Origin of the sequence: Allochromatium vinosum DSM 180 (assembly GCF_000025485.1) — a bacterium.
Taxonomy (GTDB): domain Bacteria; phylum Pseudomonadota; class Gammaproteobacteria; order Chromatiales; family Chromatiaceae; genus Thermochromatium; species Thermochromatium vinosum.
Map to the genome: position 1 here is coordinate 2910001 of NC_013851.1, position 57671 is coordinate 2967671.

Annotated in this window: 49 protein-coding genes and 1 pseudogene (2 of these 50 only partly in view); 24 read left to right on the top strand and 26 right to left on the bottom strand. The window is 64.3% G+C overall.

What is annotated here, in order from left to right; all coding sequences use genetic code 11:
• The 6 genes from ALVIN_RS12860 to ALVIN_RS12880 form a co-directional block, all read right to left on the bottom strand.
• On the bottom strand, window positions 1–1031 hold the 5' portion of the coding sequence (locus ALVIN_RS12860; RefSeq protein ID WP_012971754.1) for a BCD family MFS transporter. It extends 412 nt beyond the left edge of the window; the window shows 1031 of its 1443 coding nt (coding positions 1–1031); its start codon is at window positions 1029–1031; its stop codon lies off the left edge, out of view.
• 302 nt (window positions 1032–1333) lie between these two features.
• Entirely contained in the window at window positions 1334–1492 is a 159-nt protein-coding gene (gene pufA, locus ALVIN_RS17215; RefSeq protein ID WP_012971755.1) for a light-harvesting antenna LH1, alpha subunit, read from the bottom strand.
• A 36-nt stretch (window positions 1493–1528) separates the two neighbouring features.
• Window positions 1529–1669 carry a light-harvesting antenna LH1, beta subunit gene (gene pufB / locus ALVIN_RS12865; protein WP_012971756.1) on the bottom strand — a complete coding sequence of 47 codons (141 nt, stop codon included), beginning with the start codon at window positions 1667–1669 and terminating at the stop codon, window positions 1529–1531.
• 105 nt (window positions 1670–1774) lie between these two features.
• Entirely contained in the window at window positions 1775–1981 is a 207-nt protein-coding gene (gene pufA / locus ALVIN_RS12870) for a light-harvesting antenna LH1, alpha subunit (protein WP_012971757.1), read from the bottom strand.
• A 16-nt stretch (window positions 1982–1997) separates the two neighbouring features.
• Window positions 1998–2141, bottom strand: coding sequence for a light-harvesting antenna LH1, beta subunit (gene pufB, locus ALVIN_RS12875; protein ID WP_007042216.1), 144 nt, complete (start codon window positions 2139–2141; stop codon window positions 1998–2000).
• Window positions 2142–2328: 187 nt separating this feature from the next.
• Window positions 2329–2961 (bottom strand): hypothetical protein, encoded by a 633-nt coding sequence (locus tag ALVIN_RS12880; RefSeq protein WP_223295217.1) that lies wholly within the window; start codon window positions 2959–2961, stop codon window positions 2329–2331.
• 63 nt (window positions 2962–3024) lie between these two features.
• Between ALVIN_RS12880 and ALVIN_RS12885 the strand changes: the two genes are divergently transcribed.
• Together ALVIN_RS12885 and ALVIN_RS12890 are read left to right on the top strand one after the other, a co-directional pair.
• Window positions 3025–4500, top strand: coding sequence for an ATP-binding protein (locus ALVIN_RS12885; RefSeq protein ID WP_012971759.1), 1476 nt, complete (start codon window positions 3025–3027; stop codon window positions 4498–4500).
• A gap of 46 nt (window positions 4501–4546) precedes the next feature.
• On the top strand, window positions 4547–5248 hold the full coding sequence (locus tag ALVIN_RS12890) for a response regulator (RefSeq protein WP_012971760.1): 702 nt from the start codon (window positions 4547–4549) through the stop codon (window positions 5246–5248).
• On the opposite strand, the gene ALVIN_RS12895 is transcribed toward ALVIN_RS12890, so the two are convergent.
• From ALVIN_RS12895 to ALVIN_RS12945, 11 genes are all read right to left on the bottom strand, one after another.
• Window positions 5245–6120 carry an HpcH/HpaI aldolase/citrate lyase family protein gene (locus ALVIN_RS12895; protein WP_012971761.1) on the bottom strand — a complete coding sequence of 292 codons (876 nt, stop codon included), beginning with the start codon at window positions 6118–6120 and terminating at the stop codon, window positions 5245–5247. The two genes, ALVIN_RS12890 and ALVIN_RS12895, sit on opposite strands and share 4 nt — an antisense overlap.
• A complete protein-coding gene (locus ALVIN_RS12900; RefSeq protein ID WP_012971762.1) occupies window positions 6113–7222 on the bottom strand; it encodes a cysteine protease StiP family protein in 1110 nt (369 codons plus the stop codon). The genes ALVIN_RS12895 and ALVIN_RS12900 overlap by 8 nt, the downstream gene beginning before the upstream one ends.
• Window positions 7223–7309: 87 nt before the next feature.
• A complete protein-coding gene (locus tag ALVIN_RS12905) occupies window positions 7310–8068 on the bottom strand; it encodes an HAD family hydrolase (protein WP_012971763.1) in 759 nt (252 codons plus the stop codon).
• Window positions 8069–8070: 2 nt separating this feature from the next.
• A complete protein-coding gene (locus tag ALVIN_RS12910) occupies window positions 8071–8526 on the bottom strand; it encodes a tellurite resistance TerB family protein (protein WP_012971764.1) in 456 nt (151 codons plus the stop codon).
• A 52-nt stretch (window positions 8527–8578) separates the two neighbouring features.
• Window positions 8579–9772, bottom strand: coding sequence for a TerD family protein (locus ALVIN_RS12915; protein WP_012971765.1), 1194 nt, complete (start codon window positions 9770–9772; stop codon window positions 8579–8581).
• Window positions 9769–10347, bottom strand: coding sequence for a TerD family protein (locus ALVIN_RS12920; protein ID WP_012971766.1), 579 nt, complete (start codon window positions 10345–10347; stop codon window positions 9769–9771). The genes ALVIN_RS12915 and ALVIN_RS12920 overlap by 4 nt, the downstream gene beginning before the upstream one ends.
• Before the next feature lie 99 nt (window positions 10348–10446).
• Window positions 10447–11622 carry a phosphoribosyltransferase domain-containing protein gene (locus ALVIN_RS12925; RefSeq protein ID WP_012971767.1) on the bottom strand — a complete coding sequence of 392 codons (1176 nt, stop codon included), beginning with the start codon at window positions 11620–11622 and terminating at the stop codon, window positions 10447–10449.
• Entirely contained in the window at window positions 11619–12659 is a 1041-nt protein-coding gene (locus tag ALVIN_RS12930; protein WP_012971768.1) for an ATP-grasp domain-containing protein, read from the bottom strand. The genes ALVIN_RS12925 and ALVIN_RS12930 overlap by 4 nt, the downstream gene beginning before the upstream one ends.
• A gap of 17 nt (window positions 12660–12676) precedes the next feature.
• On the bottom strand, window positions 12677–13273 hold the full coding sequence (locus ALVIN_RS12935; protein WP_012971769.1) for a TerD family protein: 597 nt from the start codon (window positions 13271–13273) through the stop codon (window positions 12677–12679).
• Between the two features lie 114 nt (window positions 13274–13387).
• Window positions 13388–14074 (bottom strand): TIGR00266 family protein, encoded by a 687-nt coding sequence (locus tag ALVIN_RS12940; protein ID WP_012971770.1) that lies wholly within the window; start codon window positions 14072–14074, stop codon window positions 13388–13390.
• A gap of 164 nt (window positions 14075–14238) precedes the next feature.
• Complete coding sequence (locus ALVIN_RS12945) at window positions 14239–14817, bottom strand: TerD family protein (protein ID WP_012971771.1); 579 nt, start codon at window positions 14815–14817, stop codon at window positions 14239–14241.
• 139 nt (window positions 14818–14956) lie between these two features.
• On the opposite strand from ALVIN_RS12945, the gene ALVIN_RS12950 reads away from it, so the two are divergent.
• Window positions 14957–16690: an Eco57I restriction-modification methylase domain-containing protein gene (locus ALVIN_RS12950; protein WP_012971772.1), complete on the top strand. Its 1734-nt coding sequence runs from the start codon at window positions 14957–14959 to the stop codon at window positions 16688–16690.
• A 253-nt stretch (window positions 16691–16943) separates the two neighbouring features.
• Window positions 16944–17378, top strand: coding sequence for a type I-F CRISPR-associated endonuclease Cas1f (gene cas1f, locus ALVIN_RS12955; RefSeq protein WP_012971773.1), 435 nt, complete (start codon window positions 16944–16946; stop codon window positions 17376–17378).
• Window positions 17379–17404: 26 nt separating this feature from the next.
• Here cas1f and tnpA read toward each other — a convergent pair whose 3' ends face one another.
• Window positions 17405–17821, bottom strand: a complete 417-nt coding sequence (gene tnpA / locus ALVIN_RS12960) for an IS200/IS605 family transposase (protein WP_012971774.1) — start codon at window positions 17819–17821, stop codon at window positions 17405–17407.
• Between tnpA and ALVIN_RS12965 the strand changes: the two genes are divergently transcribed.
• On the top strand, window positions 17762–19063 hold the full coding sequence (locus ALVIN_RS12965; RefSeq protein WP_223295218.1) for an RNA-guided endonuclease InsQ/TnpB family protein: 1302 nt from the start codon (window positions 17762–17764) through the stop codon (window positions 19061–19063). The two genes, tnpA and ALVIN_RS12965, sit on opposite strands and share 60 nt — an antisense overlap.
• A gap of 183 nt (window positions 19064–19246) precedes the next feature.
• Here the strand turns inward: ALVIN_RS12965 and cysG are convergent, their stop codons facing one another.
• Window positions 19247–20668: a siroheme synthase CysG gene (gene cysG, locus ALVIN_RS12970; protein WP_012971776.1), complete on the bottom strand. Its 1422-nt coding sequence runs from the start codon at window positions 20666–20668 to the stop codon at window positions 19247–19249.
• A gap of 105 nt (window positions 20669–20773) precedes the next feature.
• Between cysG and ALVIN_RS12975 the strand changes: the two genes are divergently transcribed.
• From ALVIN_RS12975 to ALVIN_RS13030, 12 genes are all read left to right on the top strand, one after another.
• Complete coding sequence (locus ALVIN_RS12975) at window positions 20774–21097, top strand: rhd_2599 family sulfurtransferase (RefSeq protein WP_012971777.1); 324 nt, start codon at window positions 20774–20776, stop codon at window positions 21095–21097.
• A gap of 117 nt (window positions 21098–21214) precedes the next feature.
• The gene (locus ALVIN_RS12980) at window positions 21215–21445 is read left to right on the top strand and encodes a sulfurtransferase TusA family protein (protein ID WP_012971778.1); all 231 of its coding nucleotides are present in this window, start codon (window positions 21215–21217) and stop codon (window positions 21443–21445) included.
• Between the two features lie 122 nt (window positions 21446–21567).
• Window positions 21568–22047, top strand: a complete 480-nt coding sequence (gene dsrE2 / locus ALVIN_RS12985) for a sulfur carrier protein DsrE2 (protein ID WP_012971779.1) — start codon at window positions 21568–21570, stop codon at window positions 22045–22047.
• A gap of 70 nt (window positions 22048–22117) precedes the next feature.
• Window positions 22118–23851, top strand: a complete 1734-nt coding sequence (gene ilvB / locus ALVIN_RS12990; RefSeq protein WP_012971780.1) for a biosynthetic-type acetolactate synthase large subunit — start codon at window positions 22118–22120, stop codon at window positions 23849–23851.
• A 130-nt stretch (window positions 23852–23981) separates the two neighbouring features.
• A complete protein-coding gene (locus ALVIN_RS12995; RefSeq protein WP_012971781.1) occupies window positions 23982–25457 on the top strand; it encodes a sensor histidine kinase in 1476 nt (491 codons plus the stop codon).
• Complete coding sequence (locus ALVIN_RS13000) at window positions 25454–25915, top strand: response regulator (protein WP_012971782.1); 462 nt, start codon at window positions 25454–25456, stop codon at window positions 25913–25915. The genes ALVIN_RS12995 and ALVIN_RS13000 overlap by 4 nt, the downstream gene beginning before the upstream one ends.
• Entirely contained in the window at window positions 25912–30222 is a 4311-nt protein-coding gene (locus ALVIN_RS13005) for a PAS domain S-box protein (RefSeq protein WP_012971783.1), read from the top strand. The genes ALVIN_RS13000 and ALVIN_RS13005 overlap by 4 nt, the downstream gene beginning before the upstream one ends.
• Before the next feature lie 174 nt (window positions 30223–30396).
• On the top strand, window positions 30397–32571 hold the full coding sequence (locus tag ALVIN_RS13010) for a malate synthase G (RefSeq protein ID WP_012971784.1): 2175 nt from the start codon (window positions 30397–30399) through the stop codon (window positions 32569–32571).
• A gap of 135 nt (window positions 32572–32706) precedes the next feature.
• Window positions 32707–32970, top strand: coding sequence for an FmdB family zinc ribbon protein (locus ALVIN_RS13015; protein ID WP_012971785.1), 264 nt, complete (start codon window positions 32707–32709; stop codon window positions 32968–32970).
• Between the two features lie 97 nt (window positions 32971–33067).
• Window positions 33068–34105, top strand: coding sequence for a glycosyltransferase family 9 protein (locus ALVIN_RS13020; protein WP_012971786.1), 1038 nt, complete (start codon window positions 33068–33070; stop codon window positions 34103–34105).
• Window positions 34102–35202, top strand: coding sequence for a glycosyltransferase (locus ALVIN_RS13025; RefSeq protein ID WP_012971787.1), 1101 nt, complete (start codon window positions 34102–34104; stop codon window positions 35200–35202). The genes ALVIN_RS13020 and ALVIN_RS13025 overlap by 4 nt, the downstream gene beginning before the upstream one ends.
• Window positions 35199–36275 (top strand): glycosyltransferase, encoded by a 1077-nt coding sequence (locus ALVIN_RS13030; protein ID WP_012971788.1) that lies wholly within the window; start codon window positions 35199–35201, stop codon window positions 36273–36275. Before ALVIN_RS13025 ends, ALVIN_RS13030 begins: the two co-directional genes overlap by 4 nt.
• Window positions 36276–36283: 8 nt before the next feature.
• On the opposite strand, the gene hemF is transcribed toward ALVIN_RS13030, so the two are convergent.
• Window positions 36284–37204: an oxygen-dependent coproporphyrinogen oxidase gene (hemF, locus tag ALVIN_RS13035; protein ID WP_012971789.1), complete on the bottom strand. Its 921-nt coding sequence runs from the start codon at window positions 37202–37204 to the stop codon at window positions 36284–36286.
• Between the two features lie 118 nt (window positions 37205–37322).
• On the opposite strand from hemF, the gene ALVIN_RS16690 reads away from it, so the two are divergent.
• The 6 genes from ALVIN_RS16690 (at window position 37323) to ALVIN_RS13065 (ending at window position 45303) form a co-directional block, all read left to right on the top strand.
• A complete protein-coding gene (locus ALVIN_RS16690) occupies window positions 37323–40007 on the top strand; it encodes a CHASE4 domain-containing protein (protein ID WP_012971790.1) in 2685 nt (894 codons plus the stop codon).
• On the top strand, window positions 40008–41189 hold the full coding sequence (locus ALVIN_RS13045) for a response regulator (protein ID WP_012971791.1): 1182 nt from the start codon (window positions 40008–40010) through the stop codon (window positions 41187–41189).
• A 147-nt stretch (window positions 41190–41336) separates the two neighbouring features.
• The gene (gene purK / locus ALVIN_RS13050) at window positions 41337–42491 is read left to right on the top strand and encodes a 5-(carboxyamino)imidazole ribonucleotide synthase (RefSeq protein ID WP_012971792.1); all 1155 of its coding nucleotides are present in this window, start codon (window positions 41337–41339) and stop codon (window positions 42489–42491) included.
• Window positions 42488–43003: a 5-(carboxyamino)imidazole ribonucleotide mutase gene (gene purE / locus ALVIN_RS13055; RefSeq protein ID WP_012971793.1), complete on the top strand. Its 516-nt coding sequence runs from the start codon at window positions 42488–42490 to the stop codon at window positions 43001–43003. The genes purK and purE overlap by 4 nt, the downstream gene beginning before the upstream one ends.
• A 76-nt stretch (window positions 43004–43079) precedes the next feature.
• Window positions 43080–44117 carry a type IV pilus twitching motility protein PilT gene (locus ALVIN_RS13060; RefSeq protein ID WP_012971794.1) on the top strand — a complete coding sequence of 346 codons (1038 nt, stop codon included), beginning with the start codon at window positions 43080–43082 and terminating at the stop codon, window positions 44115–44117.
• A 31-nt stretch (window positions 44118–44148) separates the two neighbouring features.
• Window positions 44149–45303: a PilT/PilU family type 4a pilus ATPase gene (locus ALVIN_RS13065; protein ID WP_012971795.1), complete on the top strand. Its 1155-nt coding sequence runs from the start codon at window positions 44149–44151 to the stop codon at window positions 45301–45303.
• Between the two features lie 9 nt (window positions 45304–45312).
• Here ALVIN_RS13065 and ALVIN_RS13070 read toward each other — a convergent pair whose 3' ends face one another.
• The 6 genes and pseudogenes from ALVIN_RS13070 to ALVIN_RS13090 all read right to left on the bottom strand — a co-directional run bounded on the left by ALVIN_RS13070 (window position 45313) and on the right by ALVIN_RS13090 (window position 56643).
• Window positions 45313–46386 (bottom strand): HD domain-containing phosphohydrolase, encoded by a 1074-nt coding sequence (locus tag ALVIN_RS13070; RefSeq protein ID WP_012971796.1) that lies wholly within the window; start codon window positions 46384–46386, stop codon window positions 45313–45315.
• 53 nt (window positions 46387–46439) lie between these two features.
• Entirely contained in the window at window positions 46440–47687 is a 1248-nt protein-coding gene (locus ALVIN_RS13075; RefSeq protein ID WP_223295219.1) for a PP2C family protein-serine/threonine phosphatase, read from the bottom strand.
• A gap of 1 nt (window position 47688) precedes the next feature.
• A complete protein-coding gene (locus tag ALVIN_RS18340) occupies window positions 47689–48375 on the bottom strand; it encodes a methyl-accepting chemotaxis protein (protein WP_407637041.1) in 687 nt (228 codons plus the stop codon).
• Window positions 48376–48914: 539 nt separating this feature from the next.
• Window positions 48915–49910: pseudogene (locus tag ALVIN_RS18345) on the bottom strand (MCP four helix bundle domain-containing protein); the annotation flags it as partial.
• A 55-nt stretch (window positions 49911–49965) separates the two neighbouring features.
• On the bottom strand, window positions 49966–53928 hold the full coding sequence (locus ALVIN_RS13085) for a response regulator (RefSeq protein ID WP_012971798.1): 3963 nt from the start codon (window positions 53926–53928) through the stop codon (window positions 49966–49968).
• Between the two features lie 213 nt (window positions 53929–54141).
• Entirely contained in the window at window positions 54142–56643 is a 2502-nt protein-coding gene (locus ALVIN_RS13090) for an EAL domain-containing protein (RefSeq protein ID WP_223295220.1), read from the bottom strand.
• Window positions 56644–56834: 191 nt separating this feature from the next.
• On the opposite strand from ALVIN_RS13090, the gene ALVIN_RS13095 reads away from it, so the two are divergent.
• On the top strand, window positions 56835–57671 hold the 5' portion of the coding sequence (locus tag ALVIN_RS13095; protein WP_012971800.1) for a thiamine pyrophosphate-dependent enzyme. 792 nt of this gene lie beyond the right edge of the window; 837 of the gene's 1629 nt are visible here — the first part of the coding sequence; it begins with the start codon at window positions 56835–56837; the stop codon falls past the right edge of the window.

A 57671-nucleotide genomic window follows, 5' to 3' on the forward strand; every position in this document is an offset into this window, starting at 1 on the left:
TGGATAACGGCGGAGAAGGCCAGTAATCCACAGAGTACGCCGATCGTCGTGAGTCGATAGGCATTGCCGCCATGCCCCAGCCAGTAGCCCGACAGCAGGAAGGCCACCAGGGTTCCGGTCGCCCAGAGCGCCGTCAGCGCGGTCGTCTGCGACACGGTCATTCCCAAAACCTGACCGCCATAGGGTTCGAGCAGAATGTCCTGCATGGTGAAACCGGCCGTGCCCAGACCGACCACGATCAGCAGCCGACTGGCCTGACCGCCGGCGGCGAATTCACGCCAGGTCTCGAGAAACGGCGGACGCTTGGCCGGATTGGCGGCACGCACCGCATCGACCGCTTCCTGCTTCCAGAGAGCAACGAGGTTCAGCACGATTGTGGCCACGGCCGCGCCCTGGATGAGCTGAATCAGGAGCTGCTGCGAGAAGTCGGTCAACAGGCGACCGAAGAGCAGTGCGCTGAGCACCATGCCGAGCAGCAGCGTGACATAGAGCAGTGCCACGACGCGCGGACGCTTGTCCGGCGGTGCGAGATCCATGGCCAGTGCCAGACCGGCAGTCTGGGTGGTGTGCAGGCCCGCGCCGACCATCAGGAAAGCCAGACCCGCGCCCAGCTTGCCCAGGATGTTGAGGCTGTTCGAAGCATCGGCCAGCAACAGCAGAGCGAACGGCATGATCGCGAAACCGCCGAACTGCAACATGCTGCCGAACCAGATATAGGGAACGCGGCGCAGACCGAACGCCGAGTGATGATAGTCCGAGCGGTGCCCGATCAGGGCGCGGAAGGGCGCAAAGATCAGCGGCAGGGCCAGCATGGTCGCCACCAGCCAGGTCGGAACCCCGAGTTCGACGACCATGACGCGGTTGAGTGTGCCGGTGAGCAGCACCATGGCAATGGCGACCGAGACCTGGAACAGCGACAGACGCAGCAGGCGCGGCATCGGCAAATCCGGGGTCGCTACGTCCGCGAAGGGCAGCAGTCGGCGTACGAGTTCACGCCAGGCGAGTAACCGTGGATCGATGGGTTGACTCATGCCAATATCATCTCCGAGCTTGAATGAAACAGCGCGCTACAGGAGTGCACGCTCGACGCAGGGTGAATGCCGTCGTTGCAAAGCGGCGATGGTACGCTTCCACTGAAGTGATTGGAAGTTTCAGGGGAGAGGCGGATGGGCGTCAGGAACGGAGGGAGGACAGGAGTCGTTCTTAAAAACCACACGGCGGATGGAATACACCCGAAAATCGGGGATTCCATCCGCCATGCGACGTACGGCACTGTACGTCTCGAATCGATGCCGGAATCACTGCTAGGCGACTGGCATCGATTGGCGCGGGATCACTGCCAGCCGAGGCCGACCGAGAAGACGACCGCGTGGACAGCGATGGCCAGAACCAGCAGAGCGTAGAAGATGGGCATCAGCCAGGTAGCCGGATTGACGACCAGCCAGATCTTCCAATCGTCTTCGGGGTTCTTCGGCTTTGCGACGTCGCTCATTGTATGTTCCTCTATGGAGAGAGAATTAAAACCGGTTTACCACCAAGGATTGGCGGCGATCACGAACAGGTGAGCCAGAGCGGCCAGACCGACGAACGCGGTGTAGGTCACTTTGAACTGCTCGTGGAATTCCTTCGCCTGCTGCTCGGTCAGACCCGACAGGGATTGCTCGGCCATCGTTTGATCTCCCAAAGGGATGAATTGAGTGCCTCTGAATCACTCAGAGGACGACGATTCCACCGCGACCCTCGATTCAGCGTCGCGACGAGATGAATTCGCTGCTTACTGAGCCGCCGGAGCTGCTTCAACAGCTTCCGCAGCCGGAGCATGCCAGCCCTGACCTTCCAGATCGAAGGCCACGACGTGGATCAGGATGGCGGTCAGCGCCACGGCGATCAGCGTCGGGATCAGCCAGGTAGCCGGATTGACGACCAGCCAGAATTTGTAGTCGTTTTCGAGAGGCTTGTAACCCATGAATTCGATAGCCATTTTCAATACCTCTCAATTACCACCAAGGATTCGCCGCGATGACGAACAGATGTGCCAGAGCGGCCAGACCCACAAACGCGGTGTAGGTCACCTTGAACTGCTCGTGGAATTCTTTCGCCTGCTGCTCGGTCAGACCCGACAGACTCTTCATATCAGCCATTGTTGGCCTCCATACTCTGGATATGTGATGTCGCCATTCGCATCCGAGCCGTATCACCGAACTGCTGACCGCCGGATGCACACCATGTCCAACTTCTCGGACTCGAAATCTTTAGGACCCATCGAGATCCTGGGTGTCATCTTAGCTTGACACCGACAGATGTCAAGTCTGTTTTACAGCGCATCGATCATTCGAGGAACTTTCGGAGGTAGGTGATGATGAGGGCCATCAGGGCGATGCCGGCGGTGGCGATGAAGGCCACTTTGCCCATGTAGAAGATCATCGAGATGACAGGGCTGAGATTCGGCAGCCCCACGGGTTCGGACTCGTCCTCGCCGGCCGCCGGCTCCGAGCCGGCATCCGCCGTGGACGCGGTGCGCGCTTCGGCGGGTTCCAGGCGACAGGGCGCCGTGGCGGCGACGCGGAAGAATCGAACCCCCTGCTCATCCTCATCCTTGCACATGACGACGAATTCGGCACCGACCGCCAGCTGTTCGAGTGTTGCGAATTCCGACGCAAAAGACTCGACGTCGTCCGCTTCGCCTTGATGCTCCCAGGTGGTGGCTTTGTCTGGCCAGGTTCTTTTAGCCGCAAACTTCACGTGCAATTCCTCTCTAAGATTCGGATCAACGAAGGGGCTTTTATGCATCGCCGAGACGACGGCATGCGTGTCATGCCTGGAGACGACGCGCGGGGAAAACCTTGGGCGGTGAGCATCGTGGCGCTGGTGACGCAAGAGGGGTTTGCTCACAAGATTCAGGGGATTGTATTGCTCGCTGCCGGGCTTGTCACGGTATCGCGCGCGGTGCCGTCCTGGCATTCATGCCGACGGCGCCTGAACGGCATCCATCTTTCTTGCAAGCTGAAACGCCAACATCGCCCCATGCGTCTGTCGATCCATTCCAAAGTCTTCCTGACACTCCTGCTTGCCTGTGTGGTGGTGCTGGCGGGATCGCATGCCTTCGTGCAATGGTCGTTTCAGCGAGGACTGGTCGAATTCGCCGACGCGCGTGAACAGGAGCGTATCGCGCGCGTCATCGAGCGACTGAGCGATATCCATCAGCGCGAGGGTTCCTGGCGATCGCTGATCGAAGATCGGCGTCTGTGGTTCTATGCGTTGAACGGGCGGCGCGACCCCTGGCGTGAGCCGCGCCCCGAACGCCAGGAGCGTGGGCCGCACTGGATGCGCGAGGTCGGAGCAGATCCACGCGCCTGGCCGCCCCAGGGCTGGCTGGATCGGTTGCGTCAGCACGAGCGCCCGGCCCCGCTTGAACTGAGGCTCATGCTGCTCGATGCTCAGGGTGACATCCTCTATGGCCGCACCGAACTGCTCGCCAACACCCGTCGCTATCCGGTGGAGGTGGACGGCCGGCGGATCGGTGAACTGGCCCTGCTTCCCGGCTCGCCCGTACCTGAATCGGCCGAGCTGCGTTTTCGCGCCACCCTGGGCGACCGGCTCTGGATCATCGCCCTGGCGATGCTGCTGCTCGCCGCCGCCCTCGCCTATCCACTCTCCAGTCGGCTCGTGCGTCCGGTGCGCGATTTCCAGGACGTGGCACGGCGGCTGGCGGCCGGCGATTTCAGCGCGCGCGTGCCCGCGCATGGCGGTGACGAGCTGGCGCGTCTGGGGCAGGACATCAATGCACTGGCCGCCGCACTGGAGCGCAATGAACAGGCGCGCCGACGCTGGGCGGCCGACATCTCGCACGAGCTGCGCACGCCCATTGCCCTGCTGCGCGCCGAACTGGAAGCCCTTCAGGATGGGGTGCGCCCCTTCGATCGTGATGCGCTCGATGCCTTGCATGGCGATATATTGCGTCTCGGCCGCCTGATCGACGACCTCTACGAGCTGACCACGACCGACATGGGCGCGCTCGGCTATCGCTTCGCCGCCTGCGATGTCGCCGAGATCCTCGGTGCCGACATCGACGCCTTCGAGCGGACGTTCCAGGAGGCGGGGCTGACGCTGGAGTTCGACGACGCGCTGCGCGAACCCATACTGATCCAGGCCGATGCACAGCGGCTCTCGCAGCTGTTTCGCAATCTGCTGGGCAACAGCCGTAAATACACGGACCCAGGCGGCGGGCTGTACATCCGGTTGTGGCGTGAGACCGGACGGCTCGTCATCGATTTTCAGGACAGCGCGCCCGGTGTTCCGGCTGAAGACGTGTCGCGGCTCTTCGAGCGGCTCTATCGGGTCGAGGGATCGCGCAGTCGGAATACGGGTGGAGCCGGGCTGGGGCTGGCCATCGCCCGCAACGTGGTCGAAGCGCATGGCGGCACCATCGCGGCAGAGGCCGCACCTCAGGGCGGCCTGTGGATTCGCGTGACCTTGCCGGTCTCGGGCAAGTCCGCCTGACACCGAGCGGTTTTGATAGGGTCTGACCCTGCGAGGAAATCATTGCATGAGCACGACAGAGACAGCGCACATCCTGATCGTCGAGGACGAAGAACGACTCGCCCGGCTGGTGGCGGACTATCTGCGAGCGGCCGGACACCGCGTCCAGCATCTGGCCGAGGGAACCGGTGTCGCCGCCTGGGTACGGCGCGAACGCCCGGATCTGATCCTGCTGGACCTGATGCTGCCGGGCAAGGACGGACTGGACATCTGCCGCGAGATCCGCACCGAGAGTCAGGTGCCGATCATCATGACCACGGCGCGAGTCGAGGAGATCGACCGGCTACTCGGACTCGAACTCGGCGCCGACGACTATGTGTGCAAGCCCTACAGTCCGCGCGAGCTGGTGGCGCGGGTCAAGGCGGTGCTCCGGCGCACGCTGGCACCCGAGCCTCCGGCAGCCGATCCCGGCCCGCTGCATCTGCATCGCGACGAACTGCGCGTGCGCGCGGGCGACGACGAGATCGAACTCACGGCCGTCGAGTTTGCCCTGCTCGAAACCCTGCACGGCGCGCCGGGGCGCATCTTCTCGCGCGACCGGCTGATGGACCGCATCTATCGCGACCATCGGGTCGTCTCGGATCGCACCATCGACAGCCACGTCAAGAAGCTCAGACGCAAGCTCGCCGAACTCGTGCCCGACCAGGAGTTGATCCATTCGGTCTATGGCGTCGGCTATCGCTACGAGACACCGGCCGACAGCGATTAGGAGTCGAGTGCCGTGCGATCGAGGATGTGGCGCGCCCAGGTGCTGTGCGTGGCCAGTTCGCACATGGAGCCGCCGAACTTGAAGACCGCCTGCTCGGACTCTTCCAGGATACGTCGCGCGGCCTCCAGATCGGTCGGCGCCACCCGGAAACTCGCCTCGATCAGCGGTAGCTGACTCGGGTGGATGGCCGTCTTGCCGCAGAGACCGTGGGCGATGTCGTCGCTGAGTTCCTCGTGCAGCACTTCGGGATGATCGATGTGCTCGAAGACCGGCGCGGTGAGCTGGAAGCCGTAGGGTTTGAAGCAGGTCACGAGCTGGGCGATGGTCTGCCCCAGGGGCGTGCGGTAGATGGTGCGGTCGCGCGGACGGCGGATGCCGAGCAGGGACAGCAGATCGTTGCCGCCGATGCGCAGCGCCAGGATACGCTCGTGATAGCCGCGCTCGAGCAGATGATCGCGCAATGCCGCCATCCGCACCGGCTCGAAGACATCGCGCGTCTCCAGCGTCGGCATGCACAGATGTCCGGAGTCACCGACGAGCGGCTCCAGATAGCGATCGGCGTTGCTCAGGTCGAACTTGGGCAGCACGAAGCCGTCGAGTTTCTCGATCCCCGGCAGGGCCAGCAGCCAGTCAAGGATCTCGGGATTGCGCACCCGCACGAACCGGAGCAGCGACGGACGCGGCTCCATCGCGTCCAGACAGTCGCGCAGATTGGCCAGCCCGGATTGGAGCGCACTCGGTGCGACGGCATCCTCGGTACAGAAGATGACCGAGCGCAGTTCGGGCCACTTGAGTCCATTGGCGATACGCAACACGTCCCGATGCGTCACGGGCACATAGAGCGATCCGCCGAGACGATAGGCGTCAAGCATCGATCACCCCCTTGATGAGCGAAACAGCCTGATAAGGCAGTGTCGGGTCGACCTGCCGGCGTACATTCTTCTCATGCGCCAGCTCCAGGAGATGCGCGACCTCCGGAGCCTCCGGGTCGCGGATGATGACGCGCTCGGGCACGCGGCGCAACAGCACGCGCGTCGCCTCGCCGATGCCCGGCTTGATGAAATTCTCGTTCTGGATTCCGAATGTCGCGCGGATGTCGGCGAGCAGCGCCGTCGAGCGGGCGCGCGCCAGGCTCGGATCGACGGGTCGCGCATTCGGCGCATAGCCCTCGGCGAGCCGGGCGCGTGCCGCCGCGAGCAGTTCCTCGATGAACCACACCGAGCGATCGGCGGGCGTGAATTCGTGATAGTAGACGCAGCCGTGGAAGTCGTCCGGGCCGATGTGTTCGTTAAGGATGGAACGGCTGACGAGTCCCGACATGGTCGCGTTCAGAATGCTCGATGGGATCAAATAGTCGGTGTCCGATGGGGCGATGCCGACGCCCGCCAGATCGGTGAGTGCATGGAGGTCGGCGTCCAGGCGCACGCCATGGTCGTGCTCGAAGCCGGCGAGCGCGCGGCGCAGTTCACGCGCAATCACGCCCTTGCCGGTCCAGCCGTCGACGAACACCAGTCCTGCCGGATCGCGCCCGGCCCGGTCGAGGATGAAGCGCAACGCATTCCTGTCGATCCCCCGGTCACGGATGATCGAGATCGAATAGTGTTCTGGCGCGCGTCCGAAGACCTCGCGCAGCACATGCTTGAGCGCCACACCGACCGGCGTTCCGGCCCGCGCCAGCGAGACCAGGGTGATCTCGTCCGGACGACGTGCCGCGATGATCGCCGCCAGATCGAGCACGCCCTGGGCCATCGGCTTCAGTCCCATGGCCAGCGCGCGTTCGAACACCTCCAGATAACGCGCCGAGGGCAGCGACTCGCGACTGAGCATTTCGCTGTAGTGACGCCGTCCGCTCTGGATGAGGCGCTCCTTCTCGGCCACGTCGATGGGGTCGATCTCGATCGGCTTGAGCAGGAACTGCACGTCACCCGGACGATAGCTTCCCGAGAAGGGCGCAGGGCCAGGTCTGTCGTTCATGATGTGAAAGTCTGTGGTGTGAGCACTGGTCGAGCATGAGCCGCCGGTCCGTCCGGCGGTGGCGTGGTGTCTGTCCGAGCGCTGGACTCAGATCAGGACACGCGACAGGGTCGCCTCGAACAACTGCGAGCCGCGCGGCGTGATGGCATAGTCGCATTCGGCCATAAAGGCGCCATCGATCAGGCTGTCGCCGATGCCGATGGTGAGCAGCTCGCCCCAGTCGCGTCCCAGGTGCGCGATCAGGTGCCGCACCGCCCATTCCTTGCCGAGCCAGCGCGGGAGGATCGCCAGATTGTTACCGTTGCGATGCAATCGATAGGTCTGGGAACGCTCGGCCGCCCAGGGGACGACCAGCGCGTCTTGCAGCCGGTCGAGATCCGACGCGCGCTCGTCGCGATACTTGGCGACCAGATAGAAGTGCACGCCGAAATCGGTGATGAACCGCGCATGGATCGCCAGACGCTCATGGGCGGCGAAGCTCAGCATCCGATCCAGCAGGGCGTTGAGTTCGTCGAGCGAGTCATGCGACTGCGCCTCCATGCGCGCCATCCAGTCGCTGTCGGGTTCGCCATCCGGGTTCAGGATGACCCCGCCATAGTCGATGATGCGCCAGCTCTGGAACGGCAGATCCACCCGGCGCAGGGCGTCGTGATCCCGCGCCGTGGTGGGGATGAGCGTCGACTGGTCGTCCAGCAGTTGCCACAGCGAGCACTGGCGTGCCGTCATGAACGAATGGGCGCGACCGTCTGCCAGATAGGCGGTCGGACGCAGCTCCCCATCGCTCGGGCACTTGCGGTGACTCTGGAACAGGGTGTCGTCCAGATCCAGGAAGACCAGCCGGCGCACGCTCAGGCCAGCTCGAAGTCGGCCGGGTTCAGACCCAGCTCCATGGCCAGCTTGCGGGCGACGCGCTTCTCGCTCTCGTCGAAGTTGCCGTCGGCACCCGCGATGGCGATGGCCAGACGCACGATGAGACGCGCGGCCTCGTCGTTGCCCTTCATCTTGCGGATGGCCTCATAGGCCTTGGCCTCACCGAGATCCTTGTCGAACTCGATCTGGGTCATGGTGTTCTGGAAGGACTCGATGATCTCCTTGCTGGAGAACACCGACAGCGCCTCGTAGTTCTCGATGAAGCGCATCATCTTCTGCTTCTCGTCGGAGGAGACGTGGCCATCGGCCATGGAGATGAGCACCGAGCTGCCGACGGCGGCATTCAGGAAGTCCTTGTTCTTGAACTTCATCACTTCGTTCTTGAGGTCGGAGGCTTTCTGTTTGAGGTTGTTCAAAAAGTCTTGGAAGGCCATGGTGTGTCACCTGTGATGTTGATTTGATGCATGAACGGAAAGTCTAGACCGGTCAATCCTTGCTGCCCCGGACCCACTCCAGACCCCAGTGATGGGCCTGATCCATATCCAGATGGCCGCGATGATAATCAACCAGTTTGGTGATCTTGACTGCGCCGCCCTGGTTCTCCAGGAGCGCGATGGCGCACATGGGACGGTCGTTGCGGTGCGAGTCGAGCCGCACCTCGATCTCGGGCTGGCCAGGCGTCTTGAGCGTGATGAGCGCCTCGGCCTCGGCCCAGTTGGGCGCCCCCTCATAGATGAAGGCATAGACCAGGACGCGCTTGATCTCGTCCCAATGCTGACCGTTGATACGCAGATTTTCGCCACTGGAGCTGGACCCCGTGCGATCGTCGGCGTCCAGCGCGATATAGGGCGGGCCATAGTAGTTGCCGAAGGTGTTGCCCAGCGCCTGAACCGCACTCTTGTCGCCATTGATCAGCTCGTAGAGACAGCCGACGTCGAGATCGGTTCGATTGGACCCCATGAGTCCGCTCAAAAACCCCTTCTTGGCCCCGGACAGCGAACGCCATTTGAGGTTGATGAGAATCTCCCCGTGGCTGGCGTTGGCCTGCTTCTGCAGCGACACCGAGTTGCCGCGCTTGTCCAGCGTGATCTTGCTCAGATTGACCGGTGACGGCTGAGGCTTGGGCGGTTCGGGCGGCGGCGGCGCCGGAGTCTCGGGCGCCACGGTGCCGCCGAAGTGCGCGACCAGGGCCGCCAGACCGCCGTTGAAACCCTGACCGAGGGCGCAGGTACGCCAGATACCGTCCTTGCGGTAGATCTCCAGCAGCATGAGCGCACGTTCCTCGGCGAAATCCGCGCCGCTGAACTCGAACCGTCCGACTTCGCTTGCACCGTCCATCAAGCGCACATGTCCGCGACCGATCCGCGACATGGTGCCCGCGCCATCGATCGCGGCCGTGAGGGTCAGACGCTCGATGCCTGCCGGCAGTCGACCGAGATCGATCGCGAAGCCGGCCTTGTCACCCGAGGGCACCGACAGCGCCACCCCGCCACAGGGCGAGGTCGGCTGGTTGAAGAAGGTCATGTAGCGCTCATCGGCGAGCTGCCCCCGGGCATCGAGTCCGAAGCAGGCGAAGTCGATGATCAAACCAGGCGCATCGACCGACACGCCCAATGTGAAACGCTGACCATTCGGCACCAGATCCGCGATCTTGGCGCGCTGTCCGCGCGAGAGATTCATCCGACGTTGACCCCGTGCTGTAACGCCAGAGCGCGCAAGCCGCCGGAATAGCCCTGCCCCACGGCGCGGAACTTCCAGTCGCCGCTATGGCGGTAGATCTCGCCGAAGATCATGGCCGTCTCGGTCGAATAGTCCTCGGACAGATCGAAGCGCACGACCTCTTGGTTGTTGTCGCGATTGACGATGCGCACGAAGGCGTTGCTGACCTGTCCGAAGTTCTGACGCCGCGCGTCGGCATCATGGATCGTGACCACGATCACCAGACGCTGCACCTCGGCAGGCACCTTGGACAGCGTGACATGGACCGACTCATCATCGCCCTCGCCCGCGCCGGTGCGATTGTCGCCTGTGTGCTCGATGGCCCCCTCGGGCGACTTCGGCTGGTTGTAGAAGATGAAATAAGCGTCGCTCGGCACCTTGCCGTCGTCCTTGACCATGAACAGGCTGGCATCCAGGTCGAAGTCCTGTCCGTCGGTCGCGCGTGCGTCCCAACCCAGACCCACGAGCACGTTCTCCAGATTGGGCGCTTCCTTGCTCAGGTTGACGTTGCCGCCTTTGTTCAAGCTGATGGCCATGCTTACCTCCATTCAGGGTAGACAGTAATCGCTGGCTGGAACGACACAACCACGCCAGCAAGCGCAATGCTTGGCGAGTTTAAACGAGGTTCGATCGTTTCAAGAACCTTTCCGTGCTGTCGCGCGCGGCTGATAGGGCCGATGACGGGGTCCAAGGTTTTGCAGCAAATCGTCGAGTCCGGCGCGCGGCGTCTCGTGGCAGACGATGATGCGCACATAGTCGTCGGGATCGACATTGTAGAGATAGTTGAGGATGCCCTCGCCGTAATTATCCGCGAAGACGAGCCTTCGCCCAACATCGGCGCCGACCAGGATCGGCGAGCGGCTGGTGGCCTGGACGGCGACCCTGAGCCCCAGCGCTTCCAGCCCCAGCCCAACCCGGAAGGCGAGATGCATGAACTCGCCGGTGCCCAGCACCAGTACCGGATCGCCGGACTCCAGACCCTCGGCCAATTCCTCAAGGTCCATGCTCGGCACGGTGATCGGTCGGTCGATACCGAACCGGCCCAAGTCCTCGGCGAGATCATGGGGCATGAGCCGGTTGTCGCCGACGGCCGGTGGCGGCTCATCGGTGAACCAGGAGGCGGCCGGCTCGAAGGCGAACTCGCCATGCAGCGCGGCCACGCATTCGACCGGCAACCCCAGACGCTCGGAGAAACGTACCGCGCTGTCGGCACCGCCGAACTGGGTGATGGCGACGAAGTGGACGCGCTCGATGCCGGGGTTGAGGCGTCGATAGGATTCGACCAGATTGCAGAGCGTGTTGCCGGTGCTGATCTCGTCGTCGATCAGTACCAGCTCGCGCGCCGACTCGAAGCGACGGCGCTGCTCGGGCTGGATCGGCGCGTAGAGCAACTGGTCGGGCGCGTGACAGTGAGCCTCCTGGAAGTCGAGCGCCGCGCGTCCGTCGACACGATAGCGGGTCGAGTGGATGAACAGCGCTTCGGTCTCGGGCCGCTGTTCGAGCCGCGACTCGAACACCCCCTGTCCCAGTCCGGTCGCGGTCTCGGCCATGGCGACGAACAGGCAGGGGCCGGCGCCCAGGTCGAGCTGGCCGGCCAGATGGGCGTGGATCTCACGCATCCGTGTCGGTGTGACCGGCCAGTGCTTGCCGAGCACCTTGCTCAGGAACAGAAAACCGCGCTTGCGATTGTGGCGCGCGGCAAATCCGCACAGCTCGTCGAGCGCAAAGGCCGATTCACGCACCCGCACGCGCAATGTGCCCGTATCCAGCCTGACCGAACGCTCGGTCACGTCCAACACATCCTTGGTCACGCGGCGACCTCATGACGTTCGTACTGTGCAACCTCCAGGACTGTCATGTCCGCCGCCAGCCTTGGAGCCTCCTGGTAGTCCTGCTCGGTGAACCCCTGAATCAGACCACGGAGCGCCAGATAGGGCAGATTGAGCCCGGCCGCGCCCGTGTAGCCGATACCGCCGGCAAAACGCGGGTTGACCTCCAGCAGACGCGGGCCATGGCGGCCCTCGCGAAACTGGGCATTGAAGAGTCCGGTCAGGCCGAAGCGCTCGGTCAGTTCGGATACCGCCTGGGTCAGATCGGAGCGTGCAACGATCCGCTGACCATAGGCGCCGCCCGATGCCTTGCGGCGCTGGGTCAGGGCGATCAGGCGCCGGCCATCGCCGACGGCATCCAGGCTGTATTCATCGCCCGCGAGATATTCCATCAGCAGCCAGGTCTCAGCGGGCGGATGGCGCGCGAGCAGCTGGCGCAGACAGCCGAGCTGGATACTGTAGACGCCGTCACGCAACAGCCCCTCCAGGCCAGCGTGTCCCTCCTGGATGACACGAAAACCGGCACCGTTCACCCCCTTGGCCGGCTTGATGCACAGCACGTCATGGGTGAAGCGCAGCCGCTCGTAGGCCGACTCGAACTCGGCCACCGTGCGAAAGGGAATGGTCTCGGGCGTGGGGAGATGGAACTGGCTCGCTTCGAGCGCAAAACGCGCTTTGTCGTGCAGACGCTCCAGCGACTCGGGCGCGGCCACCGACAGCAGCCGCACACCGATGGCGGAAAAGCGCGGGCGCTGCTCGGTCAGCAACCGCGCTTCCTTGCCCGGCCAGAGCGCATCGACATGCCGCTCGCGGCAGAAATCCAGACAGAAATCGACATAATCCGCACCGCTCAGCCCGGCCGGCTCCAGGGCCTGCTCGTGCGCCGGCACGAAGCCTGGAAAGCTCGGCTCGGGATGGGTGCAGACCAGCCGGAACTCACCCGCCGCGTCGCCCCGACGGATGAGGTCGAGGACGGCGCGGACGTTCGAGAAGGTACGGTTGAACCAGACGCGGGTCATGGGGTCCGGCGACGACCTCAGAGATGCGGCTTGATCTGCGGCATGAGCTGATCGAAGGTGCGCCCCTGCCCGACCTCGCCGATGGCGTGCATCTTCCACTCGTTGTTATGACGGTAGACCTTGGCCATGATCATGGCCGAGTGGCTACCCTGGCAGCTCAGATCGTAGCGGGCGATCTCGCTGTTGTCGGCGCCGTTGAGGATGCGGCAGTAGGCGTTGGCCACCTTCGAGAAGTCCTGGCCGGTGTAGTTGTTGACGGTGAACACCAGACTCTTGACGTTGGCCGGCACGGTCGCGAGGCTGACCTGAATCTGCTCGTCGTCACCTGCGCCCTCGCCGGTGCGATTGTCGCCGGTGTGATGGATGCTGCCGTCGCGGCTGGTGAGCTGGCGGAACCAGACCACGTCGACCAGTTCGCCCGCCTCGTCGAACAGCAGACAGGAGGCGTCGAGATCGATGCTTTCACCGCCACCGCCCCCGAACAGCCCGCCCAGCAAGCCGCCCTTGCCGGATTGGGCGGCATCCCAGCCCAGCCCCATGATGACGCGGGTCAGACCGCCGCCGGCTTCTTTTTCGAGCGAGATCTTTTGGCCTTTCTGAAGACTGATGCCCATGGTTGCGACTCCTCGTGATGAACCGCGTCTGGCGCGGCATGGATTACATGATGTGTGGTGCTTGGGGGAACGGCTGATCCGGGCGCGGCGCCGGATGGCGTCACGGCCGCGCGGTCATTGCCCTTGCTGGGGCTGGAAGATGGCCTTGTTGCGCGAGCAGATGACGACCTTGCCCTGACCGCGAAAGCGGATCACCAGACCTTCGCCCGATGTCACCGAGTTGACGATCGAGCCGAAGAAACCGCCGCCGGTGCGCGGCATCCCGACCTCGTAGAGCAGATTCGACGACCAGGCCACGGCATGATTGTTGTCGATGACGATGTCGCGTCCCGGTGTGACCTCCAGACTGAAGATCGAGCCGAAACCCGACACGGCCAGCTTGCCGTGCCCGACGGCCTCCATGATGACGAAGCCGCCCGTACCGCCGAACAGTCCGCCGCCGACCGTGTTGAGCCGTGGATTGATTTCGACGCCCGATTCAGCCGCCAGAAAGCTGCTGTCGGAGAGCGTGTAAGGCGAATTGGGGGTGACGTCGAGCAGTTCGATCGCCCCTGGCAGGTTCGGCGAGAGCAGACAGTCGCCATCGCCGCCGACGGCCTCGATCTCTTGCTGGAAGAAGGATTCGTCATTGGCCAGACGCCGCAGCAGCGCACGTCCGAATCCGCCGCGCATCTGCCCCTTCACTTGCAGCGGCTCTTCCATCATGACCATGGCGCCGGACTCACAAAAGATCCGTTCGCCCTTGCGCAGACTCACATGCAGAAACGGATCGATCTCTCCAGTGACCGTGAAGACAGGCATGGCAGTGACCTCGCGGCAGAGGAATGTGGGCGACCGGCCTCCAGGATCCGAGGACGCGTGAGGCGGGAACCGCCGCGATGACGCTGAATGCGGCTCCCATGCTCACGGCCCCCGCACGATCGTCAGAGGCCGGAAGCCAGCGGATCGAAAGCGGTCGCGCGCAATCAGCCGATGTTGACGCCGTGATCCTTGGCCAGCGCGGCCAGACCACCGGCGAAGCCCTGGCCGACGGCCTTGAACTTCCACTCCTCACCGTTGCGATAGATCTCGCCAAAAATCATGGCCGTCTCGATCGAGTAGTCCTCGGAGAGGTCGAAGCGGGCCAGCTCGGTGTTGCTGTCCTTGTTGAGCACACGCATGAAGGCATTGCGCACCATGCCGAAATTCTGCTTGCGGCTCTCGGCCTCGTGGATGGTGACGGCGAAGACGACACGCTTCACCCCGGCCTCGACGCCCGGCAGATTGATGGTCACGACTTCGTCGTCGCCCTCGCCCGCGCCCGTGGTGTTGTCGCCGGCATGAATCACGGCCCCATCGGGCGAGGTCTTCTGGTTGTAGAAGACGAAGTGACCGTCCGAGAGCACCTTGCCGTCGTCACCGACCAGGAACACGCTGGCGTCCAGATCGAAGGCGGCGCCGTCGGTGGAACGCGCGTCCCAGCCCAGTCCGACCTGGACATTGGTCAGACCCGGATCGGTCTTGGTCAGGCTGACGTTACCGCCTTTTTGCAAGCTGATGGCCATTGGAGACTCCTCTTGTGGGTCGTTATGGAAACTGGGTCGTTATAAATTGATCCGGTCTAGTGTAGTCGAGTCGATCAGCGCGCGGTATAAGCTTACCGATTCTTCATCTTGCCAAAGTTATCGATCGTCTTATTTTTCGATGAGTCCGCTTCTCGACATCCTTGGCCCCACTGCCCGTTGTTCCGCCATCAAGGGTGCGCTGGCACGGCTGGCGCGACAGCGCGGCGCCGCCTCCACGCCGCCCGCCGTCGTGAACGCCCTCCTGGATCTGGCCGGCCATACGCCCGATCGGCCCCTCTATCGTCGGCGGCTGCTCGAACCGGCCTTCGGCCGGGGCGAGGTGCTGCTGGCCGCGATCGAGCGTCTGCTCGCCTCCTACAGCCTCGCCGGCGGGCAGGCGAGCGAGGCTGTGCACGCGCTGCGCGACGCCATTCGCGCCGTCGAGCTGCATGTTGCCGGTCATGACGCCGCCGCGCGCGCCGTCGAGGCGCGCTTGATCGCAGCGGGACTCTCCGAGCGCGATGCACACCGACTACGCACGATCTGGCTGGTCCGCGACGATTTCCTGCTCTGCCATCTGAATGGCGAGTTCGATTGCGTGGTCGGCCATCCACCCCAGACACGCCTGGAACGCCTGCCCAGTGTCCTGCGACGCGAGTACCGGCGGCGTTTCCATACCCTCTATGATCGTGCTGATGTTTCGATCGCTTTCTTCGAGCGCGCCCTGGATCGGCTGGCGCCTGCTGGACGGCTCGGCTTCGTCGGCTCCAGCCGCTGGCTGAAGAACAAATCCGGTGGCCCATTGCGCACCAAGATCGCGCTGGAGTTTGCGCTGACGCACTTCATCGACCTTGAAGGACTGGAGGCCTTCACGTCGAACGGCATCGCCGAATCCGCGCTCATGTTCATCGAGCGTCCGCCAGTCGAATTCCATGATGCCGTGTCTGGCTGCACCCGCCTCGTCAAACCGGGCGTCCTGAGCCTGCCCGAGCAACTGCCGTATCTGGTGACAGCCCTAGGTGCCGAATCACTGGACGAGGCACTGCTCGCTGAGGTTCGGCTCGGCGGCGCAAGACGCGATGCGCCCTGGCTGCTCGACGGCGGGGAGCATCTGGATCTGATCCATCGGTTCGAACACGCCTACCCAACCCTGAACGAGGCCGGCTGCCAGATTGGCCATGGCGTGGCGACTGGTTGTGACCGTGTCTTCATCGACGACTATCCGAGTCTGCCGGTCGAGTCCGCCTGCAAGCTGCCGCTGATCATGGCTCGGGATCTGGTCGATGGCGAAATCCAGTGGCATGGCCAGGGGGTGATCAATCCGTTCCAGCCCGATGGCCGACTGGTCGATCTCGACGAACATCCGCGACTGGCGGACTATCTCGAACGGCATCGGGCAGCGATCGCGGGGCGGCATGTCGCCCGGCGTAATCCGACGGCCTGGTATCGCACCATCGACCGTATCGACCCGAGCCTGGTCGGTCAGCCGAAGCTGCTCATGGCCGATGTCAAGGGCGAAACGAAGGTCGTGTTCGATGAGGGGCATTTCTATCCGCATCACAGCCTGTGCTACGTCACCACGTCCGAGTGGGAGCCGCGTGCGCTCCAAGCGGTGCTGTGCTCGTCGGTGGCCGTGGCGATGATCGCGACCTATGGCACACGCTCGGCCGGCGGCTCCACGCGGCTCCAGGCGTCATCACTCAGACGCCTGCGGATTCCACGCTGGGCAGAGGTATCGGAGACGCAGCGCACGGAGTTGGCCGCCGTGGCGCTCGACGGCGATCGGGATGCCATCGATGAGGCGGTGTTTCGGCTCTATGGTCTCGATGGGCGTGAGGCGGAATACATCCGCGCGATGGCGCGTTGGCACTGAGACGCGGGCGATCACACTCAGCTGTGGATTTCATGGCGGCTTCCGATTTCGAGCAGCACGACATCCGTTCCATGGCCTTGAGCCGCCGCGTCAGCCGATGTGCCACAGCGCTTGATCTCTTGGGCTGGAGTGCTGTTCACGGAGGACGTTCGCATTGAACGCCGTACCGATTGCAGCGCCGTAGCCGGTAGGGGTCGGGATCAAGCAGACACGACGGGACCATGATGACGTTCATGCCAAAGGAGAATCATCAGTGGACAGTTTCACGCCCTCGGATCTCAAGACGATTCTGCATTCCAAGCGAGCCAATCTGTACTACCTCGAGCATTGCCGCGTCCTGGTCAACGGCGGACGTGTCGAGTACGTGACGGATGCGGGCAAGCAGTCGCTGTATTGGAACATTCCCATCGCCAACACCACCTCCCTGCTGCTGGGAACGGGCACCTCGATCACCCAGGCGGCGATGCGCGAGCTGGCCAAGGCCGGGGTGCTGGTCGGATTCTGCGGCGGTGGCGGCACACCGCTGTTCGCAGCGACCGAGCGTGATACCGACATCCTCTGGTTTTCCCCGCAAAGTGAATATCGTCCCACCGAGTATCTTCAGTCCTGGGTGCGATTCTGGTTCGACGACGGACATCGTTTGACCCAGAGCGCGACAAGCCCCGCCCTTCAGGGCGGGGAAGGATAGCGCGGACGGCGTAGCCGTCCTGGGGTTCAGTGCGGAGTGCGCTGTTGCTCGATGTACTGGCGCACGATGGAAATGGGGGCGCCGCCACAGGATGAAGCGAAGTAGGACGGCGACCACAACGCGCGCCCCCAGAGTTTCCGGCGCAGGCTCGGGTAATTTTTGGCGCGAATGAGTCGGCTGGAGACGCCTTTGAGACTGTTCACGAGGCTGGAGACGGCCGCCTTCGGCGGATATTCCACCAACAGGTGAACATGATCGTCCTCACCGTCCATCTCGATCAGTTGCGCCTCAAAATCGATACAGACCTTGGTGAAGATGTGGCGCAGGTCCTCAAGGATGTCCTTGGTAAAGACGCCGCGCCGATACTTGGTCACGAAGACCAAGTGAACGTGCATCAGGAAGACACACTGCCTTCCGCGTCGAAGATCGTTGTCGCTGCTCATAGACCAAACTACACTGCGTGCATGCAGCGCCACCAAGCCTTCAAGTACGCCCTTCGACCGACCGGTCAACAGGAACGGCAGATGCGCCGCGTCGCCGGATCGTGCCGATTCGTCTACAACCAAGCGCTGGCGTTGCAGAAGGCGCGCCACGAACACGGCGACAAGAAGCTCGGGTATGCCGAGCTGTGCAAACGGCTGACCGCGTGGCGAAACGGTGCACAGACGCCGTGGTTGGCCGAGGCGCCGGTTCACCCGCTGCAACAGACGCTCAAGGACTTGGAGCGGGCCTATACCAACTTCTTCGCCCAGCGGGCGGCGTTTCCTCGCTTCAAGAAGAAAGGGCAAGGCGACAGTTTCCGCTACCCCGACCCCAAGCAGATCAAACTCGATCAGGCCAACCGCCGGATCTTTCTGCCCAAGCTCGGCTGGCTGCGCTACCGCCACAGCCGGGACGTGCTCGGTGCGGTGAAGAACGTCACCGTGAGCCGGTCGGGTGGCCAGTGGTTCGTGTCGATTCAGACGGAGCGCGCGGTCGATCCGCCCATCCCGAACGGCGGCGCCGTCGGTCTCGACCTGGGTATCGTCCGCTTCGCCACGCTCTCCGACGGCACCTATTACGCACCGCTCAACAGCTTCAAGCGCCATGAAACGGCCTTGCGCCAGGCGCAGCAGGCGCTGAGCCGCAAGGTGAAGTTCAGCCGCAATTGGAAGAAGGCCAAAGCCCGCGTCCAGAAGATTCATTCCCGGATTGGTAATGCCCGCCGCGACTACCTGCACAAGACCTCGACCACGATCAGCCAAAACCACGCGATGGTGTGTATCGAGGACTTGCCGGTACGGAACATGTCCAAGTCGGCGGCCGGCACCACCGAGCAGCCGGGCAAGAACGTTCGGGCCAAGTCTGGCCTGAACAAATCCATCCTCGATCAAGGCTGGTTCGAGTTCCGCCGCCAGTTGGACTACAAGCTGGCGTGGAAGGGCGGCTGGCTCATCGCCGTGCCGCCGCGCAACACCAGCCGCACCTGTCCGTGTTGTGGCCATGTGTCGGCCGACAACCGCCGGACGCAAGCGCGGTTCGCCTGTGTGGAATGCGGTTTCGAGGAACACGCCGATCTCGTCGGCGCGATCAACGTTTTAAGGGCGGGACACGCCCGGTTCGCCTGTGAAGTGAGCGGTGCTGTCAGGCCGCCAGCAGCAGGAACCCACCGAAGCGACTCCGGCACGGCTCAATGCCGCGTTTGAGCGCCGTAGGAATCCCCCGCCTTCAGGCGGGGGAGGATGTCAAGGCTGCGAAAACGATCCAGCGCCTGCGGCTCGCTTGGATCCGTGACCACTGGGCTTACTGCCGAGTAGGCAGCTCAGAAAATCAATTGCTGCAAATCGTCAGCGTTCCCATGATTCACTGCCGAGTAGGCAGCTCAAAAATCATACAATTGAAGTTGTTGCACCTTGTAATGGCTCATCTGGCGGACTGTACCAATTCAGTTTCTCGCGCAACTTGACTACTTCACCAACGATCAGCAATGTTGGTGGTGACGGTGGGTCGACTTCGACAATCTCGCGAATAGTAGCCAGGGCGCCCGTGTAAACTCGTTGCAAATGCGTTGTGCCCTGCTGAACTAGGGCGATGGACATCTCAGGTGAGACACCATGCGCCATCAGCTGCTCGACGATGACCGGCAGACCGACCAGGCCCATGTAGAAAACGACAGTTTGGTGCGGCTGGGCGAGTGCCGACCAGTTCAGGTCGATGGTGCCATCTTTTAGGTGTCCAGTAACAAAGGTTACGGATTGCGCATAGTCGCGATGCGTCAACGGAATACCAGCATACGCCGCGCAGCCGGATGCTGCTGTTATACCGGGAATAACCTGAAAGGGCACACCCTCGGCAGCAAGCGTATCGATTTCCTCGCCGCCGCGCCCGAAGATGAAAGGATCACCGCCTTTCAGCCGCAGCACGCGATGCCCATCTTTCGCCAGATCCGCAAGCAAGCGGTTTATCTCTTCTTGGCGCATGGCGTGATGATTGCGCTCTTTGCCGACATAGATACGACGCGCATCACGCCGGGTCATATTGAGAATGGGCGTCGCAACCAGGCGATCATAGACAACGACATCGGCTTGCTGCATCAACCTCAGGGCGCGGAAGCTGATAAGATCCGGATCGCCGGGACCGGCGCCGACAAGGTAGACCTCGCCCATATCGCGATCTAAAGCTCCGGGTGACAATTCACTCTCGATGACGGCTTCTGCTTCTTCAAACTGACCAGCAAGAATCCGCTCGGCAACCGCTCCTTGCAGTACCCGATCCCAAAAACGACGCCGATCACGCTGTTCGCTGAACCGAGCTTTGACACGCTCACGATAACGCCCGCTCAGCTCTGCCAGACGCCCGTATCCCGCTGGGATCAGCGCTTCGAGCCGCGTGCGCAGCATGCGCGCAAGCACGGGTGATGTCTTGCCACTCGACACCGCAATCGTCACCGGCGAACGGTCGACGATCGAGGGCAGCACAAAGGTGCAAGCATCCGGGTCATCAACGACGTTTACAGGAATATCAGCGGCCTTGGCCAACTCAGCGATCTGGCGGTTAATCGCGTGGTCGTCGGTCGCCGCGATGACGAGCCGCTGACCGGCGATATCCTCAGGCGCGAAGCAGCGCGCTTCATGCCGTAACGCTCCGGATTCGACCTTGCATGCCAGCGCATCGCACAGCTCAGGCGACACGACAGTCACGGCCGCCCCCGCACGCAGCAGATTGGAGACCTTGCGCGCCGCCGTGGCGCCGCCGCCGACCACCAAACATGGACGGCCTTGCATGTCGAGAAAGATGGGCAGTAGATCCATGATGCTCTCTGGCTGAAGGTGGTCAGGGGCCGCGCGGCTCCGTTGAGTTGGCCTTGGAAAATCCTTAATATACTTAAATACTTTGTTTTAGGGTAGGACGATAGTGTGGTCAACGAGATCGATTCCGAGTCCCTGAGCCAGCGGCTCGCGGATACTGAAGATGTGTTGCTGGTGGACATCCGCACCCCGGCAGAGATCGCCCAGGGCATGATCCCCGACGCCCTGCAACTGCCGATGCACCTGATCCCGATCCGGATGAGCGAGATACCCAAAGATCGCGACGTGGTCATCTACTGCCGCAGCGGCGCGCGCTCCTACCAGGCTTGCGCCTATCTGATGCAGCAGGGTTATGGCCGCGTGCTCAACCTGCGCGGCGGCATCATCGCCTGGGCGCGTCACGGCCTGCCGATCGTCGCCCCCGAGGGCTGATCCAAGTACCCGCCCAACCGATCCGGCGGCTCCCTTGTTTTTTACGGTGGATTCGCCTATAACCGCGAATTCTTGTTTTTACTGAAATACTGAAATAAGTAATTGACGGAGGCTCCGATGGCTGATTTCGATCAAGAACTCGACGCAAGCGGCCTGAACTGCCCGCTGCCGATCCTGCGCGCCAAGAAGACCCTGAACGCCATGTCCAGCGGTCAGGTCCTGCACGTCATCGCCACCGATCCCGGCTCGGTCAAAGACTTCGACGCCTTCGCCAAGCAGACCGGCAACGAGCTGATGGAGTCCAAGGAAGAAGGCGGCAAGTTCCACTTCCTGATCAAGAAGTCCTGATCGATCCGCACGGCGCGAACCTGAAGCCCCACATCAGGTTCGAACGCCCGCTCCGCACGACAGACGGCTATCCAAAACAACATGATCCGCGAGCCTGACACAGGCGCCGCGTGGAGGACTCGATGGAACAAAAGAAACTGGCGATCATCGCCACCAAGGGTTCGCTCGACTGGGCCTACCCGCCCTTCATCCTCGCCTCGACGGCCGCCGCCCTGGGCTATGAGGTGCAGGTCTTCTTCACCTTCTACGGGCTGCAACTCCTGAAGAAGAAGCCGAACCTGGAAGTCACGCCGCTGGGCAACCCCGGCATGCCGATGCCGATGGGCATGGACAAGTGGTTCCCGGTGCTCGGTCTGGCGCTGCCCGGTATGCAGGGCATGATGACCGCCATGATGAAGCAGAAGATGAAGAGCAAGGGCGTGGCCAGCATCGAGGAACTGCGCGAGCTCTGTCAGGAAGCCGAAGTCAAGATGATCGCCTGTCAGATGACCGTCGACCTCTTCGATATGCCGAAAGCCGAGTTCATCGACGGCGTCGAGTACGCCGGCGCGGCGGCCTTCTTCGAGTTCGCCGGCGAGAGCGACATCTGTCTCTACATCTGAAGTCTCTGAACCGCACGTCCGGAGCGACTTCGGTCGCTCCGTTCCACTGATCGAAGCCCTCCTGCCCGACATGCCCAACGACAACCGTACCGGCGCCGCCATCCTGCTCGATGTCCTCAACGATCTCGGGGTCGAGACCATTTTCGGACACACCGGCGGAGCGGTCATCCCGATCCATGTCGAGATCAACAAGCGTCTGCGCGCCGGCACGCCCGTGCCGCGCTTCGTGCTCTGCCGGCAGGAGGGCGGCGCCGGACATGCCGCCGAGGGCTATGCACGCGCCAGCGGCCGGGTCGGAGTGGCACTGGCGACCTCTGGACCGGGCGCGACCAATCTGATCACGCCGATCGCCGACGCCTACAAGGATTCGCTGCCCACGCTCTTCATCACCGGCCAGGTACCGAGCCGGGCGATCGGCACCGACGCCTTCCAGGAAGTGGACATGGTCGGTCTCACCCGCCCCATCTCCAAGCACAACTATCTGGTCAAGGACGTGGCCGATCTGGAATGGGTGCTGCGCGAGGCCCATGCCTTGGCCATGCACGGACGTCCCGGTCCTGTCGTGGTCGACATCTGCAAGGATGTACAACTGACGGCGCTGGAGACGGCCAATGTGCCGCGCGTGCGTCATCGCGAGTCCGTCGACTTCGATGCCGCGCGCGCCGATGCCATCCTGGAGGCGCTCGCCCGCGCCGAGCGTCCGGTGGTCAAGGCCGGCGGCGGCGTCATCCACGCCAATGCCGCCCTGGCGCTGCAACGCTTCGCCGAACGCTTCGACGTGCCGGTGACGACCACCTTCAACGCCCTCGGCGCCCTGCCCTTCGAGCTGGCCTACAACCTCGGGATGCCGGGGATGCACGGCACCGTGCCGGCCAACTATGCCCTGCGCGATGCCGACCTGATCCTCTCGCTCGGCGGGCGCTTCGACGATCGGGTCGCGGTGCGCGGCTTCGCCGAGGGCAAGCGCATCGCCCATGTCGACATCGACCCGTCCGAGATCGACAAGACCATCGCCACCGATCTCAATCTGGTCGCGACGCTCGACGAATTCCTCGCCCATGCCCTGGCCTCGGGACGCTCGGCGCGCCATCCCGAATGGATGACGCTCATCGGCGAATGGCGCCAGCGCATGATGCCGCCCTACGGCCAGTCCGAATACATCAAGCCGCAGGCCGCGATCGAGGTCATCTCCGATCTGACCGGCGGCGAGGCGACCCTGGTCACGGGCGTCGGCCAGCATCAGATGTGGTCGGCCCAGTACTACCGCTTCCGCCGCCCGCGTCAGTGGATCAGCTCAGGCGGTCTGGGCACCATGGGTTTCGGGCTGCCTGCGGCGATCGGCGCCTGGTATGGCGACCCCACGCATCCGGTGGTCCTGATCGACGGCGACGGCAGCTTCCAGATGAACATCCAGGAACTCGGCACCGTGGTCGCCAACCGGATTCCGCTCAAGATTTTCGTTCTGAACAACAGCTTCCTCGGCATGGTGCGCCAGTGGGAAGACATGATGGACGACGGCCATCATTACGAGACCTGTCTGGCGCGCACCGCCGACTGCGACCCGGACTGCATCGACCTCGATCAGGGCTGCCGGCGCCAGATCCCCAACCTGACCGGACTCAAGCACGTCTATCCGCGTCTCAAGACGGTGCGTCTGCGCGATCCCGAGACCTTGCGCGAAGACATCGCCGCCGTGCTCGCCGAGCCGGGGCCGGTGCTGGTCGACGTCTGGATCGACAAGGCCGAGAACGTCATCCCGATGATCCGCCCTGGGCACAGCCTGGAGCAGATGATCGAGTCCTGACGCCCCTCCCGCTCCCGCCAGGGGAGAGGGGCCGACATCAAAAATCCCAACGACGTCTCATCGTCGCGTCCGGCCACCCGCTAAGCTTTAAAGGCATGGAAACCCGTGCCATCAGCGAGGAACGCGACTCATGGGCATCAAGGCAAAGCTCAAACTGATCGGTCTGTTGCCGCTGCTGGTGGCGATCGTCTTCGGCGTGACCATCTATCGCGGGCAGGATCGTCTCAATGCCTTGAGCCATCTGGCCCTGAAGACCGATGCGATGCGCGAGGCACTGCGCGATGTGCGCGATGTGAGCCGACTCATCCTGGCCACGCGCGACAACGCCATCCGCCGTGAAGGTTATGACGCCCTGGAGATCGTCAATCGCGGCATGGCGGATCTGGCCGTCTGGCGCGACGAGCCAGGACTGGGCGAAATCATCCACGGGCTGGAGCGGCACCTGCTCATGGCGCGCATCCATTACGAGATGCTCGACGGCCTGACGGTCCCCATGCTCAAGTGGATCGCCGTCCCTCAGATCAGCGAGGTCGAGCAGAACCTGATGCGCGAACTCGACGCGCTCGACACCCGCTTGCGCGCACTCCATCAAACCGCCCGCGCGGCCCTGGTCGAGCACAGCGAACGGCTCTGGCGCCGCGAGTTCTGGCTGCTGACGCTGACGGCCGTGCTGGTCCTCTGGCTGACCCATCCCATTCTCGACCGCATCGGCACGGCGCTGCACACACTCACCCAAGGCACGCGCAGAATCGGTCCCAATGGATTGCCCAAGCAACTCGATCTGACCGGCGAGGATGAATTCGGCCAGCTCGCGCGCGACTTCAACACCATGGTCCGGCGTCTGGCCGAGTCCGAGGTGGCGCGCGCGGAACGCTCGCGCGATCTGGAAGCGGCCGTCCAGGATCTGGAGAATTTCAGCTATTCGGTCTCGCACGATCTGCGCGCACCACTGCGCGCCATCGATGGCTTCATCGGCATCCTGCGCGAGGACTACGCCGCCAATCTCGACGCCGAGGGTCTGCGTCTGTTCGGCGTGGTCAGCGCCAACGCACGGAAGATGGAACGGCTCATCGACGACATCCTGGCCCTGTCGCGCGCCGGACGCCTGGCGATGGAGTGGGTGACGGTCGACATGAACCAGATGGTCGACGAGGTCTGGTCGGATCTCCTGGAGACCGCGAGCGGGCGTCCGATCCAGTTCCAGCGCGCGGATCTGCCAAACTGTCAGGGCGACCCGCGAGCGATCCGACAGATCTGGCAGAATCTGCTCGGCAACGCGCTCAAGTTCACGCGCGACCGCGATCCGGCCCGAATCCAGGTCTCAGCGCGCGCCGAGACGGGCTGCATCCGCTACAGTGTCGAGGACAACGGCGCCGGTTTCGACCCGGCCTACTCGGCCAAGCTCTTCTGTCTCTTCCAGCGCCTGCATGGCGTGGACGAGTTCGAGGGCACGGGTGTGGGACTGGCGATCGTCAAGCGCTTCGTACAGAGACACCACGGCCAGGTCGAGGCCGGGGGGGCGGTCAATGGCGGCGCGGTCTTCGCCTTCAGCCTCCCCATCGATCCCGAATCATTCACAGCGGCTGCGAACGCGGAGGATGGATGATGGTCACACAAGACTCGATGGTCGACATCCTGCTGGTCGAAGACAACCCGAACGATGCCGAACTGGCCATGCGCGCGCTGCGCAAGCACAATCTGGCCAACCGTCTGGAATGGGTCAAGGACGGCGCCGCCGCGCTGGATTTCCTCTTCCATCGCGGCGACTATACCCAGTGTCCCAACATACTGCCGCGCGTCGTGCTGCTCGACCTGCGCCTGCCCAAGGTCGACGGGATCGAGGTACTGCGCGAGATCCGCGCCCATGCCGAAACACGCGAGTTGCCCGTCGTGGTCCTGACCTCATCGCACGAGGAACGCGATCTGGTCGCCACCTATGAACTGGGTGTCAACAGCTTCGTAGCCAAGCCCGTCGCCTTCGACGAATTCGCGCGTACCGTCGCCGAGCTGGGGATGTATTGGGTGCTGGTCAACCGTGTGCCACCGGAGATCCGTTCGACTTGACTGCCCGTCCATTACGCCTGCTGCTGCTGGAAGACAATCCGGCCGACGCCGAACTCAACGAGCGCGTCCTGCGCCGTGCGGGGGTGGCGTTCGAGTCACGGCGTGTCGAGACACGCGAGGATTTTCTCGTCGCGCTCGACGACTTCAAACCGGATGCCATTCTGGCCGATTTCGGGTTGCCGCGCTTCGATGGGCGCACGGCCATGCAATTGGCTCACGAGCGCGACCCCGACTGGCCCTTCATCTTCGTCACCGGCGCCCTGGGCGAGGAGAGCGCCGTCGAGTTGCTGCGCAATGGCGCCAGCGACTACATCCTCAAGGATCGTCTGACCCGTTTGCCCGAGGCCCTCGAACGCGCCCTGGAGGCAGCCCGCCAGCGTGCGGATCTGCGGCTCATGGCCCGACGCGCCTCAGGGTTGCTGGAGCTGCCGCGCGTCGCTGAGCACTTCGGCGAGGCTGAGTTCCTGCAGTTCGGTCAGACGCTGGTCGAGGATCTGACCGGCAGCCGGATCGCCTTCATCCATCGCGTCAGTGAGGATCAGACCACCATTGATCTGGTCACCTGGTCGCACCGCACACTCGACGCCGGCTGTCTCGCCGCACCTCCGCTGCATGAATCCGTCGACCAGGCCGGTCTCTGGGCCGACGCCCTGCGCCAGCAACGCCCGATCGTCGTCAACGACGATCCGACGGCCGCCGAACGACGCGGACGATCAGAGGAGGGCCACATCCCCCTGGAGCGCTTCATCAGTCTGCCAGTGATCGAAGGCGGACGGGTCGTCATGCTCTTCTGCATCGGCAACAAAGAGGCGCCTTACACGGAGCTGGATGTCGAAACCCTCCAGCTCGTCGCCAACGAACTCTGGCGCATCCTGTGCCAGCGCCGCGCCGAACAGGATCTGCGCGAGAGCGAGGCGCGGTTCCACGCGCTCTTCGAGCACATGCGCAGCGGCGTCTGCATCTACGAGGCCATCGAGGACGGGCGTGATTTCATCATCCGCGATCTCAATCACGCGGTGGAATACATCGAGGGCGTCGAGGCGACCAAACTGCTCGGCCGGCGACTGACCGAGGTCTTTCCGGGCGTGGCGGAGTGCGGCTTCCTGGACGTGTTCGCGCGCGTGTGGCGTACGGGTCGCGCCGAGCACATCCCGCCGCGACTCTATCACGACCAGCGCATCCAGGGCTGGCGCGAGAACTTCGTCTATCGCCTGCCGCATGGCGAGCTGGTCGCCGTCTATGACGACGTGACTGAACGGCGCACCCTGCAACTGGCCCTGGAGGAGAGCCGCGAACGCCTGGAACTGGCCCTGGAAGGGTCTGAGCTGGGAATGTGGGACTGGCGGGTCCAGACCGGCGAGGTTCGGTTCAACGATCGCTGGGCCCGGATCCTGGGTTATCGACTCGATGAACTGGAGCCGATCAGCATCCAGACCTGGAACGACCTCTGTCATCCGGACGACCGCGCGCGCGTCGACCGCCAGCTCCGGCGCCACTTCCAGGGCGAGACCGCTCACTACGAGTGCGAGATCCGTATGCGTCACAAGGACGGGCACTGGGTCTGGATCCTCGATCGCGGCAAGGTCGTCGAGTGGGGGCCGGACCAGCGTCCCGTGCGCATGGCCGGCACCCATCTCGACATCACCGAGCGCCGGCAGACCGAGGAGAAGTTGCACCAGCTCTCACTGGCCGTCGAGCAGAGCCCGACCAGCATCGTCATCACCGATCTCGACGCGTGCATCGAATACGCCAATCCCGCCTTCACCCGCGTCTCGGGCTATACCCTGGAAGAGGCCATCGGCCAGAATCCGCGCCTGCTGCAATCCGGCCAGACGCCGCGCGAGATCTATGAAGACCTCTGGGTCACGCTCCAGCGCGGCGAGGTCTGGCGCGGCGAGCTGCACAACAAGCGCAAGGACGATGAACTCTATGTCGAGCTGGCCACCATCTCGCCCGTGCGTCAGCCCGACGGCCGGGTGACGCACTATCTGGCGGTCAAGGAGGACATCACGGATCTCAAGTGCGCCCAGGAGGAACTGGACCGCTATCGCCAGCATCTCGAAGAGCTGGTCGAGACCCGCACCCGCGAACTGCAACTGGCCGAAGAACACAGCCGGCTGATCCTCGAATCGAGCGCCGACGGACTCTATGGCGTCGACATCGCGGGACGCACCACCTTCGTCAACCCGGCCGCCTGCGCCATGCTCGGCTACACCCCGGAACAGCTCCTCGGCCGCCCCAGTCACGAGATCATCCATCACAGCCACGTCGATGGCCGCCATTACCCGATGGAGGACTGCCTCCTGCACAGCACCCTGCTCAACGGCGAGGTGCTGCGCGGCGACGATGAGGTCTTCTGGCGCGCCGACGGCACGCCGCTGCCTGTGTCCTATTCCTCACACCCCATCCGGCGCGAGGGCGAGATCGTCGGCGCGGTGGTCAGTTTCATCGACGTCTCGACCCAGAAACAGGCCGAGGCCGCGCGCGAAGCGGCACTGGCCGAGGCCGAGCGTCTGGCACGCCTCAAGAGCGAATTCCTGGCCAACATGAGCCACGAGATCCGCACCCCACTCAATGCCGTGCTCGGCTTCGCCCAGATCGGCGCGCGCGAGACCGACCCCAACAGGGCACGCACCTTCTTCCGGCGCATCCTGGACTCGGGTCAACTGCTGCTCGGCATCATCAACGACATCCTCGACTTCTCCAAGATCGAAGCCGGCAAGCTCGACATCCATGATGCCGAGGTCGATCTGCGCGCGGTCATCGAGCGCTCGGTGGATCTCCTGACCACCCGCGCCAAGGACAAGGGACTGCGCTTCAGCCTCGAAGAAGACCCGAACCTGCCGGCAACCTTCATGGGCGACGATCTGCGTCTGTCACAGGTGCTCGCCAATCTACTCTCCAATGCCGTCAAATTCACCGATCAGGGCGCCGTCACCTTCGGCATCCGGCGTGAGGAGGGCTGGATCGTCTTCAGCGTCGAGGATACCGGCATCGGCATGCACGAGGATTATCTGGCCAATCTCTTCCAGCCTTTCGAGCAGGCCGACGGCTCGATCACGCGCCGCTATGGCGGCAGCGGTCTGGGGCTGGCCATCAGCAAGCGTCTGGTCGAGCTGATGGGCGGCGAGATCCGTGCCTGGAGCCGCTTCGGCGAGGGCACGCGCTTCGAGACGCGCCTGCCGCTGATCGAACCGCGCGGTGTCATCGGTCCCGGCCGGCTCATCACCGAGACGGCGCCCCCGGACTGGACCGGCGCGCGTCTGAGCGGGGTCCGTCTCCTGGCTGCCGAGGACAACCCGGCCAACCGGCTGGTGCTGGAGGAGATGCTGCGCGCCGAGGACTGCGACCTGACCCTGGTCGAGGACGGACGTCAGGCGGTCGACTGTGTCGAGCGCGAGGGACCAGCCGCCTTCGACATGGTGCTCATGGACATCCAGATGCCGGTGATGGACGGCATGGAGGCCACGCAGCGCATCCACCAGTTCGCCCCCGGGTTGCCGGTCGTCGGTCTGACGGCCCATGCGCTGAACTCCGAGCGCCATCTCTGTCTGCAAGCCGGCATGGTCGATCACATCGCCAAGCCGGTCGACATCGAACAACTCATCGCCATCATCGTGCGCCATGTCCGGCACCGTCCGCTGACCCTGGACAAGACCCGAGAGCCGCGCATCCGGAAACGGACTGTAGAACCGGCGCGGACCGATGCACCAGAGGCCCAGACGACCGCGACTCCGGAAACCTGGGTCGAATGGCCGGCTCTGGAGTCGCGCTATGCGCACAACCCGGATTTCATCCCGCGTCTGCTGCGTGCGGTGCTGGAGTCCAATCAGGAGCAGGCGGACCTGCTGCGCGAGGCGGCCCATCAGGGCGACCGTGACCGACTGGTCTTCATCGCCCATCGGCTCAAGGGTACGGCGGGTAATCTGTTCGCCAAGTCCGTGCATGCGCTGGCCACGGAGACCGAGAAGCGCGCGCGCGCACTCGACATCGAGGCCCCGCGCCTGGCACTCGAACTCGCCGATGCACTCGACGGACTGCTGACCGAGATCGCTGCGAGCCGGTGGGTGAGCAGCCAAGCCGAGACGGCCGGCGACGGCGCCGATATCGCTACGATCCTCACCCAACTCGCCGACCTGCTCGACACGGACAACACCGAGGCCAATCAGCTCTATGCCCGTCACCAGGATCTCCTGCGGCGTGCGCTTGGCGAGTGCGCCGAGCGCCTGGGAGCCGAGATCAAGGACTTCGACTATCAAGCCGCCCGCGAGACTCTGCGCACACTGATCGAATCCGGCACAGCCTGACCTCACCCAGCCTGATCCGGTCGCGGCGAGGCGAACGGATCTATGCTGATGCTTGAGCCAATCAATGCATTCTCAGGTTGCGCTCACCGCCAAGCCGCCCGATTCTATCGCTTCCAATTCTTCCATCGCGCTCGCTCGACCTCACAGCGCGTGATCCATTTAGAGGCCGACACCATGACTGACTACCTGGATATCGGCGGCCTGAAGGTCGCCCAGCCGCTCCACGATCTGGTCCGGGACGAGATCACGCCAGGCATCGGGATCGACCCCGCCGCTTTCTGGCAATCCTTCGGCGAAATCGTGCGTGAATTCGCGCCCCGTCACCGTGAACTGCTCGCCAAGCGCGACGCCCTGCAACAGCAGATCGACGCCTGGCATCGCACCCATCGCGATCAACCCCTGGATCTGGCCGCCTATCGCGATTTCCTGGTCGAGATCGGCTATCTGCTGCCCGAGGGGCCGGACTTCACGGTCAATACCAGCAATGTCGATCCCGAGATCGCCACCATTGCCGGCCCGCAGCTCGTGGTGCCGGTCAGCAACGCCCGCTATGCGCTCAACGCCGCCAATGCGCGTTGGGGCAGTCTCTATGACGCGCTCTATGGCACGGACGCCATCCCCGAGGACGAAGGGCTGGAACGTGGCGCTGAGTTCAACCCGGCCCGTGCGGCGGCCGTGGTCGAGCGCGCGGCGATCTTCCTGGACGAGGCCGTGCCGCTCAATCGCGGCTCGCACACCGACGCCTGCGGCTACAAGCTGGAGAACGGCAAGCTGGTGGTGCTCCTGCCCGACAACAGCGAGACCCTGCTCGCCGATCCGGCGCAGTTCGCCGGCTTCCGGGGCAACCCGGACCAGTTGGACGCGGTCCTGCTGGTCAACCATGGTCTGCACATCGAGATCCGCATCGACCGCAACCACCCGATCGGCGCCGGCAGCGCCGCCGGTGTCGCCGACATTCTGCTCGAATCGGCCGTCACCAGCATCCAGGACTGCGAGGACTCGGTCGCCGCCGTCGACACCGAGGACAAGGTCGGCGTCTACCGTAACTGGCTGGGGCTGATGAAGGGCGATCTCACCGCCGGCTTCAGCAAGGGCGGGCGGATGGTCGAGCGCACGCTGGCCGAGGACCGGACCTACAGTCGCCTTGGAACCGGCTCGCTCACCCTGCCGGGGCGCTCGCTGATGCTGGTGCGCAATGTCGGCCATCTGATGACCACGGACGTGGTGCTCGATGCCGAGGGGCGCGAGATCCCCGAAGGACTGATGGACGGGATGATCACCGTGCTCTGCGCCCTGCACGACGTCCATCCCGAGCATGGCGCACGACGCAACTCGCGCACCGGCAGCGTCTATATCGTCAAGCCCAAGATGCACGGCCCGGAAGAAGTCCAGCTCGCGGTCGATCTGTTCGGACGCATCGAGGACGCGCTGGGTCTGGCACGCAACACGCTCAAGATCGGCATCATGGACGAGGAGCGGCGCACCACGCTCAACCTCAAGGAATGCATCCGCGCCGCGCGCGAGCGGATCATCTTCATCAACACCGGCTTCCTCGACCGCACGGGCGACGAGATCCACACCGACATGGAAGCCGGCGCCGTGCTGCGCAAGGGCGACATGAAGGGCGCGGCCTGGCTGCGTGCTTACGAGGACTGGAACGTCGATGTCGGTCTGGCCTGCGGTCTGCGCGGTCAGGCCCAGATCGGCAAGGGCATGTGGACCATGCCCGACGAGATGGCGGCCATGCTCGCGGCCAAGTCGGCGCATCCGCAGGCCGGAGCGAGTTGTGCTTGGGTGCCCTCCCCGACCGCCGCGACCCTGCACGCGATGCACTATCACCAGATCGACGTCGCCGCGATCCAGGCTGAGCTGGCCAAGGGTGAACGCCGGGCGACGCTCGACGATCTGCTCCAGATCCCGCTCGATCCGAACCGCGCCTGGACACCTGAGGAGATCCAGGCCGAGCTGGACAACAACTGTCAGGGCATCTTGGGCTATGTGGTGCGCTGGGTCGATCAGGGCGTTGGCTGTTCCAAGGTGCCCGACATCGCCAATGTCGGCCTGATGGAGGACCGCGCCACGCTGCGCATCTCCAACCAGCATGTGGCCAACTGGCTGCATCATGGCGTCGTCAGTGAATCTCAGGTGATGGAGTCGCTCAAGCGCATGGCTGCCGTGGTCGATACGCAGAACGCGGGCGATCCCCTCTACCGGCCGATGGCGCCCGGATTCGATGGCGTGGCCTTCCAGGCCGCCTGTGATCTGGTCTTCAAGGGTCGTGAGGCGCCGAACGGCTATACCGAGCCGACCCTGCACGCGATGCGGCGGCGGTTCAAGGCCGGGAGCTGAGTCGGCGAGTCGTGCGTCATGCCACGGTGTGGCGCACGCCCTAAAACCCTGCGTCAGGCTGGGCTTTGCGCGCCCGAGCCGCTCATCTATAATCGCGCGCGTCAACCGCTTGATTCATCTATGGAGAAGCACGTCATGCCGACCTATGACTACCGCTGCGACACCAATGATCGTGTGATCGAGGTGAGCCATCGCATGAGCGAAACCCTGACCAGCTGGGGCGAGCTGTGCGAGCGCGCCGGGGTGGAGCTGGGCGATACCCCGGCGGATGCGCCCGTCCATCGTCTGGCCACCGGCGGCAACGTCATCACCAGCTCCAGCCTGGGCAGCGGCTGCACGCCCGCGCCCTCCTGTGCCACCGGCTCCTGCTGTGGCGGCGGTATGTGCGGGTTGAATTGATCGCCCGCTTAGGCCCCGCTTCAGCCAGGGTCGGTTCGCCGATCCTGGCCATCGCCATCCAACCCGCGCCGACCGGCTCCAGACAGAGGCTCTGATCTTGAAATCGATCCTGGTCGTCCGTCTGAGCGCCATCGGCGACATCGTCTTTGCCTCACCGCTGGTCGCGGCGCTGCGCCGCCGCTGGCCGGAGGCGCGCATCGCCTGGCTGGTCCAGCCCGAATGCGCGGCACTGCTCGACCGTCATCCGGATCTCGATGCCGTGATCGTCTGTCCGTTGCGTCACTGGCAGCGGCTATGGCGCGAACGGCGCTATCGCGAGCTGTGGGCGGGGATTCGCACGCTGCGGGCCAATCTGCGCGAACAGGACTTCGATCTGGCGCTCGATCTGCAAGGGCTGCTCAAGAGCGGTCTGTTGACTTGGCTGTCGGGGGCGCGCGAGCGCATCGGACTCGGCTCGCGCGAGGGCAGTCAGTGGCTGATGACACGCCGGCTGCCGCGCGGGGGCGACTCCAGGCTGATCGGTTCGGAGTATCGCTTTCTGGCCGAGTCGCTCGCCCTGCCGGTCGCGGACGGCTTTCCGATGGCGGTCCACTATGGCGAGGCGGAAGCGGCCTTCGCCGAATCGGTCATCGCGCGCGAGTCGCTCTCCAACGGCTATGCGGTGTTCTGTCCCTTCACGACGCGTCCGCAGAAGCATTGGATCGAAGAGCGCTGGGCCAGACTTGCGCATCGTGTCCGCGATGAACTGGGGCTGGTGCCGGTGCTGCTCGGCGGTCCGGGTGACCGCGAGGCGGCACGACGGATCGCCGATGCGGCCGACGATCAGTTGATCGATCTGACCGGCCAGACCAGTCTCACCGAAGCGGCGGCCCTGATCGACCGCGCGGCGCTCCTGATCGGCGTCGATACCGGGCTTTCGCACATGGGCATCGCGTTCGATACGCCGAGTCTGCTGCTGTTCGGCTCGACCTGTCCCTATCTCGACACCACGCGCGCCAAGGCGCGGGTGCTCCATCATGCCCTGCCCTGCTCGCCCTGCAAGCGTCGTCCGATCTGTGACGGGCGATTCGACTGCATGCGTGCGATCGAGGCCGACGAGATCCTGCGCGCTGCCGACGAGGTGTTGCGGGCGTGAAGATTCTGCACGTCGAGGGCGGGCGTCATCTCTACGGCGGGGCCTTCCAGGTGCTGCATCTGGTGCGCGGACTGGCGGCGCACGGGCATGAGAATCTGCTGGCCTGTCCGCGCGGCTGTGCGCTGGCCGAGGCCGCCGCGCCCTTCGCCGAGGTCCATGGCCTGCCGATGCATGGCGATGCCGATCTACCGATGGTTGGGCGTCTGTACCGGCTGATTCGCGCCAGCCGCCCGGATCTGGTCCATCTGCACAGCCGCATCGGCGCCGATGTCATGGGCGGGATCGCGGCGCGGCTGGCCGGAGTGCCGGTGATCCATACGCGCCGGGTCGACAATCCCGAACCGCGCTGGCTGGTCGCACTCAAGTACCGGCTGCACGATCGGGTCATCGCCATCTCGGACGGGATCGGGCAGGTGTTGATCGCCGAAGGGTTGCCGTCAGCGAAATTGCGCGTGGTGCGCAGTGCCGTCGATCATGAGCGCTATGCGGCGCCGGTCGACCGAGCGGCGATTCGCGCCCGGCTCCAGGTGTCCGCAGATGCATTCCTGATCGGCGTGATCGCGCAGTTGATCCCGCGCAAGGGGCATCGCTTCCTGCTCGCCGCGCTGCCTGAGCTGGTCGCCGCGCATCCCGAGATCCAGGTGCGTTTCTTCGGCCAGGGGCCGCTGGCGGATGATCTGCAACGCCGGATCGATGAGGCCGGACTCGGCGATCATGTCCGGCTCGCCGGTTTTCGCGATGATCTGCCCGAGATCCTGCCCGCACTCGATCTGGTCGTGCATCCGGCGCTCATGGAAGGCTTGGGCGTCTCGCTGCTCCAGGCCGCCAGCGCCGGCGTGCCGATCGTCGCCAGCCGTGCCGGCGGTATTCCCGAGGCGGTGCGCGAGGGCGAGAACGGCCTGCTGGTTCCGCCGGGCGATGTCGCAGCGCTGCGTGCGGCGATCGGCACGCTGCTCGGCGATCCCGAACGCCGCCGTGCGTTGGGCGCGGGCGGCCGGGCGCTCATGGCGCGCGAGTTCTCGATCGACGCCATGGTCGAGGGCAATCTCGCGGTCTATCGGGAGTTGCTCGACGCGACTGGATTGGTTCACACATGACCGAACCGACCACACTGCAAATGGTCGCCAGCAAGGCGCTCGGCGGGGCCGAACGCTGGTTCATCCGCTTCAGCGACGCGCTGGCCGAGCGCGGGGTGCCGGCTCAACTGTCGATCCGCCAGGGGAGCGCGCTCGACGGGCTGGATCTCGGCGGACTGCCGGTCCATCGACTGCCCTATCGCACCACCTGGGATCCCTGGTCGCGGCGTGCGGTCGGGCGTCTGATCCAGCGCTTGAAGCCCGACATCGTCCAGACCTACATGGGTCGCGCGACCCGGCTCGCCCGTCTGCCAAGCGCGGGCGGTCCGGTCCATCTGGCCCGGCTCGGCGGCTATTACGCACTCGGCCCCTATCGTCACGCCCACGGCTGGATCGGCAACACCCAGGGCCTGTGCGACTGGATGGTGCGCCAGGGACTGCCGGCCGAGCGCGTCCACCACATCTATAACTTCGCCGACCCGGCCCGTCCGGTCGCGCCCGAACTCGTCGCCGAACGCCGCGCTATGCACGGCCTGCCGGACGATGCCTGGGTGCTGGTCACGCTCGGACGCTTCGTGCCGGTCAAGGGCCAGCGCTATCTGATCGACGCGCTCGAACGCTTGCCCGAGACCATTGCCGGGCGTCCGTTGCGGCTGGTGATGGTCGGCGATGGACCGCTCGGTCCCGAGTTGCGGCATCAGGCCGAACAGGGCGGCCAGTCACACCGGATCGTCTGGGCCGGCTGGCAGCGCGATCCGGCGCCCTATCTCCAGATGGCGGATCTGGTCGTCTTCCCCTCGCTGGAAGACGAGACGCTGGGCAATGTCATCCTCGAAGCCTGGGCCTGGGGCAAGCCGCTGGTGACGGCCAGTTTCCGTGGCGCGCGCGAGCTGGCCCGTCATGGCGAGGATGCCTGGTGCGTGCCCTGCGCCGAAGCCGCCGCGCTGGCCGAGGGCATCCGCCAGACGCTGTCCGATCCAGTTCTGATGGCGGCGCTGGTCGCGCGCGGACTGGAGCGGGTGGAGCATGAATTCAGCCGCCGCGCCATCCTGGATCGCTATCTGGAACTCTATCGCCAGGTCGCGGGTGGCTGAGCCGGACCTCAGTCCTCGCTCAACCAATCGCGCACCACCAGAAAGCGCTCCAGGAGTTCGGCCTCCGGCGTCCCCGGCTCGGGCCGATGGTCGTAGCGCCAGCTCACCTCGGGCGGCATGGAGACCAGGATGGATTCGGTCCGCCCGCCCGACTGCAACCCGAACAGGGTGCCCCGGTCCTGGACCAGATTGAACTCGACATAGCGCCCGCGCCGGATCTTCTGGAACTCGCGCTCTCGATCACCATAGGTCATGGCCCAGCGGCGCTCGACGATCGGCAGATAGCCGGTCAGATAATGATCGCCAATGCTTCGCCAGAAGGCGAAGGCGTGCTCGAAACCGCCCTGGTCGAAGTCGTCGAAGAAGATCCCGCCGACACCGCGCGGCTCCTGGCGGTGCTTGATGAAGAAATACTCGTCGCACCAGGCTTTGAAACGCGGATAGAGTTCGGCGCCGAACGGCTCGCAGGCCTCGCGCGCGTTGCGGTGCCAGTGGATGACATCTTCCTCGAAGCCATAATAGGGCGTGAGATCGAAGCCGCCGCCGAACCACCAGACCGGCTCGGCGCCCGCCTTCTCGGCGAGGAAGAAACGCACGTTCAGATGCGACGAGGGCACATAGGGATTGGCCGGATGCGCCACCAGCGACACGCCAAGCGCCTCGAAGCGCCGCCCAGCCAGCTCGGGCCGATGGGCGCTGGCCGAGGGCGGCAACCGCTCGCCGTGGACGTGCGAGAAGTTGATGCCGCATTGCTCGAACACCAGCCCCTCGCGGATCACGCGCGTGCGTCCGCCCCCGCCGCCGGGCCGCTCCCAGGCATCCTGACGCAGCTCGGCCCCGCCATCGGCCGCGCGCAGCGCCACGGTGATGCGGTCCTGGAGATCGAGCAGATAGGTCTTGACGGCCTGAAGATCGGGTTGGTTCGACATGGCCATGAGTCCTCGCGTTAAAGTATGGACAGTGCAACCATAACCGATCCACGGCGCCTCATGCCCGCGCGAATCCTGCACGAGCGGCTGACAGGCGCCCGACTCAGGGACCGACACCATGACCCTGCGCACGCGCGTCCTCTGGCTCCTGCTCACCGCCTTCACCGTCTCGGCGGTTTGCCAGTACGCGATCGGGCACCTGGTGATCTATCCGCGCTTTCTCGAACTCGACCGCGCGCAGGCCGCGCAGAACCTGGAGCGCGCCATCCAGGCCCTGCAACGTGAACTGGACTTCCTGATCCCATCGATCAACGACTGGGCCGTTTGGGACGAGACCTATCGCTTCGTTCAAGAGCGCAATCAGGACTTCATCGACAGCAATCTGAACCCGCTGGCTCTGGAGCAACTGGATGTCAATGTGCTGGCCTTCTACGACCAAGCGGATCAAAGGATCTGGGTCGGCAGCCATTCATTGAACCCTGATGAACCGGGCCAGCTAGCCGAGATTGCGGCGCCTTCACGCTTTCCGCCGCATTCCATTGCAACTCGGCAGGCCTCTCCGGACGCCGCCGTGGGCGGCTTGCTATGGACGCCACGCGGACTGTTTCTCGTCGGCTATCGGTTGGTACTGCAAAGCTCCGGAGAGGGGCCGCCCATGGGAACCATCCTCATGGCGCGCTTCTTGGATGAGCACTCCATCGACCGCCTTGGCCACCAAGCGGGGGTCGATCTGCATCTCTCGCCCCCCGAAACGGACACCGAACCAACGGGCCAGACGCAGAGCGTCGGGCGACTGACACTGACTTCGATCAAACTGTATGAAACCCCGGACGAAACCACGGGGACGACGACCCTGATAGGACTCGATGGTCAACCCATGCTGACCCTGGCGGTCACGACTCCGCGCCAGATCGCCGCACGCGGCCAGGAGTCGCTGTGGCTGACGAGCCTGTCGCTGGCGGGCGCCGGAACGCTGGTGCTTGGACTGCTGCTGGTGATGCTCAACCGGATCGTGCTGGCCCCGCTGTCGCTGCTGACCAGGCACGCCACCCGTCTCGGAACCAGTGACGCACTCGATGCCCGGCTCGATCTCGACCGGCATGATGAGATCGGCGTCCTGGCCGAGGCGTTCGACCGCATGACCGCGCATCTGGCGCAGGCGCGCCAGCGATTGCTCGATCAGCTCGACGCGCTCGCCGAGGCACGCGACCATGCCGAGGCGGCCAACCGTGCCAAGAGCGATTTCCTGGCCACCATGAGCCACGAGATCCGCACTCCGATGAACGCGGTGCTGGGCATGGCCGAGTTGCTGCTCGCGACCGATCTCGATGCGCAACAACAGCGTTTCGCGCAGACCATCCATCGCTCCGGCGGCGCCCTGCTCGACATCATCAACGACATCCTCGACGTCTCCAAGATCGAAGCCGGCAAGCTGACGCTCGCCCCCCACGACTTCGATCCGCGCCTCCTGATCGAGGAGACGGCGCAGACCTTCAGCGAGTCGGCCAGTGCCAAGGGACTGCGGCTGACGGTGCGCCTTCCGCGCGATCTGCCGGGGCTGGTGCATGGAGACAGCACCCGTCTGCGTCAGATCCTGTTCAATCTGATCGGCAACGCGCTCAAATTCACCGAGCACGGCGAGATCCGGGTGAGCGCCAGCCTCACCATCCATGCCGATGAACGGATGACTCTGGCCATCGAGGTCCGGGATACCGGCTCCGGCATCGCTCCCGAGTTCCAGGCCGAAATCTTCGAGGCCTTCGCACAGGGGGATGGCTCGACGACGCGCCGTCACGGCGGAACCGGACTCGGGCTGGCCATCTCGCAACGTCTGGCGCACCTGATGGACGGATCGATCCGGGTCGAGAGCACGCCGGGCCAGGGGTCCTGCTTCACGCTGGAGGTTCGGCTCGACTCGGCACGGGGGGGCGGCGCATCCATGACGTTCGAATCGCGTCACAATCCGGTGACGGCAGACACGGCCCCCTGGGAGCCGCTGTCGGGTCGTGTGCTCCTGGTCGAGGACAACGCGGTGAACCGTGAGATGGCGAGTCTGATGCTGGATTCACTGGGCCTGGAGGTCGTCACAGCCGTCGATGGCGTGCAAGCCGAACGGGCGGTCACATGTGGCGACCACTTCGACCTGGTGCTGATGGATTGTCACATGCCGGTGATGGATGGTTTCGATGCCGCTCAGGCCATCCGTACCTGGGAGCAGACGCACGCCGATCCGGCACGGCGCCGGCTGCCGATCCTGGCCCTCACCGCCAATGTCGAGAAAGGCGTGCGCGAGACCTGTACCGGGGCGGGCATGGACGGTTATCTGAGCAAGCCCTTCAGTCAGACGCGCTTGCGCGCGGCGATCCTGCCCTGGCTGGCGCCCGGTACCAAACCAGTCGAATCCGCTCCGGAGCCGACCACCCTGACCGATCTGGCGACACTCGATCGGGCACCGCTGGCCGCCATTCGCACGCTCCGGCAACCCGGACAGCCCGATCCGCTCGAACGGGTCGTCGGACTCTATCTGCAAAGCGCCCTGAGTCTGAAACAGCGTCTCCAGCAGGCGCTGAATGCCGGGGATGCCGAGCAATTGCGTCAGGCCGCGCATACATTGAAGTCGAGCAGCGCCAATCTGGGCGGCCAGCGCCTGGCGGCCCGCTGCCATGAGTTGGAGGACTTGGGACGAGACGGCCGACTACCGGACGCAGCGGTCAAGCTCGCCGAGGTCGAACATGAATTCGCTGGTTTCGTCGCCGCACTCGAAGCGGTCATCCGGCCAGCGGAGTTGGAGGAGTCGGCATAAATGCGCGTGTTGATCCTGGAAGACGAGCCGTCGATGGCCGTTCTATTGGAACAGCTGGTCAAGCAGCTGTGGCCAAGGGCCGTGGTGGATCTGGAGTCCGACGCGCTGTCGGCGCTCGACCGCTGGCAACGCTCGGGCGCGGATCTGGCGCTGCTCGACTGGGAGCTTCCGGGGATGAGCGGCATCGAGGTGTTGAAACAAATCAAGAAGTCCGGGAGCAGGACGCTGTGCGTGATGGTGTCCGGACATGCCGATCGCGCCTCGATCCTGACGGCGGGTGCCCAGCATGTCGATGCTTTCATCGTCAAACCCTTCGACATCGACGAGGTGCGGGCGCGTCTGTTGCAGGTCATGGCCGCATCGCCTCCCGAACCGGAACCGGATGCCCCGACCGTCATGCCGACCTTTGCCTCGCTCGAAGCGTTCGTCCTGTTCAACCTGACACACGGCCTGCCCGGTCTGCCGATCGAATCCGGGTTCGTACAGGCTCTCAAGGGAATACGTCAGCTCGACGTCGAGGGCCTGCGTGCCCTGCTCCAGCGCAGCCAGCGTGATCCGGCACTGGTTCTGCGGGTCTTGAGCCTGGCCAATGGGCATGGGTACGCGCGCGGACCGGAGCCGCTCGAAACCTTCGAGAGCGCGCTGAGGCGCATCGGGCTGACTGGACTCGTCAATCTCGCCGTGGAGTTGTCGCTGCTGCCGGGAAGCGCGCTGAAACACGACTGGCTGCGGGCCCAATATCAGGCGTTCCAGCGCGACAGTCTGGCTCTGGCCGAGATCGTCAAGCAGTTGGGTGCGGACGTGGAATTCGATGTCGAGGCGGCACGGACGGCCTGTCTGCTGTATCGGGTCGGCGAGCTGGCGCTGTTGCAGGTGATGCAGGCCTGGATCGATCTGGGGCAGACGCTCGACGAGACACAGGGCGCACGGCTCCTGACACGCGAGGGTGCGCGAGCGGGCAACCAGATCAAGAGCCAGTGGACGCTTCCCGGCAGTGTGCGAGCGCGTGTCGACGCCGCCCATCTGCTGCCCGAGGGCACCGTGCGCAAGGAGCAGGTGCTGATGCGCATCGCGGGTCTGATCCACAGCGGCGAATCCGACCAGGAGCTGATGCGTCTACTGGCCCGGCTCGGGCTGCCGGACACGACCGTCGAACGCTATCGCGTCGCCGGCGAGTCATGAGGATTCGGCACAGCAAACAAACGATTCGACCGATAGGGCTTGGTCCAACCCCACATCTCGGTCCACAATGCCGCACAGTTCGCTCTCGCGGCTCCAATCCGAGCGGCGGGACTTCCCAATTTCCCGAATAACCCTGATCATTGCTCCATGGACGTATTTCCCCTACCCCTTGCCCGGATCGGTATCATTGGCGGCGGCCAGCTCGGCCGCATGCTGGCCAAGGCCGCCAAGCGCCTCGGCTGCACCTGCGTGATACTCGATCCGACTCCCGGCTCGCCGGCCGGCCAGGTCGCCGGTCATCAGATCGTCGGCAACTATCATGATGCGGCCAAGCTGCGCGAGCTGGCCGAGTCCTGTGATGTCATCACCTTCGACATCGAGGACATCGACACCGAGACCCTCATCCAGCTCGAACGCGAGGGACACCGCATCCATCCATCGCCCCGTGTGCTGGCGCTCATCCAGGACAAGCTGACCCAGAAGCAGGCGCTCGCCGCCGCCGGCATCCCGACGGCCGAGTTCGTGCCCATGCCCGAACCGACGCCCGAGGATTTCGCCGCCTTCGGCTATCCGCTGGTGCAGAAGGCCAGACGCGGCGGCTACGACGGGCGCGGCGTCTCCATCCTCAAGTCGGCCGAAGACTACCCGCGCCATCTGCCGGTGCCCTCGCTGCTCGAACGCTTCGTGCCGGCCGCGAAGGAACTGGCCGTGGTGGTCGCGCGCGGACACGATGGCGACTGCCGCTGCTATCCGGTGGTCGAGATGGTCTTCCGCCCCGGTGAGAACGTGCTCGACCTGCTGCTCGCCCCGGCGCGTATCGCCCCCGAGACGGCCGAGGCCGCCGTGGCCCTGGCCGTGCGCACGGTCGAGACCCTGGGCGGCGTGGGCATCTTCGGCGTCGAACTGTTCCTGACCGAAACCGGAGAACTCCTGGTCAACGAGGTCGCGCCCCGCACGCACAACTCGGGCCACCACACCATCGAGGCCAATGTCACCGACCAGTTCGAGCAGCATCTGCGCGCCGTGGTCGGACTGCCGCTCGGTGCGACCGACCAGCTCTCGCCGGCGGCCATGATCAACCTGCTCGGCGCGCCCGACCATCGCGGCCGTCCGGTCGTCAAAGGTTTGTCCGAGGCGTTGGCCATTCCGGGCGTCTGCCTGCACCTCTACGGCAAGGCGGCCACGGCACCCTATCGCAAGATGGGCCATGTCACCGTGCTCGACCCGGACATCGCCACAGCCGAACACAAGGCACTCCAGGTACGCGCACTCATCGAGATCTCGGGCGAGGATCACCCATGACCCAATCCAAACATCCATCCGGCCCGCTGGTGGGCATCATCATGGGCAGCGACTCGGACTTGCCGGTCATGCGCGAGGCCGCCGCCATCCTCGACGAGTTGGGCGTGGCCTACGAGATGACCATCGTCTCGGCCCATCGCACGCCCCAGCGGCTCTATGACTATGCTCAAGGCGCCGTCGAGCGCGGCCTGCGCGTCATCGTCGCCGGTGCCGGCGGCGCGGCTCATCTGCCGGGCATGGCGGCCGCCATCACGCCGCTGCCGGTCATCGGTGTGCCGATCAAGACCTCCAGCCTCTCCGGTCAGGATTCGCTGCTGTCGATCGTGCAGATGCCGGCCGGTGTGCCCGTGGCCACGGTCGCCATCAACGGCGCCAAGAACGCCGGCATCCTGGCCGCGCAGATCCTGGGCAGCGCCGATACCGCGCTGCTGGAGCGGGTCGCCCGGTACAAGCGCGATCTGGAGTCGATGGTGATGGAGAAGGTCGCGCTCCTGGAACGGAACGCGCTCTGAAGCGGAGCTTCAACCGGTTCTAAGCCGCGTCACGGACGCGGTCCGCTCCGCCAACGGCGGGGAAACAGGAGGACTCGTGGACATCGCCGAACTGCTCGCCTTCAGCGTCAAGAACAATGCCTCGGACCTGCATCTGTCGTCCGGGTTGCCGCCCATGATCCGGGTCGACGGCGACATGCGCCGCATCAATGTTCCACCCCTGGAACATCGCGCAGTCCATTCGCTGGTCTACGACATCATGAACGACAAGCAGCGCAAGGACTACGAGGAGTTCCTGGAGACCGACTTTTCGTTCGAGATCCCCGGCGTGGCGCGTTTCCGCGTCAACGCCTTCAACCAGAAGCGCGGCGCGGGCGCCGTCTTCCGCACCATCCCCTCCAAGGTGCTGACGCTCGAAGAGCTCAAGGCGCCCAAGAGCTTCAAGGACATCATCGATGTGCCGCGCGGGCTGATCCTGGTCACGGGGCCGACCGGCTCGGGCAAGTCGACCACGCTTGCGGCAATGGTCGACCACATCAACGACAACAAGTACGAACATATCCTCACCATCGAGGATCCGATCGAGTTCGTGCACGTCAGCAAGAAGTGTCTGGTCAACCAGCGCGAGGTGCACAAGGACACCCTCGGTTTCAGCGAGGCGCTGCGCTCGGCCCTGCGCCAGGACCCGGACATCATCCTGGTCGGCGAGATGCGCGACCTGGAGACCATCCGGCTGGCCCTGACCGCCGCCGAGACCGGCCATCTGGTGTTCGGCACCCTGCACACCACCTCGGCGGCCAAGACCATCGACCGCATCATTGACGTCTTCCCGGCCGCCGAGAAGGACATGGTGCGCGCCATGCTTTCCGAGTCATTGCGCGCGGTCATCTCGCAGACGCTGCTGAAGAAGACCGGCGGCGGACGTATCGCCGCGCACGAGATCATGATCGGCACCCCGGCCATCCGCAACCTCATCCGCGAGGCCAAGATCGCCCAGATGTATTCGGCGATCCAAACCGGCCAGGCGCACGGGATGCAGACCCTGGATCAGAATCTCAAGGAGCTCCTGAGCAAGGGACTCATCGCCCGCCAGGACGCCCGCGCCAAAGCGCAGAGCAAAGAGGATTTCCATTGAAGCCCCCCTTCTGACCGACTGAGGTCGCACCATGGATCTGAAGCGCGCGCTGGAACAACTCCTGAGTGCCCTGGTCGAGAAAAAGGGCTCGGACCTCTTCATCACCGCCGGCTGGCCGCCGAGCATCAAGATCGACGGCACCATCTATCCGGCGACCAAGCAGCCGCTCACGGCCGATCAGGCGCAGGGCATGGTCTACGAGATCATGAACGAGCGCCAGCGCGCCGAATTCGAAGACACCAAGGAGTGTCAGTTCGCGCTCGACCGCGCCCCGCTCGGACGCTTCCGTGTCAGCGCCTTCGTCCAGCGCGACGCCGTCGGCATGGTGCTGCGGCGCATCGAGACCCGCATCCCGACCCTGGAGGAACTCAAGCTCCCCTCGGTGCTGCGCGATCTGGCCATGACCAAGCGCGGTCTGGTGATCTTCGTCGGCGCCACCGGCACGGGTAAATCGACCTCGCTCGCGGCCCTGATCGGCTACCGCAACCATCACAGCTCGGGCCACATCATCACGGTCGAGGACCCGATCGAGTACGTCCACGAGCACGACGGCTGCATCATCACCCAGCGCGAGGTCGGCGTGGACACCGAGTCCTTCGAGGTCGCCCTGCGCAACACCCTGCGTCAGGCCCCGGACGTCATCCTGATCGGCGAGATCCGCACCCGCCAGACCATGGAGTACGCCATCACCTTCGCCGAGACCGGCCATCTGGTGCTCGCCACCCTGCACGCCAACAACGCCAATCAGGCCATGGATCGCGTCATCAACTTCTTCCCCGAGGAATCGCGCAGCCAGATGCTCATGGATCTCTCGCTCAACCTCAAGGGCATCGTCGCCCAGCAACTGGCGCCGCGCAAGAACGGCCAGGGCCGGCGTGCGGTGATCGAGATCCTGCTCAACACGCCGCTGGCGGCCGATCTCATCCGCTTGGGCGAGGTGCACAAGCTCAAGGATCTGATGAAGCGTTCGGGCGAACAGGGCATGATCACCTTCGATCAGGCGCTGTTCAATCTCTATCAGGAAGGCGAGATCAGCTACGAGGATGCCCTGAAGTACGCCGACTCGGCCAACGAGGTGCGGCTGATGATCAAGCTACAGAGCGGTATGACGCCGAGCAGTACGACGGATCAGGGCATCGACGCCATGAGTCTGGTCAGGGACGAAGACCCCCGGAACAAACGCTGAACGCGCCGCTCAGGGCACCGGATCGGCGAAGCGTTCGCGGATATTCAGGATCTCGGGGACGAGGTCGAGAAAGACGGCCATGAAGTTCGGGTCGAAATGCTTGCCCGACTGCCTGTGCATCCAGTCGAGCGCCGCCTCCACCTCCCAGGCCGGCTTGTAGGGACGCACCGAGGTCAGCGCATCGAAGACATCGGCCAGGGCGACGATACGGCCCGACTCGGGGATCGCCTCGCCGACCAGACCCAGCGGATAACCGCCACCATCCCATTTCTCGTGATGACTCAGGGCGATCTCGCGCGCCAGTTGCAGTAGCTCGGAATCATCACCGCTGAGGATATCGCCGCCGATGGTGCTGTGAGTCTGCATGATCCGCCATTCCTCGGGCGTGAGCGGTCCGGGTTTGAGCAGGATGCTGTCGGGAATACCGATCTTGCCCACGTCATGCATGGGACTGGCATGCAGCATGATCTCACAGCGCTCCGCGTCCCAGCCCAGATGGCGGGCCAGCAGGGTCGAGGTATGACTCATGCGCAGGATGTGCTGCCCGGTCTCGTTGTCGCGATACTCGGCGGCACGCCCCAGACGCTGCACCACTTGCAGCCGGGTCTCGCGGATCTGACGGGTGCGCTCATAGACGATGCGTTCGAGCATGTCCTTCTGATCGTGCGCCATGCGATGCGCCAGTTGCACATCGAGCATGTTGCGCACCCGGGCGGCGACCTCGGCCTGGTCGAAAGGCTTGCCGATGAAGTCGCTGGCCCCCGCCTCCAGCGCGCGCAGCCGGTAGTCGCGCGAGCGCAGCGAGGTGAGTACCAGGATGGGCGGCGTGAGTGGGTCGGCGAGCGCGGCCAGCCGCTCGATGAGATCGAACCCGCTCAGCCCCGGCATCTCGATGTCGAGCAGGATGAGATCGGTCGGCGCCTGCTGATAGACCGTCATGAATTCATGGGGGTCTTGAACGAGCACGATGTTCGCGTAGCCGGCAGCCTGAAGCAGGCGCTCCATCAGAACGAGGCTGACGCGCTCGTCGTCGACGACCAGGATCCGGGCCGTCTTACGGCACAGTGTATCGACTCTCGCCATGGGTCTCATCGTCCCGCTGCTGAATGATAGGAGCGTTGACATGGCCCGGATAGTCAGGTTCCGGACTGTCTACGCAACGCATCGATGTCGAGCGGAATCTCCATCACGGCCACGTCATCGATTTGCTCGGTTCCAGCACAATGCGCATCGAAGGCCGCCATCAGCGCCGGAAGGATCGGCGTTCCAGGCGCCCAATCGTCCAGTAGCGCACTCAGACCGGCATCGACGAACATCTGGCCCTGTTGGTCCGGTGCTTCGAGCAATCCATCGCTCATGAGCAGCAGACGATCACCCGCCGTGATCTGCACCTGACGCATGACCGGATCATGGAGTTCGGGCAGGATCCCGAGCGGCAGTGCGTGGGAGGGCAGTTCGATCCGCCCGGCGGCGGTGCACAGGTGGGCGGCCGGCATGCCGCCGTTCCACCAGGACAGGGTATCGCCGCCTTCCGAGATCGAGATCAGATAGGCGGCCATGAAGCGCTCCGTGGGCAGCAGACGATAGAGCTTCTGATTGATCTCGGAGAGCAAGGCCACATCGTCGAAGCCCTTGGTGGTCATGGCATGGAAGGTGTCGGCCACGGGCAGGGCACCGACGGTGGCCGCCAGTCCATGGCCGGTGAAATCCCCCAGAAGTATCCTCAGCCCGCCATCCGGAAGATAGTGCATCAAGACCAGGTCGCCATTGAAGATCGTGGCCGGACGCTCGACCATTCCGATGGCCGGGACGCAGACATTGTGATATTTGACGGCCTGGGTCCAGACGCGTTCGGCGAGCTTTTTCTCCTCGTGATCGTGCTCCAGCAGGGTTTCGAGCAGACGCTGCTTGGCGGCGAGCGTGCGTTGCAGATCGCGCACGCGCTCCATGGCCAGGACACGCGCCCTGAGCCGCGTGAGGGTGAAGGGTTTGGCGAGGAAGTCGTCGCCTCCGGCCTTGATGCAGCTCAACAGGCACTGCTCGTCCTTGACGGCGGTCAGGAAGATCACCGGCACGAAGTCCTCTCCGGTCAGACGCTTGATGCGTCTGGTGCTCTCCAGACCGTCCATCTCGGGCATCAGGGCGTCCATGAAGACGATGTCCGGACGCTCCTGCTCGAAGCATTCCAGAGCCTCGCGACCATTGGCGGCCTCGAGCGTGCGGAAGCCCTCCTTGACCAGCATCGAGCCGAGCAGACGCCGATTGGCGACCTCGTCATCGACGATCAGGGCCAGTCCCCGCTGACCGCCGGAGACACCACTCGACTCTGAAGGCTCAGAGGCCACGACCGGCTCGACCGGCATTGCAGGCGTCGGAGGGTTCAACTCAGAATTCCGCCCATTCGTCTTCATCCGGCTTCATCGGCTGACGGGACGGCCCGGCCTTGGGCGGGTGACTGACCTTGCCCGGCCTGGCGGCGACCGGCGACTTGTGCGCGACGGCGCGCGTGGTCGCATGGGCATGGACATGGCCATCCTCCTGCCCGACCTTGAACACCGAGACCACCTCGGCCAGGGTACGGGCCTGATCCTCCAGCGCCTCGGCGGCGGCGGCGGCCTCCTCGACCAGGGCGGCATTCTGCTGCGTCACCTCGTCCATCTGGGTGATGGCCTGATTGACCTGCTCGATGCCGCTGGACTGCTCGACGGAGGCGGCCGAGATCTCGGCCATGATGCTGGTGACGCGATTGATCGACTCGACGATCTCGGTCATGCGGGCGCCGGCCTCGTTGACCTGGGCCGTGCCCGAGTCGACCTTGGAGACGCTGTCGGTGATGAGGGTCTTGATCTCCTTGGCGGCATTGGCCGAGCGCTGGGCGAGACTGCGCACCTCGGCGGCGACCACGGCGAAGCCGCGGCCCTGCTCACCGGCACGCGCCGCTTCCACCGCCGCGTTGAGCGCCAGGATGTTGGTCTGGAAGGCGATGCCGTCGATGACGCCGATGATGTCGGCGATCTTCTTGCTCGACTCGGAGATGTCGGCCATGGTCTGGACCGAGGCATTGACCACCACGCCGCCCTTGACCGCGACATCAGCCGCCGAAATGGCCAGTTGATTGGCCTGACGGTGCTGGTCAGCTCTTCCATGGAGCTTGCGGTCTCTTCCAGCGAGCTGGCCTGCTCTTCGGTGCGCTGGCTCAGATCCTGGTTGCCGGTGGCGATCTCACCCGAGGCGGTGTTGATGGTGTCGACCGCCTCACGGATGCGGAACACCAGATCCTTGAGGTTCACCACCGTGGTATTGACGCCGGCCTTGGTCTCGCCGAAGAGTCCAGGATAGTCCTGGGTGATGGTCTGGGTCAGGTCGCCGTCGGCCAGCGCCTGGGCCACGCGCATCACGTCTTTCAGGCCCACTTCGGTGGTGTCGGAGAGCTGGTTGAGCAACTGGGCGATGTCGCGCGCGAAGCCCTGCTTGCCGGCCAGATCGAGCTTGATGCTGAAGTCGCCCCGGTTGGCGGCGTCGACGATGTTACGGATCTCGTCGACCACGGCGGTCAGGGCCTTGACGGTGCCGTTGACGCCGTTCTTGGTCTCGCCGAAGAGTCCCGGATAGTCGCGGGTGATGGTCTGCGACAGATCGCCGGCGGCCAGGGCGTTGGCCACGCGGGTGACGTCCTTGAGTCCGACGTCCGTGGTCTCGGCCAGCTGGTTGAGTCCCTCGCTGATCTCTTTGCCGAAGCCCTGTTTGCCGGCGACATCCAGACGGCGGCTGAAATCCCCACGGGTCGCGGCCTGGACGATACCGGCGATCTCACCGACCAGTTGCTTGAGGTTCTCCTGCATCACCTTGAGCGAAGCGAGCAGGCTGGTGGTATCGCCGTCCTTGGTCCGGATACTGTGCGAGAGATCGCCGTTGGACACGGCCAGCACCATGGTGGCGGCATAATCCGGCTCGCCGCCGAGCTGTCTCGTCAGCGAGCGGGTGATCCAAAGCGCCACACCAATGCCGACCACGAACGCCAGCGCCGAGAGCAACAGGGTCAGCGTGATGGCAGTGCCCGCATTTGACTTGGCCAAAACACCAGTTTGATCCATCAGCGCCGTCTGGAACTTGATGAGTTCGATGGCCGTCTCCTGGTAGATACTCCCGGCCTCGCGGAACTCGTTCAACAGATAAGCGCGCGCCTCGTCATCACGCCCCGACTGCACCAAGGGAATGATCTTTTGCAGATCCTCGACATAGCGAGAACGCGCGCTCTTTAGCGCATCGAGCCGCTTGATTCCCTCTGCCGATCGAATCGTCTCCGTCAACCGCTCAATGTGCTCGCCGATCGACTGGCTGAGCGGGGGAAGCCGGTCGAGTTCGTCGGCCCTCTCGACCGGGTCGCTGAGCAGAATCGCGTTGCGAACCGTGAGCGCGACGGCATTGAGGTCGTCGATGATGCCGTTGGCCTCAACGGTCTTGGGAAACAGATCGCTGATGATGATCTCAATATCGTCGTTGAGCAGGCGGATATTGAACCAACTGACGAAGGCAATCAGGCCCAACAGCAGCAAGACCGCCCCAAAGCCCAACCCCAAGCGTGTGGAAACCTTCATAGTGCCCATGTTTTATTCCCGACGATAGATGTTGATTCGATCGAGCATCGAGACGGATACGGATTCAGGAGCCCCGCGTCCAGTCAACCAAGAGGGCGCGCAACCCCTCGAATTCGCGCTCCATGAGCGACGCCAGACGTTCGACCTCGGCCGACGAAACAGGCTGCCCGGCCAGTTCCTCCAGTGTGGACGCCAAGCCGTGCAAACACATGGCCGAAACATTGGCCGCCAGGCCGACCAGGCTGTGGGCCTTGCGCTGGACCCCGACCCGATCACCCGACTCCAGAGAGGCGCGTAGCTCCTGGAGCCGCGCCGGAGCGTCCAGCAGGAACTGATCGATGACCTCGCACGCGATGCCGCGATCTCCCAAGACGCGCTCAAGCATATCGTCAGCGTCGAAAGAGACGGTGTCTGGCCTGGGGTCGGGCACCTCAGGCGGCAGGTCGGCATCCTTCGGACCACGGCGGCTGTCCATGTGGAACAGATGCTCGGCGATGATCCGACTCAATTCGTGTGGCTGGACCGGCTTGGATATATAGGCATTCATCCCGGCGTCCAAGCAGCGTCGCACGTCGCCCGGCATGACGAGCGCGGTCATGGCCACGATCGGGACATGGGGATCGAGCACTCCGGCCTCGCCGCGCCGGATGAGACGTGCCGTCTCGAAACCGTCCATCTCGGGCATCTGACCATCCATGAGCACCAGATCGTAACGGGCGCGCGACAAGGCCTCCAAGGCTTCCAGACCATTGCACGCGATATCCGGTTTAGGATAACCGAGTTTTTCCAGGATGCCACGCGCGACGATCTGATTGGTCGGGTTGTCGTCGACGAGCAGCAGGCGTGCCTCGGGGTGAGCCGGGCGTCCGATTCCTGGAATGCGATCCGGCCCGACGGGCGGCGACACGGGCTCCAGCACGGGTCTCTCGCGCCCCATGACGCGCAGCAGACAATCACGCACCAGATGGTGGCGCAGAGGCTTGGTGACATAGCCGGCGAAATCGCCCGATTCGAGGTACGCATAGTCCTCGCGCTTGGCCAGCGCGGTCAGCAGGACGAGCCGGGTGTCGCGAATCTCGGGTTCCTGTTTGATCAGCCGCGCCAGTTGCAGACCATTGGGGTCAGGCATGCGCAGATCGATCAACGCCACATCGAAGGGGGCGCCGGCCCGGACGGCCTGATGCAGGGCACGCAGCGCGTCGCCGGCACGTCCCGCCACGGCGACCTGACAACCCCAGGCACGCAGCAGTGAGGCGGCCTGGGCGCGGTTGTCCAGATGATCGTCCACCACCAGTACCCGAACGTCGTCGATGTCCCGCTCGCACACCCGATATTCGGTCGCGGTCTGCGGCGAACACTCGAACTCAGCGGTGAACCAGAATCGCGATCCCTGGCCGGGCCGACTCTCCAGACCGATGTCACCGTTCATCAATTGGGCCAGCTGCTTGGCGATGACCAGTCCCAGCCCGGTGCCGCCGAAGCGGCGCGTCGTCGAGCTATCGACCTGATTGAAGGCCGTGAACAGCTTGCCCAGCTGATCCTCGGGAATGCCGATCCCACTGTCGTGCACCTCGAAACGGATCAGCGCCCGTCCCGCCTCGGCCCGCTCGAGTGCGAGCTGGAGGCCGACCTCGCCGCGTTCCGTGAACTTGATGGCGTTGCCCATGAGATTGACGATGACCTGACGCAGATAACGCGGGTCGCCGCGCACGGCGGTCGGCACCTGAGGGGCGATGCGATAGGTCAGTTCCAGATCCTTCTCGTGGGCGTTGAAGGCCATCATCTCCAGCACCTCCTCGATCAGGAGACGCAGGTCGAACTCCAGGTGCTCCAGCTCCAGCTTGCCGGCCTCGATCTTGGAGAAGTCCAGGATGTCGTTGATGAGCGCCAGCAGGTTCTCGCCGCTGTCGCGCACGATCTCGGCCAGACGGCGCTGCTCGGGATCGAGGTCGGTGTCGAGCAGCAGACCCGTGATGCCGATGACGCCGTTCATCGGGGTACGGATCTCGTGACTCATGTTGGCCAGGAACTGGCTCTTGGCCTGAGTGGACGCCTCGGCCTGGGCCAGCGCCCGATCGAGTTCCTGATTCTGGATCTCCATGCGGCGTGTGTACTGCTGGAGCTGCTGTTCGGCGAGCTTGCGTTCGCCGATGTCCTTGATACCGCCATAGAGCCGGCGTCCGCCGCATTCATCGGTCAGGCACTGATTGATGATCTCGACCCAGGCTGAACTGCCGTCGCGCCGGCGCAGACGCAGCTGGCAGCTCGAGACGGCCTCCTCCTTCAGACCGGCCTGGTGGCGGTCGAACAGCGAACGATCCTCCAGCACCACCAGCCGCCGCCAGGTGCCCATGGCGAGGATCGCCTCGCGCGTATGGCCGGTGATGGTCTCGACGGCGCCGTTGAGCCAGTCGAGCTTGTAGCGCTCCGGTTCGATCTCGATGCAGGAATAGACGATGTCGGACATCAGCATCGACAGGCGCCGGAAGCGCGATTCGTTCAGGCGCAGCGCCTGCTCGGCACGACGCTGACGCACCGTTCGCCAGATGGCGTTGGCGATGAGCTGCACGCTCTCGACGTCGAGTTCGCTGTAATCGCTCGCCTTGTTGCCGACGCCGGCCAGCATGCGCACCAGCCCGCCCTCGATCACCGGAATGGTCAGAAAGCGCTGGAGCGGAGCGTGATCCGGCGGCAAGCCGCACTTACCGGCGAGTGCCGGATAGTCGTTGCAGGTGATCGGGCGACGCCGGCGCAGGGCATCGGCCCAGACGCCGGCCTGACTGATCGCATAATGAACGGCATTCGGCGGCAACTGGCAACCACTGTCTTCGACGGTCGCCTGTGACCAGGCGACTAGCTCGATGGTCTCCTGATTCGAGTTGACTAGATGGATGAAGCCCATGAGGCTGCCGGTGAGCGATTCGGCCAGCGCCAGCCCATGCTGCATGAAGCCGATCTCGTCGAGATCGTCGGCGATCTGGGGTAGCTCCAGTAGCGCCTCGGCGCGACGCTTCTGCAGATCCATCAGCAGCTCGTTCTGTTTGCGGTGAGTGATGTCGCGATTGACTCCGCGCCATCCCTGGTGGGTTCCGTCGACGTCATAGACCGGGCGACAGACGTGTTCGATCCAGCGCTGACTGCCGTCGGGCCGGCGCAGACGCAACTGCAACCGAACGTGCGGCGCATCGTCGGTGGACTGGGATATCTCGTGCTTGTGCTCCAGCCAGAGCGGCTGGTCGTCGGGATGGATCAGACGATCCATGAGCCTGGGATCGTCCATGAAGGCGTCGGGCGGATAGCCGCAGACGTATTCGCACGCCGGCGAGACATAGAGATAGCGTCGATCCGAACCCAGCCAGTAGTCCCAGTCGGCCGAATAGTCGGCCAGCATCCGATAGCGGGTCTCGCTGTCGCGCAGACGCGCATAGGCGGCATGGATCTCGGACTCGTGACGCAGACGCTCGGTGAGATCGACGATGGAGCAGACGAGATGATGCTGGTCGTCGTCCTCGGCCGGCACCCGCACCACATGCAGCTCGCCGGTGAACTGTCCGGCATCCGTGGTGAGGAACCGGATCTCGGGACAGTGTGCCTCACCGTCGTCCCAGGCGCGCTGCAGGGTGTCGTCGAGCACCCCGTCTGATTCGCGCGCCACCAGTCGCGGCAGGTAGTGCTGACGCTTGTGCTTCTCGCGCAGCACGAAGAGCCGGTCACCGGCATGGTTGGCCATGAGGATCAGGCCATGGCGGTCGACCACCAGGATCGGCTGGGGAACGCCGTAGAAGAGTGCCGTATAGCGGTTGGCGATACGCTCGACGGCCGCCTGGGTATCGCGCAACTCGATGTTCTGCAACTCCAGCTCGGCCTGATAGATGAGCAGGTTCTCGGTGAGTTCGGGCAGATCGATCTCGCCACGCGCCAGACGCCGCTCGGCCCATTCGAGGTCGCCACGATCGAGCGCCTGGCGTGCACGCGCACGCACCCTGGGCCAATCGGAGGATGTCGGCGGCTTGGGGGGAGAAGTCATGGCGAGATCCTGAAATCGACGGAGACCCGTCCGTCACCGGCGTCGAACCGCGTCTGGAACGGCAACGCCCCTGATAGCATAAGGCGCTGAGATTTGGAACTGCCGCACCCTGATGTCCAGCCTCAGGCTCGCGTCGAGATAACCGGCGAATGGAGACGCCCGCCGCGCCGTCCCGGATCGGGGCGGACATGACAGGCCTGTGTCGCGTTGGCCTCAGGTCTCTCCCGCCGTCTGGTCGGCTCGCCCCTGCTGCAAGAGCATGAGTTGCTGTAGCAGGCGCGTTTTGAGGGCGAAGAGCGCGTCGCATTCGGCGCGGAGCCCCTCGGTTTCGCCCCGGCCATGCCGCTCGATGATTCTGTGCCCGAGCCGGCGAATCTCGTGATGGAGATCACCGAGTTCGGTATAGGCCGGAAGTTGCCCGTAATGAGTACGCCCCTCGCCACTGTACCAGGTATCGAAGCGACGGCAGGTACTATCGGCCAGACTCTCCGCGTGAGGCAGACGTTCGCCGGCTTCCACGGCATGGACGATGTGCCTGACCCACTTGATATGGTCGTATTGAATCAGCAGCAGCGGGACATCCAGGGCGTTCAAATGCTGATCCGTCCAGAGATTCCATTGCCAGTTCGTCGCGAACTCATCCATCCAGGCCGGGATCTGTTCAGCGGGCATGGGCCGTCCGATGCCGTAACCCTGGGCATGGTCGCAGCCGAAGCGCATCAGCAGCAACCCCTGTTCCGGGGTCTCCACCCCCTCGGCGATCACCTCCTTCCTGAAGACCTTGGCCAAGCCGATCACCCCCTCGATGATGGCCAGATCCTCGGAGTCCTCCAGCATGTTGCGCACGAACGACTGGTCGATCTTGAGGGTTTCCGCCGGGAGCTGCTTGAGATAACTGAGCGATGAGTAACCCGTGCCGAAGTCATCGAGCGCGAAACGCACGCCCATGGCCTGACAGGCGGTCATGATGCCGCGCACGCTCTGGATGTCCTCCAGGGCCGCGCTTTCGAGGATCTCCAGCTCCAGCAGACGCGGTGTCGCCTCCGGGTGCTCGGCCAGGATCGTTTGCAGGCGCAGCACGAAATCGCGCTGCTGGAAATGATGGGCCGCGATATTGACGCTGATGGTCAGCGGCCGCCCCTCGGCGCACCACTGCCGGATCTGTCCCAGAGCCTCGTGCAACACCCATTCGCCGACCTCGACGATCAGGGGCGATGCTTCGATCAGTGGCAGAAACTGTAGCGGCGGCACCAGTCCGCGCTCGGGGTGCCGCCAGCGGATCAGCGCCTCCATGCCGACCACCTGACCGAGGCGCATGTCGACCTTGGGCTGGTAGTAGAGCTGGAATTCGCCGTGCTGGAGCGCTTGGCGGATGCGCTCCAGCTCGCGATGACGCGACTGCATCGCATTGGCCGCCTCCGGGTCGAAGAGCTGATAGCGATTCCGCCCCATCTGCTTGGCCTGATACATCGCCTGATCGGCATGGCGCAGCAGGGTGTCGGGATCATGGTCATCGAGCGGATAGATGGTGACGCCGACACTGACGGTGATCACGATCTGCAGGGCGTCGATGCGCACCGGATGCGCCACACCGTCGAGCAGCCGCACCAGGACATTGTCCAACTCCTCCTGATTGCGCAGGTCATTGAGCAGGATCACGAATTCATCGCCACCCAGCCGCGCCACCGTATCGTTGGAACGCAAGGTGTCGCGCAAGCGACGACCGATATCGATCAACAGGCGGTCGCCGGTCTCGTGTCCGTGGTGATCGTTGACCAGCTTGAAATTGTCGAGATCCAGGAAACAGACGGCAGCCAGACGTTCATGACGCTGGGCGTCGTCGAGCGCCTGTCTTAGCCGGTAGCCCAACAGCAGGCGATTGGGCAGACCGGTGAGCACGTCGTAATGGGCCAGATTTTCCAGCCTGCTCTGCGAGTTCTTGAGATCGGTGATGTCGATGAACATGCCGATGTAATGCGTCACCCGGCCAGATGGATCCTGCACCGCGTTGATATGCAGGATCTCCGGATAGAGTTCGCCCGATTTCTTGCGATTCCAGATCTCGCCGTGCCAGCGTCCGGTCTCGTTCAGATCGCGCCACAGCGCACGATAGAAAGCGGCGTCCTGCAAACCGGATTTGAGCAGGGTCGGCGTCCGGCCCAGCGCCTCCTCGCGGCTGTAGCCCGTGACCCGGACGAAGGACGCATTGACATCCAGGATACGGGTCGCCGGGTCGGTGATCATGATCCCTTCCTGCGAGTGCTCGAAAACGCTGGCCATCTGCCGCAGCCGCAGCTCGGCCAGTTTATGGGAGGTGCGATCGCGCAGCGTTTCGACCACGGCGATGATCCGGCCCGAGGAATCGCGCACCGGGCCGGCGTCGATGGCCAGATAGCGTTCGGTACCCTGCAGGGGCATGACACACCAGTTTTCGGCGTGGATTTCGCACCCCGTGCGGAGCAACTGGTCATACTCGGTATAGAAGTGATCGATCTCGTCCAGGCGGTTGTGCAACACCAGATCGGCCAGACAGGGTCGGCATTCGGGATAGAAGGCCCGCCAGTGATCCTGGCTGCCCAGGACACGGCTGGCGGGCATGCCGGTGAGGTTCTCGCAAGCGCGGTTCCAAACGATGACCCGCCCCGTGGCATCCAGCACGAAGGTCGGAACCACGAGCTGCTCCAACAACTCGGCGGCAAAAATCTGTCCGTCCATGATGCTCCCCCCCATGATCTCTAATCGTTTTTCGAGTGCGGCGTGGCAGGCGGTCAGTGTCAGGGTCGTTGCCGCCTTCACCATTGTTCATCTACTTGTAACGTGTCAAGAGCGCTTCGGGTTGCTGCCGCCAAGCCGCACGGCGGATAATGCCTCCGCCCTATCCCGAGAACGAGAGCGACCAGAAGAACATGACTGTAGAACGACTTCTATTGAGTGGCGACGATGCCGTCGCGCTGGCGGCGCTGCACGCCGGAGTCCGGCTGGGGACGGGATATCCCGGTACACCCTCGACCGAGATCCTCGAGACCTTCGATCAGCTCGGCGGTCGCGCGCAATGGTCGCCGAACGAGAAGGTTGCGCTCGAGGTCGGCATCGGCAGTGCCTTCGCCGGTGCGCGCACCATCGTCACCATGAAGCACGTCGGGCTGAACGTGGCCGCCGATGCGCTGTTCACCGCGGCCTATACCGATGTCGAGGGCGGTCTGCTGGTGATCTCGGCCGACGATCCCGGCATGGCCTCCAGCCAGAACGAGCAGGACAACCGCCACTATGCGCGCGCCGCGGCGTTACCGATGCTGGAGCCGAGCGATTCGCAGCAGGCCTATGATTTCACCTGGCTGGGACTGGAACTCTCGGAGCGCTGGAAGATCCCGGTCATCCTGCGCCTGACCACGCGCATCTGTCACGCCAAGACCGTGGTGCGTCCGCGCCCGGCGCTCCAGACCCTGCCCGAGCCGAGTTTCAAGCGCGACGTGCCGGCACGGGTCATGATCCCGGCCTATGCCAAGCCGGCGCATCTGCGTCTGCGCCAGAAGCTCGCCGAGATCGCGGCCTGGAACGAGGCCGAGGGACCGTTCGAGATCCACGAAGGCGACGCCACGCTCGGCATCATCGCCACCGGCATCGGCGCCATGCACGCGCGCGAGGCCGCACCTGGGGCCAGTCATCTGAGCTTCGGCCTGACCTATCCGCTGCCGATCGAGCGCCTCCGCGCCTTCGCCGACCGGGTCGAGCGTCTGGTCGTG

Excerpts from the sequence above, each read along its gene's own strand:
- ALVIN_RS12930 (WP_012971768.1), bottom strand. The coding sequence starts at position 12,659 with ATGACCCGCGTCTGGTTCAACCGTACCTTCTCGAACGTCCGCGCCGTC.
- pufA (WP_012971757.1), bottom strand. The coding sequence starts at position 1,981 with ATGGCTATCGAATTCATGGGTTACAAGCCTCTCGAAAACGACTACAAA.
- ALVIN_RS13085 (WP_012971798.1), bottom strand. The coding sequence starts at position 53,928 with ATGACTTCTCCCCCCAAGCCGCCGACATCCTCCGATTGGCCCAGGGTG.
- dsrE2 (WP_012971779.1), top strand. The coding sequence starts at position 21,568 with ATGGAACAAAAGAAACTGGCGATCATCGCCACCAAGGGTTCGCTCGAC.
- pufB (WP_007042216.1), bottom strand. The coding sequence starts at position 2,141 with ATGGCTGATATGAAGAGTCTGTCGGGTCTGACCGAGCAGCAGGCGAAA.
- hemF (WP_012971789.1), bottom strand. The coding sequence starts at position 37,204 with ATGTCGAACCAACCCGATCTTCAGGCCGTCAAGACCTATCTGCTCGAT.
- ALVIN_RS12885 (WP_012971759.1), top strand. The coding sequence starts at position 3,025 with ATGCGTCTGTCGATCCATTCCAAAGTCTTCCTGACACTCCTGCTTGCC.
- ALVIN_RS12940 (WP_012971770.1), bottom strand. The coding sequence starts at position 14,074 with ATGCCTGTCTTCACGGTCACTGGAGAGATCGATCCGTTTCTGCATGTG.
- ALVIN_RS12935 (WP_012971769.1), bottom strand. The coding sequence starts at position 13,273 with ATGGGCATCAGTCTTCAGAAAGGCCAAAAGATCTCGCTCGAAAAAGAA.
- ALVIN_RS12950 (WP_012971772.1), top strand. The coding sequence starts at position 14,957 with ATGAGTCCGCTTCTCGACATCCTTGGCCCCACTGCCCGTTGTTCCGCC.
- tnpA (WP_012971774.1), bottom strand. The coding sequence starts at position 17,821 with ATGAGCAGCGACAACGATCTTCGACGCGGAAGGCAGTGTGTCTTCCTG.
- ALVIN_RS12895 (WP_012971761.1), bottom strand. The coding sequence starts at position 6,120 with ATGCTTGACGCCTATCGTCTCGGCGGATCGCTCTATGTGCCCGTGACG.
- ALVIN_RS12910 (WP_012971764.1), bottom strand. The coding sequence starts at position 8,526 with ATGGCCTTCCAAGACTTTTTGAACAACCTCAAACAGAAAGCCTCCGAC.
- ALVIN_RS13065 (WP_012971795.1), top strand. The coding sequence starts at position 44,149 with ATGGATCTGAAGCGCGCGCTGGAACAACTCCTGAGTGCCCTGGTCGAG.
- ALVIN_RS13015 (WP_012971785.1), top strand. The coding sequence starts at position 32,707 with ATGCCGACCTATGACTACCGCTGCGACACCAATGATCGTGTGATCGAG.
- ALVIN_RS13030 (WP_012971788.1), top strand. The coding sequence starts at position 35,199 with ATGACCGAACCGACCACACTGCAAATGGTCGCCAGCAAGGCGCTCGGC.
- purE (WP_012971793.1), top strand. The coding sequence starts at position 42,488 with ATGACCCAATCCAAACATCCATCCGGCCCGCTGGTGGGCATCATCATG.
- ALVIN_RS12945 (WP_012971771.1), bottom strand. The coding sequence starts at position 14,817 with ATGGCCATCAGCTTGCAAAAAGGCGGTAACGTCAGCCTGACCAAGACC.
- cysG (WP_012971776.1), bottom strand. The coding sequence starts at position 20,668 with ATGGATCTACTGCCCATCTTTCTCGACATGCAAGGCCGTCCATGTTTG.
- pufA (WP_012971755.1), bottom strand. The coding sequence starts at position 1,492 with ATGAGCGACGTCGCAAAGCCGAAGAACCCCGAAGACGATTGGAAGATC.
- ALVIN_RS13000 (WP_012971782.1), top strand. The coding sequence starts at position 25,454 with ATGATGGTCACACAAGACTCGATGGTCGACATCCTGCTGGTCGAAGAC.
- ALVIN_RS16690 (WP_012971790.1), top strand. The coding sequence starts at position 37,323 with ATGACCCTGCGCACGCGCGTCCTCTGGCTCCTGCTCACCGCCTTCACC.
- ALVIN_RS12900 (WP_012971762.1), bottom strand. The coding sequence starts at position 7,222 with ATGAACGACAGACCTGGCCCTGCGCCCTTCTCGGGAAGCTATCGTCCG.
- ALVIN_RS12915 (WP_012971765.1), bottom strand. The coding sequence starts at position 9,772 with ATGAATCTCTCGCGCGGACAGCGCGCCAAGATCGCGGATCTGGTGCCG.
- ALVIN_RS12920 (WP_012971766.1), bottom strand. The coding sequence starts at position 10,347 with ATGGCCATCAGCTTGAACAAAGGCGGCAACGTCAACCTGAGCAAGGAA.
- ALVIN_RS12995 (WP_012971781.1), top strand. The coding sequence starts at position 23,982 with ATGGGCATCAAGGCAAAGCTCAAACTGATCGGTCTGTTGCCGCTGCTG.
- purK (WP_012971792.1), top strand. The coding sequence starts at position 41,337 with ATGGACGTATTTCCCCTACCCCTTGCCCGGATCGGTATCATTGGCGGC.
- ALVIN_RS12980 (WP_012971778.1), top strand. The coding sequence starts at position 21,215 with ATGGCTGATTTCGATCAAGAACTCGACGCAAGCGGCCTGAACTGCCCG.
- ALVIN_RS13090 (WP_223295220.1), bottom strand. The coding sequence starts at position 56,643 with ATGGACGGACAGATTTTTGCCGCCGAGTTGTTGGAGCAGCTCGTGGTT.
- ALVIN_RS12880 (WP_223295217.1), bottom strand. The coding sequence starts at position 2,961 with ATGCCAGGACGGCACCGCGCGCGATACCGTGACAAGCCCGGCAGCGAG.
- pufB (WP_012971756.1), bottom strand. The coding sequence starts at position 1,669 with ATGGCCGAGCAATCCCTGTCGGGTCTGACCGAGCAGCAGGCGAAGGAA.
- ALVIN_RS13070 (WP_012971796.1), bottom strand. The coding sequence starts at position 46,386 with ATGGCGAGAGTCGATACACTGTGCCGTAAGACGGCCCGGATCCTGGTC.
- ALVIN_RS13045 (WP_012971791.1), top strand. The coding sequence starts at position 40,008 with ATGCGCGTGTTGATCCTGGAAGACGAGCCGTCGATGGCCGTTCTATTG.
- ALVIN_RS12890 (WP_012971760.1), top strand. The coding sequence starts at position 4,547 with ATGAGCACGACAGAGACAGCGCACATCCTGATCGTCGAGGACGAAGAA.
- ALVIN_RS13010 (WP_012971784.1), top strand. The coding sequence starts at position 30,397 with ATGACTGACTACCTGGATATCGGCGGCCTGAAGGTCGCCCAGCCGCTC.
- ilvB (WP_012971780.1), top strand. The coding sequence starts at position 22,118 with ATGCCCAACGACAACCGTACCGGCGCCGCCATCCTGCTCGATGTCCTC.